At 66.8% G+C, this 55389-nt stretch carries 57 protein-coding genes and 2 pseudogenes (1 of these 59 only partly in view); 21 read left to right on the forward strand and 38 right to left on the reverse strand.

The features are described 5' to 3' along the window. The 17 genes and pseudogenes from ACFPZL_RS00005 to ACFPZL_RS00085 all read right to left on the reverse strand — a co-directional run. A pseudogene (locus ACFPZL_RS00005) lies at positions 1 to 981 on the reverse strand (conjugal transfer protein TrbL); the annotation flags it as partial. A 31-nt stretch (positions 982 to 1012) separates the two neighbouring features. Next, positions 1013 to 1309, reverse strand: a complete 297-nt coding sequence (locus ACFPZL_RS00010) for a DUF6112 family protein (protein WP_297105607.1) — start codon at positions 1307 to 1309, stop codon at positions 1013 to 1015. A gap of 216 nt (positions 1310 to 1525) precedes the next feature. After that, complete coding sequence (locus ACFPZL_RS00015; RefSeq protein WP_218114164.1) at positions 1526 to 2005, reverse strand: DUF3817 domain-containing protein; 480 nt, start codon at positions 2003 to 2005, stop codon at positions 1526 to 1528. Then, positions 2002 to 3669 (reverse strand): DHA2 family efflux MFS transporter permease subunit, encoded by a 1668-nt coding sequence (locus ACFPZL_RS00020; protein ID WP_218114165.1) that lies wholly within the window; start codon positions 3667 to 3669, stop codon positions 2002 to 2004. Before ACFPZL_RS00020 ends, ACFPZL_RS00015 begins: the two co-directional genes overlap by 4 nt. Before the next feature lie 2 nt (positions 3670 to 3671). Further along, complete coding sequence (locus ACFPZL_RS00025; protein WP_218114166.1) at positions 3672 to 4115, reverse strand: DUF2871 domain-containing protein; 444 nt, start codon at positions 4113 to 4115, stop codon at positions 3672 to 3674. A gap of 41 nt (positions 4116 to 4156) precedes the next feature. Then, positions 4157 to 4777 (reverse strand): response regulator, encoded by a 621-nt coding sequence (locus ACFPZL_RS00030; protein ID WP_218114167.1) that lies wholly within the window; start codon positions 4775 to 4777, stop codon positions 4157 to 4159. Then, a complete protein-coding gene (locus ACFPZL_RS00035) occupies positions 4774 to 6057 on the reverse strand; it encodes a sensor histidine kinase (protein ID WP_218114168.1) in 1284 nt (427 codons plus the stop codon). The genes ACFPZL_RS00030 and ACFPZL_RS00035 overlap by 4 nt, the downstream gene beginning before the upstream one ends. Continuing rightward, the gene (locus tag ACFPZL_RS00040) at positions 6023 to 8122 is read right to left on the reverse strand and encodes an MMPL family transporter (protein ID WP_218114169.1); all 2100 of its coding nucleotides are present in this window, start codon (positions 8120 to 8122) and stop codon (positions 6023 to 6025) included. The genes ACFPZL_RS00035 and ACFPZL_RS00040 overlap by 35 nt, the downstream gene beginning before the upstream one ends. A 142-nt stretch (positions 8123 to 8264) precedes the next feature. Further along, the gene (locus tag ACFPZL_RS00045; protein ID WP_218114170.1) at positions 8265 to 8531 is read right to left on the reverse strand and encodes a DUF6112 family protein; all 267 of its coding nucleotides are present in this window, start codon (positions 8529 to 8531) and stop codon (positions 8265 to 8267) included. Further along, on the reverse strand, positions 8531 to 10147 hold the full coding sequence (locus ACFPZL_RS00050; protein ID WP_218114171.1) for a M23 family metallopeptidase: 1617 nt from the start codon (positions 10145 to 10147) through the stop codon (positions 8531 to 8533). The genes ACFPZL_RS00045 and ACFPZL_RS00050 overlap by 1 nt, the downstream gene beginning before the upstream one ends. 14 nt (positions 10148 to 10161) lie before the next feature. After that, positions 10162 to 10854, reverse strand: coding sequence for a hypothetical protein (locus tag ACFPZL_RS00055; RefSeq protein ID WP_028707569.1), 693 nt, complete (start codon positions 10852 to 10854; stop codon positions 10162 to 10164). Between the two features lie 36 nt (positions 10855 to 10890). Next, positions 10891 to 11892 (reverse strand): ParB N-terminal domain-containing protein, encoded by a 1002-nt coding sequence (locus tag ACFPZL_RS00060; RefSeq protein ID WP_218114172.1) that lies wholly within the window; start codon positions 11890 to 11892, stop codon positions 10891 to 10893. Further along, a complete protein-coding gene (locus ACFPZL_RS00065) occupies positions 11889 to 12776 on the reverse strand; it encodes a hypothetical protein (protein WP_218114173.1) in 888 nt (295 codons plus the stop codon). Before ACFPZL_RS00065 ends, ACFPZL_RS00060 begins: the two co-directional genes overlap by 4 nt. Before the next feature lie 93 nt (positions 12777 to 12869). Then, the gene (locus tag ACFPZL_RS00070) at positions 12870 to 13274 is read right to left on the reverse strand and encodes a hypothetical protein (RefSeq protein WP_218114174.1); all 405 of its coding nucleotides are present in this window, start codon (positions 13272 to 13274) and stop codon (positions 12870 to 12872) included. Further along, positions 13271 to 13897: a DUF2637 domain-containing protein gene (locus ACFPZL_RS00075; RefSeq protein ID WP_218114255.1), complete on the reverse strand. Its 627-nt coding sequence runs from the start codon at positions 13895 to 13897 to the stop codon at positions 13271 to 13273. Before ACFPZL_RS00075 ends, ACFPZL_RS00070 begins: the two co-directional genes overlap by 4 nt. Positions 13898 to 13929: 32 nt before the next feature. After that, on the reverse strand, positions 13930 to 14862 hold the full coding sequence (locus ACFPZL_RS00080; protein WP_218114175.1) for a bifunctional DNA primase/polymerase: 933 nt from the start codon (positions 14860 to 14862) through the stop codon (positions 13930 to 13932). After that, entirely contained in the window at positions 14862 to 15941 is a 1080-nt protein-coding gene (locus ACFPZL_RS00085) for an ImmA/IrrE family metallo-endopeptidase (RefSeq protein ID WP_218114176.1), read from the reverse strand. The genes ACFPZL_RS00080 and ACFPZL_RS00085 overlap by 1 nt, the downstream gene beginning before the upstream one ends. A gap of 310 nt (positions 15942 to 16251) precedes the next feature. Here ACFPZL_RS00085 and ACFPZL_RS00090 point away from each other — a divergent pair, with 310 nt between their 5' ends. The 8 genes from ACFPZL_RS00090 to ACFPZL_RS00125 all read left to right on the forward strand — a co-directional run bounded on the left by ACFPZL_RS00090 (position 16252) and on the right by ACFPZL_RS00125 (position 24620). Continuing rightward, positions 16252 to 16683: a hypothetical protein gene (locus ACFPZL_RS00090; RefSeq protein ID WP_129392781.1), complete on the forward strand. Its 432-nt coding sequence runs from the start codon at positions 16252 to 16254 to the stop codon at positions 16681 to 16683. A gap of 59 nt (positions 16684 to 16742) precedes the next feature. Then, the gene (locus ACFPZL_RS00095) at positions 16743 to 17207 is read left to right on the forward strand and encodes a hypothetical protein (RefSeq protein WP_013601295.1); all 465 of its coding nucleotides are present in this window, start codon (positions 16743 to 16745) and stop codon (positions 17205 to 17207) included. Further along, on the forward strand, positions 17204 to 18214 hold the full coding sequence (locus tag ACFPZL_RS00100) for an MAB_1171c family putative transporter (protein WP_026926277.1): 1011 nt from the start codon (positions 17204 to 17206) through the stop codon (positions 18212 to 18214). The genes ACFPZL_RS00095 and ACFPZL_RS00100 overlap by 4 nt, the downstream gene beginning before the upstream one ends. A 98-nt stretch (positions 18215 to 18312) precedes the next feature. Then, positions 18313 to 19347 carry an alpha/beta hydrolase gene (locus tag ACFPZL_RS00105; RefSeq protein WP_100811335.1) on the forward strand — a complete coding sequence of 345 codons (1035 nt, stop codon included), beginning with the start codon at positions 18313 to 18315 and terminating at the stop codon, positions 19345 to 19347. A 135-nt stretch (positions 19348 to 19482) separates the two neighbouring features. Further along, positions 19483 to 19743, forward strand: a complete 261-nt coding sequence (locus tag ACFPZL_RS00110) for a helix-turn-helix domain-containing protein (protein ID WP_013601292.1) — start codon at positions 19483 to 19485, stop codon at positions 19741 to 19743. Next, positions 19740 to 20384 (forward strand): N-6 DNA methylase, encoded by a 645-nt coding sequence (locus tag ACFPZL_RS00115; RefSeq protein WP_218114177.1) that lies wholly within the window; start codon positions 19740 to 19742, stop codon positions 20382 to 20384. Before ACFPZL_RS00110 ends, ACFPZL_RS00115 begins: the two co-directional genes overlap by 4 nt. Then, on the forward strand, positions 20381 to 22057 hold the full coding sequence (locus tag ACFPZL_RS00120; RefSeq protein WP_236021810.1) for an Eco57I restriction-modification methylase domain-containing protein: 1677 nt from the start codon (positions 20381 to 20383) through the stop codon (positions 22055 to 22057). Before ACFPZL_RS00115 ends, ACFPZL_RS00120 begins: the two co-directional genes overlap by 4 nt. Further along, a complete protein-coding gene (locus ACFPZL_RS00125; RefSeq protein ID WP_218114178.1) occupies positions 22050 to 24620 on the forward strand; it encodes a DEAD/DEAH box helicase family protein in 2571 nt (856 codons plus the stop codon). The genes ACFPZL_RS00120 and ACFPZL_RS00125 overlap by 8 nt, the downstream gene beginning before the upstream one ends. Before the next feature lie 289 nt (positions 24621 to 24909). Here the strand turns inward: ACFPZL_RS00125 and ACFPZL_RS00130 are convergent, their stop codons facing one another. Further along, positions 24910 to 25299, reverse strand: a complete 390-nt coding sequence (locus ACFPZL_RS00130) for a heavy metal-responsive transcriptional regulator (protein WP_188551966.1) — start codon at positions 25297 to 25299, stop codon at positions 24910 to 24912. 152 nt (positions 25300 to 25451) lie between these two features. Between ACFPZL_RS00130 and merA the strand changes: the two genes are divergently transcribed. Next, on the forward strand, positions 25452 to 26774 hold the full coding sequence (gene merA / locus ACFPZL_RS00135; RefSeq protein WP_236021854.1) for a mercury(II) reductase: 1323 nt from the start codon (positions 25452 to 25454) through the stop codon (positions 26772 to 26774). Between the two features lie 222 nt (positions 26775 to 26996). Here merA and ACFPZL_RS00140 read toward each other — a convergent pair whose 3' ends face one another. The 4 genes from ACFPZL_RS00140 to cmtR form a co-directional block, all read right to left on the reverse strand. Next, positions 26997 to 27599, reverse strand: coding sequence for a cadmium resistance transporter (locus ACFPZL_RS00140; protein WP_100810821.1), 603 nt, complete (start codon positions 27597 to 27599; stop codon positions 26997 to 26999). Positions 27600 to 27675: 76 nt separating this feature from the next. Continuing rightward, positions 27676 to 28200: a signal peptidase II gene (locus ACFPZL_RS00145; protein WP_236021811.1), complete on the reverse strand. Its 525-nt coding sequence runs from the start codon at positions 28198 to 28200 to the stop codon at positions 27676 to 27678. Positions 28201 to 28247: 47 nt separating this feature from the next. Further along, entirely contained in the window at positions 28248 to 30152 is a 1905-nt protein-coding gene (locus tag ACFPZL_RS00150; RefSeq protein ID WP_236021812.1) for a heavy metal translocating P-type ATPase, read from the reverse strand. After that, the gene (gene cmtR / locus ACFPZL_RS00155) at positions 30149 to 30508 is read right to left on the reverse strand and encodes a Cd(II)/Pb(II)-sensing metalloregulatory transcriptional regulator CmtR (RefSeq protein WP_218114179.1); all 360 of its coding nucleotides are present in this window, start codon (positions 30506 to 30508) and stop codon (positions 30149 to 30151) included. Before cmtR ends, ACFPZL_RS00150 begins: the two co-directional genes overlap by 4 nt. Positions 30509 to 30619: 111 nt before the next feature. On the opposite strand from cmtR, the gene ACFPZL_RS00160 reads away from it, so the two are divergent. Next, positions 30620 to 30955 (forward strand): hypothetical protein, encoded by a 336-nt coding sequence (locus ACFPZL_RS00160; protein WP_146048015.1) that lies wholly within the window; start codon positions 30620 to 30622, stop codon positions 30953 to 30955. A 7-nt stretch (positions 30956 to 30962) separates the two neighbouring features. Here the strand turns inward: ACFPZL_RS00160 and ACFPZL_RS00165 are convergent, their stop codons facing one another. After that, positions 30963 to 32087 carry a DNA cytosine methyltransferase gene (locus tag ACFPZL_RS00165; RefSeq protein ID WP_229745258.1) on the reverse strand — a complete coding sequence of 375 codons (1125 nt, stop codon included), beginning with the start codon at positions 32085 to 32087 and terminating at the stop codon, positions 30963 to 30965. Between the two features lie 234 nt (positions 32088 to 32321). Between ACFPZL_RS00165 and mobF the strand changes: the two genes are divergently transcribed. Then, entirely contained in the window at positions 32322 to 35930 is a 3609-nt protein-coding gene (mobF, locus tag ACFPZL_RS00170; protein ID WP_218114258.1) for a MobF family relaxase, read from the forward strand. Positions 35931 to 35949: 19 nt separating this feature from the next. Here mobF and ACFPZL_RS00175 read toward each other — a convergent pair whose 3' ends face one another. From ACFPZL_RS00175 to ACFPZL_RS00195, 5 genes are read right to left on the reverse strand one after another with little or no spacing between them, the layout of a single operon-like run. After that, positions 35950 to 37254, reverse strand: a complete 1305-nt coding sequence (locus ACFPZL_RS00175) for an SAVED domain-containing protein (RefSeq protein ID WP_013601254.1) — start codon at positions 37252 to 37254, stop codon at positions 35950 to 35952. Next, positions 37251 to 37781, reverse strand: coding sequence for a Mov34/MPN/PAD-1 family protein (locus ACFPZL_RS00180; protein WP_013601253.1), 531 nt, complete (start codon positions 37779 to 37781; stop codon positions 37251 to 37253). Before ACFPZL_RS00180 ends, ACFPZL_RS00175 begins: the two co-directional genes overlap by 4 nt. A 23-nt stretch (positions 37782 to 37804) precedes the next feature. Continuing rightward, positions 37805 to 39118 carry a HesA/MoeB/ThiF family protein gene (locus ACFPZL_RS00185; RefSeq protein WP_328798003.1) on the reverse strand — a complete coding sequence of 438 codons (1314 nt, stop codon included), beginning with the start codon at positions 39116 to 39118 and terminating at the stop codon, positions 37805 to 37807. Further along, positions 39090 to 39704, reverse strand: a complete 615-nt coding sequence (locus tag ACFPZL_RS00190) for a hypothetical protein (protein WP_013601251.1) — start codon at positions 39702 to 39704, stop codon at positions 39090 to 39092. Before ACFPZL_RS00190 ends, ACFPZL_RS00185 begins: the two co-directional genes overlap by 29 nt. Further along, positions 39701 to 40666 (reverse strand): nucleotidyltransferase domain-containing protein, encoded by a 966-nt coding sequence (locus ACFPZL_RS00195; protein WP_013601250.1) that lies wholly within the window; start codon positions 40664 to 40666, stop codon positions 39701 to 39703. Before ACFPZL_RS00195 ends, ACFPZL_RS00190 begins: the two co-directional genes overlap by 4 nt. A gap of 465 nt (positions 40667 to 41131) precedes the next feature. On the opposite strand from ACFPZL_RS00195, the gene ACFPZL_RS00200 reads away from it, so the two are divergent. Continuing rightward, complete coding sequence (locus ACFPZL_RS00200; protein ID WP_288451501.1) at positions 41132 to 41569, forward strand: helix-turn-helix domain-containing protein; 438 nt, start codon at positions 41132 to 41134, stop codon at positions 41567 to 41569. After that, positions 41566 to 42117: an ImmA/IrrE family metallo-endopeptidase gene (locus ACFPZL_RS00205; RefSeq protein ID WP_081459839.1), complete on the forward strand. Its 552-nt coding sequence runs from the start codon at positions 41566 to 41568 to the stop codon at positions 42115 to 42117. Before ACFPZL_RS00200 ends, ACFPZL_RS00205 begins: the two co-directional genes overlap by 4 nt. Here ACFPZL_RS00205 and ACFPZL_RS00210 read toward each other — a convergent pair. Further along, positions 42075 to 43106: a DNA-processing protein DprA gene (locus tag ACFPZL_RS00210; protein ID WP_218114181.1), complete on the reverse strand. Its 1032-nt coding sequence runs from the start codon at positions 43104 to 43106 to the stop codon at positions 42075 to 42077. The genes ACFPZL_RS00205 and ACFPZL_RS00210 overlap by 43 nt on opposite strands. A 202-nt stretch (positions 43107 to 43308) precedes the next feature. Between ACFPZL_RS00210 and ACFPZL_RS00215 the strand changes: the two genes are divergently transcribed. After that, a complete protein-coding gene (locus ACFPZL_RS00215; RefSeq protein WP_013601246.1) occupies positions 43309 to 43680 on the forward strand; it encodes a hypothetical protein in 372 nt (123 codons plus the stop codon). 2 nt (positions 43681 to 43682) lie between these two features. Here ACFPZL_RS00215 and ACFPZL_RS00220 read toward each other — a convergent pair whose 3' ends face one another. Continuing rightward, the gene (locus ACFPZL_RS00220) at positions 43683 to 44030 is read right to left on the reverse strand and encodes a hypothetical protein (protein WP_236021813.1); all 348 of its coding nucleotides are present in this window, start codon (positions 44028 to 44030) and stop codon (positions 43683 to 43685) included. A 315-nt stretch (positions 44031 to 44345) separates the two neighbouring features. Further along, a complete protein-coding gene (locus ACFPZL_RS00225; protein ID WP_236021815.1) occupies positions 44346 to 44825 on the reverse strand; it encodes an MFS transporter in 480 nt (159 codons plus the stop codon). On the opposite strand from ACFPZL_RS00225, the gene ACFPZL_RS00230 reads away from it, so the two are divergent. After that, the gene (locus tag ACFPZL_RS00230; protein ID WP_236021816.1) at positions 44815 to 45090 is read left to right on the forward strand and encodes a TetR/AcrR family transcriptional regulator; all 276 of its coding nucleotides are present in this window, start codon (positions 44815 to 44817) and stop codon (positions 45088 to 45090) included. The two genes, ACFPZL_RS00225 and ACFPZL_RS00230, sit on opposite strands and share 11 nt — an antisense overlap. Positions 45091 to 45161: 71 nt before the next feature. Here the strand turns inward: ACFPZL_RS00230 and ACFPZL_RS00235 are convergent, their stop codons facing one another. Next, the gene (locus ACFPZL_RS00235) at positions 45162 to 46661 is read right to left on the reverse strand and encodes an MFS transporter (RefSeq protein ID WP_236021817.1); all 1500 of its coding nucleotides are present in this window, start codon (positions 46659 to 46661) and stop codon (positions 45162 to 45164) included. Positions 46662 to 46751: 90 nt separating this feature from the next. On the opposite strand from ACFPZL_RS00235, the pseudogene ACFPZL_RS00240 reads away from it, so the two are divergent. Then, positions 46752 to 46940, forward strand: a pseudogene (locus tag ACFPZL_RS00240) (helix-turn-helix domain-containing protein); the annotation flags it as partial. Between the two features lie 6 nt (positions 46941 to 46946). Next, complete coding sequence (locus tag ACFPZL_RS00245) at positions 46947 to 47351, forward strand: TetR-like C-terminal domain-containing protein (protein WP_382334528.1); 405 nt, start codon at positions 46947 to 46949, stop codon at positions 47349 to 47351. 116 nt (positions 47352 to 47467) lie between these two features. Here ACFPZL_RS00245 and ACFPZL_RS00250 read toward each other — a convergent pair whose 3' ends face one another. From ACFPZL_RS00250 to ACFPZL_RS00265, 4 genes are all read right to left on the reverse strand, one after another. After that, entirely contained in the window at positions 47468 to 48370 is a 903-nt protein-coding gene (locus ACFPZL_RS00250) for a dihydrodipicolinate synthase family protein (RefSeq protein ID WP_218114185.1), read from the reverse strand. Continuing rightward, complete coding sequence (locus tag ACFPZL_RS00255; protein WP_218114186.1) at positions 48367 to 48516, reverse strand: hypothetical protein; 150 nt, start codon at positions 48514 to 48516, stop codon at positions 48367 to 48369. The genes ACFPZL_RS00250 and ACFPZL_RS00255 overlap by 4 nt, the downstream gene beginning before the upstream one ends. Continuing rightward, positions 48513 to 48935, reverse strand: a complete 423-nt coding sequence (locus ACFPZL_RS00260; protein WP_218114187.1) for a hypothetical protein — start codon at positions 48933 to 48935, stop codon at positions 48513 to 48515. The genes ACFPZL_RS00255 and ACFPZL_RS00260 overlap by 4 nt, the downstream gene beginning before the upstream one ends. Before the next feature lie 298 nt (positions 48936 to 49233). Beyond that, positions 49234 to 50385 (reverse strand): sensor histidine kinase, encoded by a 1152-nt coding sequence (locus ACFPZL_RS00265; RefSeq protein ID WP_236021827.1) that lies wholly within the window; start codon positions 50383 to 50385, stop codon positions 49234 to 49236. Positions 50386 to 50617: 232 nt separating this feature from the next. Here ACFPZL_RS00265 and ACFPZL_RS00270 point away from each other — a divergent pair, with 232 nt between their 5' ends. Further along, complete coding sequence (locus ACFPZL_RS00270) at positions 50618 to 51271, forward strand: response regulator (protein ID WP_236021830.1); 654 nt, start codon at positions 50618 to 50620, stop codon at positions 51269 to 51271. An 82-nt stretch (positions 51272 to 51353) separates the two neighbouring features. Next, positions 51354 to 51890 carry a GNAT family N-acetyltransferase gene (locus tag ACFPZL_RS00275; RefSeq protein ID WP_218114188.1) on the forward strand — a complete coding sequence of 179 codons (537 nt, stop codon included), beginning with the start codon at positions 51354 to 51356 and terminating at the stop codon, positions 51888 to 51890. Between the two features lie 15 nt (positions 51891 to 51905). Here ACFPZL_RS00275 and pdxY read toward each other — a convergent pair whose 3' ends face one another. Then, positions 51906 to 52760 (reverse strand): pyridoxal kinase PdxY, encoded by an 855-nt coding sequence (gene pdxY, locus ACFPZL_RS00280; protein ID WP_218114189.1) that lies wholly within the window; start codon positions 52758 to 52760, stop codon positions 51906 to 51908. Positions 52761 to 52861: 101 nt separating this feature from the next. Between pdxY and ACFPZL_RS00285 the strand changes: the two genes are divergently transcribed. Further along, complete coding sequence (locus ACFPZL_RS00285) at positions 52862 to 53692, forward strand: SDR family oxidoreductase (RefSeq protein WP_218114190.1); 831 nt, start codon at positions 52862 to 52864, stop codon at positions 53690 to 53692. 40 nt (positions 53693 to 53732) lie between these two features. Here the strand turns inward: ACFPZL_RS00285 and ACFPZL_RS00290 are convergent, their stop codons facing one another. Then, entirely contained in the window at positions 53733 to 55133 is a 1401-nt protein-coding gene (locus ACFPZL_RS00290; RefSeq protein ID WP_218114191.1) for a DUF2252 domain-containing protein, read from the reverse strand. Positions 55134 to 55323: 190 nt separating this feature from the next. On the opposite strand from ACFPZL_RS00290, the gene ACFPZL_RS00295 reads away from it, so the two are divergent. Continuing rightward, positions 55324 to 55389, forward strand: part of the annotated coding region (locus ACFPZL_RS00295) for a glutamate--tRNA ligase family protein (protein WP_382334530.1) (this coding region is incomplete at its 3' end). Its footprint extends 159 nt past the window's final position; 66 of its 225 annotated nt are in view.

Here is a 55389-nt window from a genome sequence, read left to right on the forward strand (position 1 = left end):
GAAGTTCAGGGTCGTATTTGCTTGGCATCGTAGTTCCATCCTTATATAAAGATCGGAACTGAAACCAGGCCAATTCAGTGCGCTCTTGGCGTCCTGCTCGGAACCGATCGCGTGGTACATGTCGAACCCGACGAACGCGATGAACTTGTAGGTGAGATACGGGGCGAACGCGGCCATCGCCATCAGCACGATCCCCGCGATGGGATCACTTACCGAGGCGAGGTCCGCGTCGATCGGTGCGGAGACCTGGGTGATCGCGACGAGGAACATCACGACGAGCACGAGCTTGGAGCAGATCAGCGCGACGACGAACATCGCCCACTTCCCGATCCACCCGCGCGAGGCATCCCACGAGGCACCAGAGAAGGCGAGCGGCGCGAACACGACCGCGACCAGCAGGAGCGCTTTCCTGACGAGGAGGGAGAGCCACACGATCGCGGCGGCGGTGATCGCGAGGCCGGCCATGAAGATGGTGATGATCGCTCCGACGCCGGGTGCGGCGATGTTGATCCCGACAAGCCCTGCGGCGAGGAGGGTGATCTTGTCGCCCATCGACTCGGTGGTTTCCCCGGCGGCCTGCACAATCCCGATGCACAGCTGATCGACGACTTCCAGCAACAGTGCCGTGAGTGTGATGACCACGAACGACCCGAGGACGGACTTCGCCAGCCCGAGCGCGGCTCGGGTGAGGGCGGTGGGGTCGCGGCGGATCAGGCCGGTGATGAGTTGGAGGCAGAAGAAGATCAGCATCACGAAGACCGCGATGCCGAACAGCAGGTTGTAGACGGCGATGTAGCCGGGCTTGGTGACATCCACCAGGGTCGTGGTGTCGAAGACCGACCAGACCGCCTCGAACAGCCACCCGGCGGCGGCACCCATCGCCTGGGCGAGCCAGTCGAACGGGGCCGCGACCAACGACGCGGCTCCTTCGCCGACGGCATCGCAGACCGAGGAGATCACGGGAACGTCGCACACGCCCATCACGGACACCAGCTCTCGACGACAGGCGGGGTCAGACCTGCTGGCCGACGTTCCAGAAGAAGTTGATGAGCGTCACCGACGCGCCGCAGATCACCGCCGCGCCGCAGGAAACGAGGACGCCGATCTTCCCGCGCGAGGCGAGGTGCGGGTTGGAGGAGTTCGCGCCGAAGCCCCACACGATCGCGGACACGATCAGCGCGAGCACGCTGAGGATCAGGCCGATGGTCATCACCGCGCCGACGATGGTGCGCAGCTGGTTGATCCCCGGCAGCCCGTTGGTGTTGGGGTCGATGTTGATGTCCATCGGCACCAGCAACGGCGCGGACATGACATTGGCGAGCAGATCGAACACGGTAGGTCTCCTTGGCGACGGGCGGCCCGCCCACGAACTCGCAGACGGGGTACACGCCACAGGTGCACCCGCCAAACCTCGTTCCGCAGGCCAGCGGAGACCACAGCCAGCGAAGCTGTCCTACGGGTTGCTGATAACTCCCGCCAGTAGCACGCTTTACGGGGCTACCAAGTCGGCGCTTTGTCGGCTGCTTTAGTCACGGGGCACGGGTGGCCCCAGCCAGAGCAGGGTGATGAAGAGCGTCGTCACGAGCAGGATCAGCAGGATGATCGACAGGAGTACATGTCGTAGTACCCAGGCCTGGACATGCTCGATGAACCCGTGCGGTGCCTCACCGCCGGGTGCGAGCCGCCAGTCGCCGGCCAGCAGTCCTTTGCGATCGACGATGATCTCGAACGGCACTGTGGCGAATGGCACGATCGCGAGCAGCAGCCCGGTGAGGCCGAGTCGGAGAGGCCATCTCTGGTTCACCCATACGAAGATCGTGCTCGCGGAGTAGCACAGGAAGACGAATCCGTGGATGCCTCCGGCGATCGGGACGAGGTTGGCGACATCGAACGCGCGGAGGATGAGCGCGGTGATGAGGCCGGCCCAGGTGAACATCTCGGCGATGGCGAAGCTCCGGAAGAGTATGCGCGGGCTGATGGTCTGGGGTTTGTTTGTCGTGGTCATGAAGGATGAGCCTCTTGCTGTGCTGACGGGTTGATGGGAGTCGCAACCGATGCACGGCGCAGGCGCAGGGCACCGATGAATCCGAGCGCGAGGAACACGGTCGCGATCAGGAGCGCCCAGCGGGTCGCATCGGCGAATCCGCTCGTGAGCGCGTCGACAGCCGTCGCGGTTTGATCGCCGAGACTGCTACTGCTTCCCTGTTCGCGGAGTTGCATGATCGTGGTGCCCGCGGACTGGCGGGTGGCGTCGGCAAGCGAGTCCGCCTCCGCGCCGGTGAGTCCCGCGTCGCCGAGGGCGGTGGGGAGAGTGAGCGCGAGGGAGATCGAGAGCGTCGCTCCGGCGAATGCGGTACCGAGGGCGGAGCCGATCTGCCGGACGGTGCTCTGCGTGGCCGATCCCTGGCCGGAGACTTCGACGGGGATGTCCCGAAGGACGGTACCGGTGAGCTGTGCGGAGGCGAGACCGAGGCCGAGACCGTAGACGACCAGAGGGATCGCGATGAGCCAGCCCGAGGTCGCGGGCCCCAGGAGCAGTGCGAGGGCGAGGACGCCTGCGACTTCGAGGCCCAGCCCGATGAGCACGGTTCCGGGCGCGCCGAACCTCGCGGCGAGATGCCGGGCCGCGGCACCGGAGAGGAACGCGCCGACGGCCATCGCGGCGAGCACGAGGCCGGCGCCCATGACGTCGAGACCAAGGGCGTTGATGAGGTAGAGCGGGAGGACGAAGATCATCGCGAACTCACCGACAGCGACCATCGCGGCGGTGAGGTTCCCCCACGAGAACGTGGAGAACGAGAACAGGTCGAGGTCGAGGAGCGCGGCGCGCTGCACCTTCTCGCGGTGTCGTTCCCAGATCACGAACAGGACCAGCGCGATCGCGGCAACGGCGAACGCGACGGGCACGGCGGAGATCGCTGCATCTTTCGGCCATACCCATCCGAAGACGGTGAGGTCGCTCTTCGGGGTCCACCAGCCAAGGTCGGGGCCTTCGATGACGGCGAACACGAGCGCCCCGAATCCGATGGCGCTGAGCAGCGCGCCGTCGACATCGATACCGGGACGCTTTTTCTCACCGCGCGTCTCGGGCACGGTGAAGAGCGCGGCGATGAACACGAGGACGCCAAGTGGGAGGTTCACCAGGAAGATCCAGTGCCACGAGGCCCACTGGGTGAGCGCACCGCCGGCGAGCGGGCCGACGGCGGCAGCGCCGGAGATCACGGCGCCCCATACCCCGAACGCCGCGGCACGGTATTTGCCTCGAAACACGGCGTTCACGGTGGAGAGGGTGGAGGGCATGATGAACGCCGCCCCGACTGCCTGCACCGCACGCGCCCCGATCAGCACCCCCGCGGTGGACGCGGCGGCGGCGAGCAGACTGCCGGCGACGAACACGATGAGGCCGGCGAGGAAGAGCCGCTTGCGCCCCCACCGGTCCGCGAGGTTTCCAGTGGAGAGAAGCAAGGCGGCGAGCAGCACGGCGTAGAGGCTGTTCACCCATTGCGCGTCGGTGAGGTCGAGATGCAGGTCGCCGATGATGGCGGGCAGCGCGACACCGACGATCGTGCCGTCGAGCACGATGAGGCCGAGCCCGATGGAGAGGACGGCAAGGCCGAGCCATTCCCGCCGGGTCGGCGCGCTCTCCTGGGTGGTCGGTGCTGCAGTCATGGTCAGGCCGCTACGGCTTCGGCGGGCACCGGCGTGCGGCCGGTAACGGCGCGGCGGAGCGCGACGAAGAAGACGATCATGCCTGCCGTGATCGCGATGTGCCCCAGTCCTGCGATCCCCGCGATCATCGCGTTCGATTCCTGACCGAGGACGGTTAGGGTGCCGTGCCAGATGAGCATCGCGGAGGTGAGGATCACTCCGGCGTTGTAGAGCCAGAAGAACCAGGCGAACAGCTTCGGGCTGCGGGAGATCGTGAAGACCTTTTCGAGGGCGAGCACGATCAGCAACACGATGAACCCGAGGGTCAGCAGGTGCGTATGGGCGAGGCCGAGCTGGGTGAACTGGCCCTCGGGGAAGTCGTTGAGCTTGGTGAACTCGCGGTAGAACAGGCCGGAGGCGACACCGGCGAGCATGTAGATGAACGAGGCGTTGAGCAGTCTCTTCACGGGTCAGGGATTCCTTTCGATGGGCGGATGTCTGGTCGCGGTCAGATCAGGCCGGTCTCCTGCGCGACATGGATCGCGCGGGAGCGGCTGTCAACACCGAGCTTGGTAAAGACGTGGACGAGGTGGCTCTTGACGGTGGCCTCGGTGACGAAGAGGGCACGGGCGATCTCCTTGTTCGCCGATCCGGTTGCGAGGAGACGGAGCACGTCGATCTCGCGGTCGGTGAGACGTGGGAGTGGGCTGCGCATGCCCTTGAGCACCCGGGAGGCGAGATCGGGGGCGAGTACCGTGTCGCCGGCTGCGGCACGCTGGATGCCGTCGATGATGACGTCGGGGTCGACTTCTTTGAGGAGGTAACCCGCTGCGCCTGCTTCGATTGCCCCGAGGATTTCGGCGTCGCGATCGAAGGTGGTCAGGATGAGCACCGCAGGGGCGGGGTCGAGGGCGCGGAGCGCGGCCGTGGTCTGGATGCCGTCGATGCCGTTGCCGAGGCGCAAGTCGCAGAGCACCACATCGGGGCGCAGATGTGCGGCCAGGGCGAGCGCCTCCTCGCCGGTAGCGGCCTCCCCGACGACCTGCAGAGTCTCCGCCGCATCGAGTACGGCACGGAGCCCGCTGCGCACGACCGGGTGGTCATCGACCAGGAGCACGGTGGTGGTCATGGCATCTCCTCTGTGGTGGGGTCGGCAACGGTGACCGAGACTGGGCCCGGACGGATCGGGAGGTGGATGGAGAGGGCGGTGCCCTCACCGGGGGTGCTCTCGATGTCAAGGCCGCCGCCGAGTTCGCGGAGGCGGGCTCGCATGAAACGCAGGCCGTAGCTCGATCCGGCGTCGGCGTCCTGTTCCCAGGCGGGCTGGTCGAAGCCTGTGCCGTCGTCGATGATGTCGAGCCGCACGGTGTCGTCGGCGTCGATAAGGCTCATGACGACACGGGATGCTCTGGCGTGGAGGCGCACGTTCGCGAGGGCCGACTGTGCGGTGCGCAGGAGTGCGACTTCGACCTCGGTCGGCAGGATCGGCATCGAGTCGTCCACATGCAGCTCACCTTGGAGCCCGGTCTCGTCGCGGATACGGTCGAGCATGCGTTGCAGCGCGGCGGCGAGGGCGTCGTCGTCGAGTTCCGCGGGGGCGAGCGCGGCGACGATGCGGCGCACATCGGCGAGGCTGTCACCGGCAAGGGTCTCAACCTGTGCGAGGGTGCGCGCTGCGTCTGGGTCCTCGGTGCGGCCGGCTCCGGCGTGGGCGAGGAGTCGGATCGAGGAGAGCGCCTGAGCGATGGTGTCGTGGATGTCGCGGGAGATGCGGGCGCGTTCGGCGATGGCACCCGAGTGGCGTTGGGCGAGCGCGAGTTCGTCCTGCAACTCGGCGGTCTCGGCCTGGGCTCGGGTAAGCGAGGCGACGAGACGTTCCCTCTCGGCGGCGTCACGGAGCAGTTGCAGGTAGCCGCGTGAGATGCCGAAGGCGAAGATGCCGCCGATGAGCGGCCCGAAGATGTTGGCATAGCTTGTAGTGCCGTGGTGCAGGATCGGGGCGACGATCACGACGGCGAGCACGAAGCCCGAGAACAGCAGCCCCCAGCGGAGCGGCAGCAGGTGCCCGGCGAGCAGCCAGAGCAGGAACGCGAGCCAGACGAACTCGGCGGAGACCGCGACCGCGGCGATCCAGATTGCGGCGAACCCGAGCAGCCACCACACCGCCAGGCTGCGTGACCGGGTCTTCGACGGCAGGATCGTGCCGGCGGTGTGCCAGGCGAGGATCGCGATGCCCGAGATGATCGCCGCAGGCATCCCCACCCCGTCGCCGATAGCGCGGATGACCCCGATGGCGGTCAGCACGACCGCCATGAGGTGCTGACCGATCGTCATCGCCCGCACCGTCGCCCCCGCGACGGCCGGGCCGGGCGGGTCAGTGGACGTCAATGGAAGGTGTACGAGACTCATGAGTCGATTCTCCCTGGCGGGCGTGCAGCTTTCCTGGCCACCAGATGCGGTCCCCTGCGAGGCCGAAGATTGCGGGCACGATTACGGTGCGCACCACGAGGGTGTCCACCAGCACACCGGTGCCGACGATCAGGCCGAGCTGTCCGAGGGTGACCAGCGGCAGCACGCCGAGCGCGGCGAATACGGCGGCGAGCACGATGCCGGCGCTCGTGATGACGCTGCCGGTGTGCGCGACGGCTTCGACCATGCCCGCACGCGTCCCCAGCCGCGTGGCCTCGGTGCGTGCCCGATGGACGAGGAAGATCGTGTAGTCGATGCCGAGGGCGACGAGGAACAGGAATGCGAGGATGGGCACCTGGAGGTCGAGTGCCTGTTGGCCGAACAGCACCCGGCTCAGCCATGCACCCGCCCCGATCGCGACGACCGCGCTGGCGAGGTTCACCAGGAGCAGCAGCACCGGCGCGACCAGCGAGCGCAGCAGGAATAGCAGCACGAGGAAGCTCACCGCGAGCACCAGTGGCGCGATCAGCAGCAGGTCGTGTTCGTTGCCGACCCGCGCATCCAGCTCGGTGGCGACCGCGCCGCCCACCAGTGCGTCCGCTCCCTCGACCGGGTGCACAGCCGCCCGCAGAGAGGTGATCTGGGCGAGGCTCTGCTCCGTGCCGGGCGAGTACTCGCTGGTCACCATCACCTTCGTCAACGAGCCGTCATCTGTGGTGCCGACGGGGTGGGCGCGTACGACGCCCTCGACCTCGCTTGCGGCTGCTGCGACCTCGCCCGCAGCCTCGCTGTCGGTGATGATCCAGATCGGCTGCGCCTCTCCGGGCGGGAAGTGCGCCGACAGCGTCTCCAAACCCGTAGCGGACTCCGATTGCACCCGGAACTTCTCCAGCTGGTCCAGGCCTATCGAGGTGCCGAACAGTCCGGTCGCCATGACCGTGAGCAGCGCGAGCCCGGCCAGCAGGCTCACCACGGGACGCTCCGACACGTGGGTGGCGACCGCGCGCCAGGCCCGCCCCTGACTGGCTTCTTGTCCCGGTCGCGGGATGAAAGGCCAGAAAACTCGGCGTCCGCACACCGCTAGGAACGGCGGCAGCACGAACAGCACCGCGGCCAGCGCGATCAGCAGCCCGAGCGCGGCCGGAACGCCGAGGCCGCGTGTCATCGGGATTGTTGCGAACAGTAGGGTGAGCAGTGCGAGCACCACCGTGAAGTTCGAGGCGAGGATCGCGGGCGCCGTCTTGCGCCACGCCGTGCTGAGCGCTGCGCGATCGTCCTCGGTGCGCTGCAGTTCCTCCCGATACCGGGAGATCAGCAGCAGGGCGTAGTTCGTGCCCGCACCGAACACGAGCACGCTCACGATGCCCGCATCAAACTCCAGATTCCAGAACGACCCCGCCGCCGCGGTGACCCGTCCGGCGAGCCCGTCGGCCAGGGCGACCACGATCAGCGGGAGCAGCCACAGCACCGGCGAACGGTAGGTGACGATCAACAGGATCGCCACGATCAGGATCGTCACCAGCAGCAGCGTGAAGTCCGCGCCCTCGAACGCCGCCGCAACGTCCGCGCCGAACGCCGGGCCACCCGTGACGTGCAGCACCAGCCCGGCCGGGGCGTTCGCGCTGACCTCGCCCCGGAGTTCCTTGATGACCTCCGCAGTCTCGGTATTGTCCGCACCGACGGTGATCGGAGTAACGAGAACCGCAGCCCGCCCATCCTCGCTCACCATCGGCCCCGACGACTCGCCTGCCGCCTGCGCGTCGAGCACCGGGAGCAGACCCGTGAGGGCTTCAACATCCGCGTCGGAAAGCTCCGCTCCATCCTCGCGGGAGGCCACCACGAGCACCGACTGGCGATCCGCGTTCGGGAACTGCTCCATCAGCTCGCTCACCTGCATCGACTCCGAACCCACCGGAGCCTGCCCGGTGCGCGCCGGTGCCTGCGCGCCGCCGAAAATACCGAACAACACCACCATCACGAGCACAGCGACACCGAGAGCGATCCACGCGCCACCACGCGAGGTCAACTGATCAGAGAAGCGCGAACGAACTAGAGAACCTGACATGCCATCAACTCCACCAGGGGCGGCGATCCTGAACATCGCGGAAGAGGCTGAAACAAAGATCAACCAAAAGATTGATACGGCCTTCACGTGACTCACTCGGTGTCGATGCCACAGCGGCAGCGGCTCGGCGGGGGGTCTGGACCTAGAGTTGCTGGCCGAGGTTGAGGAGCCAGTTCATCCAGGCGACGCCGCCTCCGGCGAGGACGGCGGCGCCGAGCGCCACGAGGACTCCGGTTCGGCCCTTACTTGCGGTGGCGTAGTTTCCCTGGGCGGTCGCAATGGCCCACACGATCGCCCAGACGATCAGCATGAGCACGGCGACGATGAGGACGAAGGTCAAGAGCGCACCGACGACGGCGCGGAGGTCTCCGATTCCACCGAGGCCGTCGAAGTCGGGAAAGACGCCCATCACGCACCTGCTTTGACTGTGACGTGGAGGTGGTCGTAGTGGCCACCGGTGATGGAGGCGGGGTCGTGCATGCCGCCGCCGTTGTAGGGGCGCCAACCGTCGGCGTCGCGGGCGAGGGACCAGATTTGGCCTTGCCAGATGAGGTACTGGACGCCGAGGACCTCGGCGTTGTCTTTCATCCAGTTCGTGACTCGCCAACCGGCTTCGAGCTGGGCGGGGTTGGGGCGTTGGCCGATCTGGTTGCCGAAGGTGATGTCGCAGGCGCGTCCGAGGGGATGCTCGGACTTCGTGCCGGGGCGGGGTGAGTAGCAGCCCCAGCCGGTGTCGGGGAACGCGGCGAGGGTCTGCTGGTAGAGGTGGAGCGTGCGGGCGGTGATCTTGCCCGAGCTGGTGGGATCATCGACGAGCCGGTCGGGGTCTCCATCGACACCGGTCGGCGCACCGGCGGTGGCGTTGTTGCAGGAGGCGGGTGATCCGCTGGTCGCCGTCGGCAGGTGCGCGGCCCCGTGCTCGTTGAGCCAGGCGGCGGCGTCGATGGCCTCACCGTTCGTGCCGCCGGGCCGGACCTCGAAGTGCAGATGTGCGCCGGTGCTCATGCCCGAGGAGCCGACATCGCCGATGTGCTGCCCGGCGCTCACCCGATCGCCAGGACGGACGTGGATGCCGCTCTGCCACATGTGCGCGTACGCGGTCGCGACAGTCTTGCCGTCGATAGTGTGCTCGATGACGATGAGACCGCCGTACCCGCCGGAGAACTCCGCGACGGTCACGGTGCCGTCAGCGGCGGCGAGGATCGGGGTGCCGTCGGGCGCGGCGAAGTCGGTGCCGGTATGCAGCTTCCGCTCTCCCGTGATCGGGTGCACCCGCATCCCGAACGGCGAAGTCAGCACCCAGGTGCCCTCCGGCAGCGGGAACACCACCCGCGACGACGAGACCGCCGGGCCACCCACGCCACCAGCAGCATGGCTGCCGCCTTTGGTGAGGGCGGCGAGGATGCTGTCGGCGACGGGCGCGTAATTGCGGTAGCGGTCGGGGTAGGCGGACACCTCGACGGCTTGGGCGGCTTCGCCGGGGTCCATCTGTTGCCAGCCGGGGATGTCGAGCAGGCCGCGCGGCGAGGGGTAGTTCGGTCCTGTCGGCCCGCCGAAGAACGCCCGCGCCTGATAGTTCGGGTCCATCAACTCTGCGACAGTGCCCCACCCGGATTGTGGGCGCATCTGGAACAGGCCGAGGGAGTCGTGGTCGCCGCCGTTGCCGTCGTTCGGGTAGTTCGCCGACTCGGGGTAGGCGCCGGTGTTGGTGAGCATCCGCAGCGTGGACTCGGTGAGCGCCGCCATCAGCGCGATCTTGATTCCGGGCCGGCCCACGTCGGTGATGCCGTTGCCGACCGTGATGATCGTGGCCGCGTGCGTGAGCTGCCGGCGATTCAGCGTGAAGGTCTCGCCGTTCGCGGTGGTCACGGTGAGCGAGTCCGGGATCGGGCCAGGGTTCACGGTCCCGGCAGGGGCGGCGCAGTAGGCGGCAGCGGGGTTCATCAGCACCCCGATCCCGAGGAGTGCTGCGGCGGGGGCGAAGAAGAACAGCGCCAGAGCTGCGATGGCGGCTTTGCGGAACACGGATGCCAACCCCTTCAACGCAGCGGGTTGTCGAGCTGCGAGAGCCGCAGCAGGTGGCAGGTCGGGTAGGTCGGGGCACAGACGACGAACACGGTGAACGCGACCGGATGCTCGCTGGTCACCGGCTGCCCGTTCCAGACCCCGGCACGCTGCCGGGTGCCCTCGATCGTGATCGCTGTCGTTCCTGCCGCGAGCTGTCCCGGCTGGGCCTGCGCTACCGCGTCGGCCCAGGCGTCCGGGACGTACGCGGTGTCGATGGTGAGGTGCTGACGGGTGGCGTACTGCCGCAGCTCGATCCAGGCGTCCCGGGTCGGCAGGTACGCGGCCACGTCGGAGGCCAGCCCGGCCTGTTCGTCTCCGCTGGGGTCACCGACCGTGAGGATCGCCGACGTGTAGTCCAGCGGCCACAGCCCCGAGGCCGTGTTCCACGCGAACAGAGTGGACACGACACCCTGAGCGAAGGTCTCGGGATCGGCCGAACGCGGAACCGCTGGAACCCGCGGTGGCTGCGGTGTGCTCGGGGCCACGGTCGGCGGTGTCGCCGTGACCGGGCCGGACTCCGGGCCGGGATCGGGGCTGGTGCTGCTGCGGGGGCCGGTGAGGAGTCCGTAGACGCCGACGCCGGCCAGGAGCAGCAGGACGATGCCGGCGGCGATGAGGGCGACGAGTCGGCGGCGGTTCCGGGGATAAGTGGGTGCAGGGCTCATGCCGAGCAGGTGCACACCCGACACCCACGCCAACGGTCATAGCGCGCGGAGTCGTGGCCGCTCCGCCGTGCCTTCGCGGGCGGCTCGGAGCGCATCGGCGAACCGGACTGTGCCGTCGGTGGTGGCGAGGAAGTTCTCGAACTGCTCATCGGTCAGCTCGGCGGCGAGCGCGCCGGCGTCGTAGTGGGTCCACCAGTTGGTCAGTTCGCCCCAGGTCTGGATGAATGCCCGGAGCGGGTAGCGGACGGGTTGCCCGTCGCCCGTGACGAGCGGCAACGGCTTGGGCGGCATGCGCTTGCCCTTCTTGATCGACTTCGCCTGGGCCACGGCCGCTTCGGCGCGGGCGTGCAGCTCTGCCTCGCGCCGCTCGCGCTCTGTGGTGTCGGTATCGCGGATCGCTTGGTAGATCGGATGCACCGGGTCGCCAGCCTCGATCCGTTCCAGCCCGGCGGCGGCCTCGGCGCGCAGAGTCTCGGGCTGGGTGGGGTTGTTGGCGATGTCTTCGAGGTAGCCGATCTTCTCCAACGTCGTGTGCGACGCGCCGCCGGGAATCATCGCCGCCGCCTGCTCGCGGCTCTTCCCGAGCGGCCCGTTCGACGGTGGTGCAAGGTTTGCACCACCGTCGTTTCCGGGCTGGTTCTCGCTGCTGAACTGGGTCGCGCTCTTGCGGCGGGCGGCGTCCTCGGCCATGACCTGCTTGATTTCTCGGTAGAGGCCGGCGGCTTCGAGCTGGGTGTAGGGCTTGTGGAGCATGTTGTCGTCCTGCTCGGCGAGGAGCTGCCCGAGCCGGTCGGACAGGCCACTGCGCACCCACACGTTGACGGTGCGCCAGCCGAGCTTCTTGATCGCGGCCAGGCGTCGTGCCCCGCACACCAGCACGCCGTCGATGGTGATCGTGAGCGGTTGCAGCAGGCCGTCGCGCTCGATGGACGCCGCGAGGGCGTCGATGTCGCCGAGGTCGGCGCGGTGCCGGGTGCCGACGAGGATCGAATCGACGGTGCGGTCGAGCTGGATGCTGCCGATCTGTGGTTCGGTCACGATGACTCACCGCCTCCACCGCTCGGAGCGGCCAGTGCGAGCGCGAGGATCAGATCGTCGTCGCGGAGCAGCAGGTCGAGGGTCTCGCCGAGCAGGAGCCGGAGCAGGATGCCGCGACCGCTGCTGGTGGCCACGTAGGCCGGGTGCGGGTTCCCGAGCAGCGCCTTCAGCAGCGCGGCCCAGGAGCGGCGCGGCAGGTCGAGCAGTGCCCGCGCGTGCCGATCGCGGCGCAGCGTCTCGTAGGCGGACTGGCGGGTGCCGGCCTTCATCAACGCTCCGCAGACGTGCTCGACCGCGGCCCGGGCCGTGTCTGCGGGCCAGTCGAGAAGGCACAGCATCGCGATGGCGTCCTCGGCCGCCAATCCAGCGGACATGCACGCCTGCGCCGACCCGAGTCCTTCACGCGGCTCCGGTTCGAGGTCGCTGGGACGCAGGTCGGTGGTGTGGAACGCGGGATGGTAGTCGGCCAGCGCGGTGTCGCGTTCGGAGAACCGTTCGGGGTCGTGGAACGCCGAGACGTGCGCGCGGCGGGCCTGGTGCACCGAGCAGAGCAGCCCTTGGGCGCGTTCCTCGTAGACGCAGGTGATCCGCACGGCGTGGGTGATGATCGCCCACGGATCGTTGGCCTCGCGGGTCGAGCGGTACTGCATCGCGTCGAACGCCGCCGTGACCGCTTCCCAGGTGTCGAGCTTGTGCTTCCTCGCCAGAGCGCGGTACTTGTCGGCGGCGAACTCCATCAGGTCGCGGGCCACCGGGTCGTGAACCCAGGCATCCTCGCCCCCCTCGGCGAGACGGTTGAGCAGGGCGCGCAGGCCCTCGCCGGTGGTGAAGTCCTCAGCTCCGTCGGCCGTCGGAGCGGTGCTGGTGCGGGTTGGTGTGGTCATGGTGTCGGCACCTCCTGGCAGGCAGGTGCGCACTCGCTCCCACGAATGCGTCCTTCCTGCCGATGCCGTCGCCACCATGACCTGTCACCACCGTCAACTCATCGAGACCCCGGAGCGGGACACCTGCGAGGCAGGTGCGGTGCTGCGCCCGAACGCCGAGATCGGCGGCAACCGCCGGGCGCGATCTCCGAGACGACGAACGCCGGCACCGATGGGGGTGCGGGTGCGGCGTGCGAGCTCGGCCTGAAAGTCGAGGCCACGACCGGCCGCGTGCGCCGAGTGCCGAGCGATCAAATCGGTCGGGCGCACCCACTCCACGCCGCGCCCGCGAACGAGCGCATGCTGCTTGTCGTCACGGGCGACCTGCGCGGCCCGCACCGCCTCCGGCGTGCTCGTCACCTCGACGGGCTCGGGGCGCTCCCGGGGCGCCTCGGGCACCAGCCGTGCGGGATCGGGCCTCGCGGGATCGTTGCGCTGCGGGTTCCCAGTGGTGTTCATGGGGTCGTCTCCTCCCGCTCATCGGCGGTGTTAGTGGTGTCAGTGAGGTGCGCGACGGCGAACCAGCGCCCCACGGTCGAGGGATGCACACCGAGTTCGCGGGCGATCCGCTTGTTCGACCAGCCCGCCTCGCGCAGCTCCCACCCCAGCGCCCGCCGATCCGCCACACCGTCATCGCGCCGGGTGACCTCCGTCTCGCCAGACGGCAGCGCAGGCATCGACTTCGCAGGGGCGGCAAGTGCGGTGGCCGGGTCGGTGGTGCGGGTGAGGATCACGGTCAGGTGCGTGATGGCCAGCAGCACGACGGGCGGCACCGCTGCGACCGAGGCCGCGAGCATCCTTGGCACGTCGGCGTCTGCGGCGACGACGGCGTGAATGGCGTTCGCCGTCACCGACACGAGCGCGCCGCCGACCAGCAGCGCCCACGGGTACCAGGCCGAGCGTTGCCCGGCGAGCGCGACGACGGCGACCGTGGCGACGACGATGATGCCGTCCACGATCAGCGGCCACGCCCACGCTTGCCCCGATCCGATCCCGGAGCGAGCGGCCAGATCGGCGAGCGAGGTGAACGACAGCCAGAACGCCCCGGCGGCGATGAACACCGTCCCCGCGACCGCTGTCATGGCGGCCCAGCGCCGCCCGTCCGATTCACGCCTCACAGCCCGGCCCTCCCCAGCGCTGCGGATGGTGGGCTTTCCGCGCGACCGAACCAGCGACCCGCGCTCTGGCTCCGGCCGCCGGGCGTCACTTCGGATGCGGGCTGGGTGGCTCGGTAGGCGGAGCGAACGGTCGTGGTGATCTCGCGATCGCCCAGACCCGCCGACTGTGCCGCAGCCCCCAGAGCATCGAGCGCGTCCGTGGCCGAGACGCCGTTCTCGGCGAGGCGGCAGGCGGCCCAGAACAGACCCCGGTTCCGTTCGCCCTCGCCCCGCCCGGCGACCCACGCCGCCAGCCGCTTCCCATCCACGGCCACTGAGGTGCCCTCGGCGCGTGGTGGGGCGACGGGGCGCGGGTCGAGGAAGTCCCGCAGACGGCCCGCATCGACCGTGCCGACCGAGTGTGCGGCGATGTCGGCGACCTCGTAGAGCCTCACGTTCCCGTCGATGATTCGCCGGGACGGAGGGGCGATGATGTAGCCGCCGTCGCCCCGGAAATCGACACCCACGTCCGCCGCCTGCCACGACCGCTGCTCCTTGCCCGGTGTCGCAGGGAAGTACACGTGCGTGCCTCCGGTGGGTGTGCGCGCCAGCAGACCCGCGCCGTCGACGAGTCCCGCGTCGGTGGCGCGCTGGTACGCCGCGCGGCCGTCGTGGGGGCCGTGGACATCGACATCGACGACGACAACGCCGGATGGAGCGCCGGTCGGGATGCCGATGTTCGCGTTCGGTGTGCGCGACCACCACGCGGCAACCTGTTCCGGGTCGCTGCTCGCATCGAGGAACCCACGGCGGGTCAGCGGACGCTTCCCCTCGACGACGCACGGAAACACGGGCACGCCAGCCGCCGCGAGGCTCCGCGCCGCGAGCCCCAGGCTCGGTGAACGATCCACGCGAATGAGCGCCGCCAGGACATCGAATGCTTCGGGCATCACAGCCTCCGCCCTGCCAGCGCTGGCGCCGACGCAGCACGCGGACGATCGGTCTCCACCGAGTTCGCAGCCGTACGGGAGGTGCGCGGACTGGGAGCGTCGCGTTCGAGTCCGGGCGGGGTGCCGTCGCCGACCTGGAGCGTGTCGAGCTGGTCGAGGATCGCCAGCGCGGTCTTCCGCACCCGCTCGCCGGTGGACTGCACCACCTGGACGGGCTCTTGGCCGTCCACGCGGGCGGCCCAGGTCGAGACGTACGGGATCGTGTAACCGGCAGTGTCCATGCCGTGCGCGGCACCGATCATCAGCGCCACGGACTCGGCTTCGACCTCGCGGATGCCGCGATGCTGCCGCGCCTCCTCGTCGTCGGGATCGTGCATCACAACGTGCGCCAACTCGTGCGCGAGCGTCTTGACCTGAGCGGCAGGGTCCATGTTCTCCCGCACCGCGACCGTGCGCGCCTCGTAGTCGGTCATGCCGTTCGCTCCGGAGATCATCCCCTCGTGCGGCACCCGCAGCACCTCGAACCCCGCGCCGCGAATCTGCCCGGCCAGCCCCTCCCACAACCCCGCCGGTGCTTCGCCTTCCAGCAGCGTCGGAGCGGGCGGCACCGGCAGCGGCTCGCCGTCGGTCTGCGAGGCATCCCACACGTAGGCCGGCCGTGCTCCGACCATCCGCGAGCGCACCACCTCGCCTGCCTTCGGCTTCTCCCGCGGCCCGAGCCGTCGCCACGAGCCCGCGTCGGCAGGGGTCGCAGTGGCGAACCTGCCCGTCACGGGCGCGAAGATCATGTAGCCCGGCTGGCCCTTCATCACCTGGCGCCCGAGTCCCTGCCACTGCCGGTATCCGGCAACCAGAGTCGGGAAGGGTTCGGGCACGCGGCCGGCCTCGAACGCGGCTTCGTGCTGCACCCAGATCAGCATCGTGTTGTTGAACGACCGCGACCTGAACCGTGCTGCGAAGGCGAGCGCCTGCCGCCAGTCGTCACCGGAGACCAATGACTCGACCGCGCCGGTCAGCTTCTCGTGCAGCTCGTCGAGCTTCGCCTCTCGCGCCGCGCGGGCGTCCTCGTTCGATGCCATGCTCCGGCCTCCTTTTCGGTGGGCCGCGGCGCGGTGGCGCGCGGCGGTACACCTGGCAGGTAGGCGCGAACACCCGCGCCCGGACCGTGAGCTGGACATCGTTCACCTCCTTGAGGCAGCCCGAGCCGAGACCGGGACACCACGTTGAGCATGCTCAACGTGTCCCGGAGTCCTGTTCTAACATCGACCGTTGAGCATGCGCAACCCTTGATTTGTGCATGCTCAACGAGTACGGTTGAGCATGTACAACCACCTTCTGGGTGGACTACATCGATGCCTTGCCCGTCGCGAAGGGAAGGGGGTCACCGCCATGACCGAAGACGAGAGCCAGGCTGCGGCCGAAGACCTCGCCAAACGTCTGCGGCTCCTGATGGATGTCGCCGTCGCCGAGTCCGGCACTGAGCCGACCTACTCGCAGATCGCCGACTACCTCCAAGAACGAGGCACCAACCTGTCGCGGTCGCGCTGGACGTACATGGTCAACGGCCACCGCTACGTCCAAGACCCCGCCGTCTTCGAAGGGCTCGCCGCGTTCTTCGACGTGGACGCCGCGTTCCTGCTCGGCGAGGACGGTGCCGCCACGCCCGAGAAGGTCTCAGCACAGCTCGACCTGGTTCGGTCCATGCGTGCCGCGAAGGTGAAGTCCTACGCTGCCCGCACCCTCGGCGACATCTCGCCGAAAGCACTCCACGCCATCACCAAGTTCCTGGACGAGGAAATGACACACATGCCCGAGCACTGACCGGTACCGCACGATGGAGCCGCCACCGGTCCCTGCTCCCTACAGAGAAGGGGCGAACCGTGAAGATCGAACAGACCGTATCGGCGGCCGTCGCGGGCCTTGAGCTCGGCAATACCTTCGCCCTTGACGATCTCCTCCACACCGTCCAAGACCGGCGGCACCGTAGGCTCCGCGTCGTCGAACTCGCAGACCTCGACACCCACGACGGCCTCTGCGCGCTCTGGCTCTCCACCGATGCCGAAGACGTCGTGCTTCACGCCCGCAGCGACTCCGCGCTGCATCGCCAGCAGTTCGTGCTCCACGAGCTCGCCCACATGATCCTTGGCCACGGCGAAGGCGACGGCTGTGCAGTCGGGGAGGTACTGCTGCCCAACATCCCGCCGTACACCAGAGGTCGCCTGCTCAGGCGGCAAGACCTCGACAGCGAAACCGAGATCGCCGCCGAGTCCCTCGCCGACCGGCTCGCCGCCGGCATCCGAGGGTCGGTGTTCGCAGAGTCCAGATACTCGGAGATATTCGGATGATCCAGACGCTCGTCGCAACGCTCATGTGGGCGCTCGTGGCGAGCCTGCTCATCTTCCGACGCAAACGCACCGACCGAAGCATCACCTACGCCGCCCTCACCATCGCCATCGCGATGACGCTCAACGTGGATGCCGCCTACAGCGCCGTCGATCGACTGCTCGGTGGCACCAACCTCGCCACCCTGATCGCGGACGCGCTCCTGATGACCGGGCTGTTCTTCCTCGGCCGCGGCGTCATGAAGACCGGCGAGTACCGGCCCAGGCTCGTCCGAGCCGCCGTCAGCATCCCCGTCCTGCTCGTCGCGCTGCTCGCGATCACCGCATCGTTCCTGCTCATCGACCGCGGCACCACTACCACACGATTTATGATCGACCTCGGCGCACAGCCAGCGGCGGCGGTCTACTCGATCATCAACTTCACCTACTGCCTCGTCATTGTCGTGGCGATGCTCGTCCTCGCCATAAGGCAGTACCGGCACAACACCGGCATCCAGCACCTCCCCGCGGCACTGTTGAGCCTGGGGTCGGCGTTCGGCGTCGCGCTCTGCCTCGCCGTGATCGTCATGGACGTTGCCCACGCCACGGGCCACCTCGACCTCATGCACACTATCCAGTCCGCCTACGATCCGCTCTCCGTCCTGACCTTCGTGTTCCTCTGTGCCGGGTTCGCGATCCAGCCTGCCGTCCGTCGCGCTCAGCACCGCGCCCGGCAGAGGCAGACCGTCGCCCTCACAGCGCAGCTGGAGTCGCTTTGGCACCAGGCGACGCGCGCACGGCCCGGGCTGAGCCAGGCCGACCCCCTCGCCGCCAGTAGCGAAGACCCCGAAGGGCACCTCCACCGAGTGATCGTCGAAATCCGCGACGCGATGATCGACCCTCGCATCACCTTCGACATCAGCACCGACGACCGCGACCTGCTCGAACGCGCCGAGAGCCACCTCGTCGGAAGCGACAGTGCCCTCGCGACGACCTCGCCCGTTCCCTACGTCGAGGAGCGGGAGTCGTGATAGGCCGCATCGCTCTCGGCGCTGGGGCCGCGGCGGCAGCGGTTGCCGGGGTCGGGTGGGCCATCGCGCGGCGGCTCACCGCACCCGTCGGCCCACGAATGTTCGACCTCACCGTTCGAGGCGTCGAGTACACCGACGACGGCGACCTGATCGTGCTCGACCGCACCGACCAGGCCGCCGCGCCAGGCATCTACAATCTCTGGTTCGAGCACGGCGGCTGGGCGCAGCTCGCCACAGATACCGTCGATCGAGGACCCACCCGCGTCGCTCGCAGGATCACGGGCACCACATCGGGTTTCACTCCGAAGACCGGCGATTGCGCCTCCTGGAGCGGCATCTACTACGCCACCCCAGCCGACGCCGGACTCCACACACGCGACATCACCATCACGACCCCCGCAGGACCATGCCCGGCCTGGCGCATCGACGGCGACCTCGCGACCTGGGCCATCCACATCCACGGCCTCGGCAGCACCCGCGCCGGCACCCTCCGCGGCGTCCTCGCCGCAACCGAACTCGGCTACACCTCCCTCGTCGTCAGCTACCGCAACACAGCAGAAGGGCCGCGAGTTGGCACCGGCCGGACGACCTTCGGCTACGCAGAGACGAGCGACGTTGACGAGGCCATCGGGTACGCCGTCCGACGAGGAGCCGAACAGGTCGTGATCTTCGGCTGGTCGATGGGTGCCGCTGTCGCTCTCCAGCTCGCCGACCACCCGCGACATCCGGGACTGATCGCCGCGCTCGTACTCGACTCCCCAGTCCTCAACTGGACCGAAGTCATCAAGTCCAACTGCGCCCGCAGCGGATGGCCTGCAGCAGCCGGGCACCTCGCGATCCCGTGGCTCACCCTCGACCCACTGGCACGCACAGTCGGCCTGCCAGGACGCATCCCACTTCCCACCTTCGACTGGACATCCCGAGCCGTAGAGCTCAACACGCCGACCCTGATCCTCCACGGCACCCGAGACGACTCCGTGCCGATCCGGCTCTCACAAGCACTCCGAGACGCTCGCCCGGACCTCGTTGAGCTTGAGACCTTCGATGCCGGCCACACCCTCTGCTGGAACAGCGATCTGGACCGCTGGCGGAACACGGTGACCGCCTGGCTCAAGGTGCGCATCCCACGCTGATCGGCAGAACGCAGCGGCCACTCTCGAAACCCGTCTCGTTCGGCCACGCCCGGAGAAACCCAACTCAAGCCGTACCTCAGCCGGTATCATCGTGGGTGTTGGCCTGCCTGGGCCATTGAGCGAGGGAGGACCAACGTGGCTGAGCCGTGGCTGTCCGCAGACGACATCGCCGCCCACCTCGGGGTCACCAAAGACACCGTCTACACCTGGATCGCCGAGAAGGCCATGCCCGCCCACAAGGTCGGACGCCTCTGGAAGTTCCAAGCCAGCGAGATAGACGACTGGGTGCGCGCGGGTGCGGCGGCCAGTGACCAAGAGCTCCACGTAGCCCATCCCGGTGTCGGTGGACGCTCCTACGCTCATGACAACGACGAGCACGGGGAGGGGGGAAGATGAACCTGAAAGACGCCCAGCGCTTGGTGAAGTCCAAGCAACGCGTTGCGGACCACGGCGAGGTGTTCACGCCGGCGTGGATGGTCGAGGACATGCTCGACCTCGTTAAGCACGAGTCTGAGCGGATCGACTCCCGCGTACTCGAACCCGCCTGCGGCTCGGGCAACTTCCTCATCCCCGTCCTGGCTCGCAAGCTCGCCACGGTCGAGCTTCGGCACGGCAAGAGCGAGTTCGAGAAGCGCCACTACGCATTGTTCGCGCTCATGTGCACCTACGGTATCGAACTTCTCGCAGACAACGCCGAAGAGTGCCGCCACAATCTCGCCGAGGTGTTCAACACATTCTTGTGTATCGGCAACGATGACCAGTGGGCGCGAGCGGCCCGCGCGGTTCTCGCCGTGAACATCGTCCAGGGCGATGCCTTGACCATGACCGTGCCAAGCGGCCAGCCGATCACCTTTCCTGAGTGGGGCTACCTCGGCAAAGGCAAGTTCCAGAGGCGCGACTTTCGCTACGACGACCTCACTCAGCGCGCCTCGTACGAGGGAACCCTATTCGGCGAGCTCGATGACGAGGACCTGTTCGTCCCCGCGCAGACTTACCCGACGATGACCGTCAGTCAGATCGCCGAGGCCGCCGCGTGACCCTTGCACCTTTCACCCTCCGAGGGCACAACCCGGATGTGTTGACGTGCATCGCGAACCTCTCCAACGATGAGGTCTTCACCCCGCCGGAGTTCGCGAACCAGATGCTCGACACGCTTGCCGCCGCGTGGGCAGACGCCAACGACGGCGCCGACATCTGGACCAAGCCCGATGTCACGTTCCTCGATCCTTTCACCAAGTCGGGGGTCTTCCTTCGCGAGATCACTCGCCGCCTCACCGACGGACTGATCCTGACGTTCCCTGACCTCGCCCAGCGCGTCGATCACATCCTCACCCGTCAGGTTTTCGGCATCGGGATCACACAGCTCACTGCACTGCTGGCTCGCCGGAGTGTCTATTGCTCGAAGTTCGCCAACGGCCCGCACTCGATCGCCAGGTCGTTCACGACCGAGGACGGCAACATCTGGTTCGATCGCACGGACCACGCCTGGGGCGGTGGCAAACGCGAGTTTCGGGTTGATCCGCTTACGCGCGAAGAGATCGCCGTCTATACCAACCGCAAGTGCACCTACTGCGGTGCTAGCGAAGGCAGCTACGCACGCGGTGACGACTTGGAAACTCACGCCTACGCATTCATCCATACCGACGACATCAGAGCTCGGATCGCCGAGCTGTTCGGAGACAACATGCAGTTCGACGTCATCATCGGCAACCCGCCCTATCAGTTGGGGGATGGAGGCGGTGGTGGCGGCGCGTCGGCCACGCCCATCTACAATCTCTTCGTCGAGAAGGCACTCGCGCTCGACCCTCGCTATGCCGTGATGATCACCCCGTCGCGATGGTTCTCGGGCGGGAAGGGTCTGGACGATTTCCGGGATCGGATGCTCGCCGACCACCGCTTTGCGAAACTCATCGACTATCCGCAGCTGTACGACGTCTTTCCTGGCGTGAAGATTCGAGGCGGCGTGTCGTACTGGTTGTGGAGTCGAGACCATGAGGGACCGTGCGAGGTCACCACCAAGATCGGAGACGAGGCTATCGGCGAACCCGCACTTCGGATGCTTGACGCCTATGACGTGCTCGTGCGTCGCAACGAGGGCGTGCGGATTCTGGACAAGGTGAGGGCGCACAGAGTTGACGGAGAGTCGGAGCCTCTCCTCGGCGATGTGGTGTCTGCCAGGAAGCCATTTGGGCTGACGAACCAAAGGGGCAAGGCGACTCCGGTCGGGTTGAATGATCCAGTCCTGGTGTATGGAAACCAGACTGAGTCGTACATGGAGCGATCTGCGATTACGAGCAACGTCGAATGGGTCGACAAGTGGAAGGTCTTATTGGTCAAGGCCCACGGAACGAGTGGCCGCGATGACGTTACGATTCTGGGCGAACCGGTCGTGGCCGGCCCAGGTACCGCGTGTACCGAGACCTACCTCGTGATCGGGGTTGTGGACTCCGAAACAGAGGCTCGGAATCTGGCCATCTACATGCGGACGCGCTTCGTTCGATTCCTCGTCTCGCTTCGCAAGATCACCCAGAACATCACTCGCGACTCCTACCTGTTTGTCCCAAGGCTCTCGATGGATCGAGTCTGGACTGATCGTGACCTCTATGAGCGCTACGACATCGATAGTGAGCAGGTTTCATTCATAGAGTCGTTGATCGCCGAGCGTCCGAGCAACGACGTGCCTGGTTCCGATGAGGACGGCGATGAGTAGAGACATCGATCAGCTTCTCCCGGAGAAGCCCGAGGCACGACTGCGTATCTATGCGTGGTCGCCGAACGATCCACCAGTCGGCTACGCGGGCCTTCTCAAGGTGGGACAGACGACGAAGGCGGATGTGAACGCGCGCATCCGCGAGTCTCAGGGGCAGATGCAACAGGCATACACGCTGCACGTTGATGAGCTCGCCGAACGAGGCGACGGGACGGTGTTTCGCGACTCAGATGTGCGCCAACGGCTGATCGACAAGGGCTTCGAGAACCCGATCTTCGGCTCAGCGCGAGAGTGGATGCGGTGCACCCCAGACGATGTGCGCACGGCGATCACTGAGCTTCGCACAGGCGTGAAGCTCAGTGGAACCCATCATGAGAAGTTTCCGATGCGCCCGGAGCAAGCCAGCGCCGTGGACAAGGCCGAGGGCTACTACGAGTCCATCTGGGCCGAGGACTCTCACGCGGTGCCACGGTTCCTGTGGAACGCCAAGATGCGCTTCGGGAAGACCTTCGCCTCCTACCAACTCGCGAAGCGGCTCGGCGCCAAACGCATCCTCGTGGTCACCTTCAAGCCCGCAGTGGAGGACGCCTGGCAGACCGACCTGGAGTCTCACGCCGACTTCGACGGCTGGCAGTACCTCTCCTCGGCCACCGGGGGCAACCCAGATGAGGCGGACAAGACTCGGCCACTGGTCTACTTCGGTTCGTTCCAGGACCTACTCGGGCGAGATCGGAAGACCGGCCTCATCAAGGCGAAGAACGAGTGGGTCCACACCACCAACTGGGACCTCGTCATCTTCGATGAATACCACTTCGGTGCGTGGCGAGAGTCCGCCAAGGAGCTGTTCGAGGGCGAGGACGAGAAAGTCAAGCAGAAGGAACTGGCCGCGGAGTACAACGACGGCCTCGTGGCTTTCGACGAGGAGCTTGACGAACTCGGCAACGACGAGGACGACTTCCTGCCGATCACCACCCGCGCCTACCTGTACCTGTCGGGCACGCCATTCAAGGCGCTGGCAACCGGTGAGTTTATCGAGGAGCAAATCTTCAACTGGACCTACACCGATGAGCAGCGCGCCAAGGCCGAGTACGCCGTCGCGCAACCGGACGCCTGGAACCCGTACGGGGCACTCCCGGAGATGCGTCTGTTCACGTACCAGATGCCTGACGAGTTGATTGCCGTTGCGAATCAGGGAGAGTTCGACGAGTTCGACCTCGACGAGTTCTTCGAGGCAAAGGGCGCCGGCAAGGACGCCGAGTTCACCCGCAAGACCGACGTGCAGAAGTGGCTCGATCTCGTCCGCGGCGCTCACCTGCCCACCCAGGTCGACGCGATGCGAATGGGCACCCGCCCGCCATTCCCGTACTCCGATGTCCGACTCCTGCCGTACCTTCAGCACTCGTTCTGGTTCCTGCCCAACGTTGCTGCCTGCGAGGCAATGTCGAACCTGCTCGCGGAGAAGCAGAACGTGTTCTGGCACGACTACAAGGTCCTCGTCGTCGCGGGTCCCGGCGCGGGCATCGGGCTGGATGCTCTCCCGCCAGTGCGGGCGGCGATCGGCGACGGCCACGACACGAAGACGATCACCCTGTCGTGCGGCAAGCTCACCACGGGCGTCACCGTCAAGCAGTGGTCCTCGATCCTGATGTTGCGCAACCTCAACTCACCCGAGACCTACTTCCAGGCAGCCTTCCGTGTGCAGTCACCGTGGTCGATCAAGAACCCCGACGGCGACAACCCAAGCGCCGAAGCCGTCCTCAAGCCGGTGTGCTTCGTGTTCGACTTCGCGCCGACCCGCGCGCTGCGTCAGATCGCCGACTACGGCGCGGGCCTCTCACCGGAGACGCCGAACCCCGAGCAAGCCGTAGAGGAACTCGTGAAGTTCCTGCCCGTGTTGGCCTACGACGGGTCGAACATGACCCAGGTCGATGCCGGCGGCATCCTCGATATCGCCATGTCGGGCACCTCCGCGACCCTCCTGGCCCGCAAGTGGGAGTCCGCGATCCTCGTCAACGTCGACAACGAAACCCTGCGCAAGATCATGAACAGCCCCGACGCCCTCAACGCCGTCATGAACATCGAGGGTTTCCGTGCACTCGGCAACGACATCTTCGAGACCGTCGTGAACAAGAGTGACGTCGTGAAGAAGGTGAAGAAGGAGAAGGGCGAGGACATCACTCCGGCGGAGAAGAAGGAGCTGACGGCGGAGGAGAAGGAGTACAAGTCCAAGCGGAAGCAGATTCAGGAGAAGCTGGTCAAGTTCGCCACCCGCATCCCTGCATTCATGTACCTGACCGACTTCCGTGAGAACACTCTTACCGACGTCATCACCAAGCTCGAACCCGGCCTGTTCCGCACCGTCACCGGACTGACCGTCGAGGACTTCCACCTCCTCGTGAATCTCGGCGTCTTTAACGCCACCCATATGAACCAGGCCGTCTTCGCCTTCCGCCGCTACGAGGACTCCTCCTTGTCCTACACCGGCATCGAGTCCCACAAGGGCCTGCGTCGCTACGGCCTCTACGACACCGTCGTCGCCGTCAACGACGAGACCGTAGTCTGACCACCCGTCAGCCCGTATCGAGAGAGCCGCATGTCCTTCCAGACCCGGCGCAGCATCGAGGAGATGCTCACCGCCATCCACAAGCGCGAGTATCTGATGCCAGCTATCCATCGTGAATTTGTCTGAAGCACGGATACCCTGTCGGCTCCTTCCTGCTCTGGAACTTCAAGCCCGAGACCGCGCAGTCGTACACGTTCTACGAGTTCCTGACGAACTACCACGAGCGCGACAACCTTACGCGGACAAGACAACGGTTCCCTCCGGGCAGCAAGACCCTTCAGCCGATTGGTCAGAGGTACCGGCAGATCGACTCGGGTGTGCAGGCCTCCGGCGACGTCTGTGCTGCGTTCGCGCGGAGCTCGGCGACGCTGGTACGGAGCAGGCGGAGATGCTCAAGCTGCTCGTCGATCTCGACCAGTCGCCGGTCGAGGAGGTCTCGAACATGACCGCACGGCGACCCGCCCGCGTCACGTACTTCGAGGATCTCGGCGGTTTGCGCGAGGGTGAGCCCTGCTGCGCGGGCCCGGTCGATGAACTCGAGCCGCTGCACCGCCTCGTCGCCGTAGTTGCGGTACCCGGCCGGGGTACGCTCCGGAGGTTGGAGCAGCCCGCGCTCCTCGTAATACCGCAGCGTGGACGCCCTCGTCTTCGCCTTCCCCGCGAGTTCTCCGATCCGCATCGTCACCTCCGCCACCGACTTGACCTTCAAGCATACTTTAAGGTCCATTCTTTCAGGAGTGGCCGCATGAGTGGCCGGTTCGAACTTGAGGAGGCATCGTGACACAGCACACAGAGGTTGATCTCGTGGTGATCGGGACGGGCGGGGCGGCGATGTCCGCAGCGATCCACGCGCGCCTCGAGGGGGCCAGCGTGGTCGCCATCGAATCGGGAACCCTCGGCGGTACCTGCGTGAACGTGGGTTGTGTGCCGTCCAAGACGCTTCTCGCGGCCGCGCACACCCGGCACTCCGCCCTCACGAACCCGTTCTCAGGCGCCCCCAGCTCTGCTGGGATGGTCGATCTCAGCGCGCTCATCGAGCAGAAGGATGATCTGGTTGGGATGCTCCGCCAGACCAAGTACGCCGACATCGCCGCTGCCTACGGGTTTGACATCCTCCCGGGCACTGCAACGTTCACAGACGCGGGAACCCTGCTCGTGGATGGACGACCGGTGCGCGCGAAGTCGTATCTCGTCGCCACCGGCGCCGAGCCGCACGTGCCGGCAATCCCTGGGCTTGAGCAGGTTGATTACCTCACGTCGACCACAGCGATGGAACTGACGGAACTGCCCGCGTCGCTCGTGGTGATCGGCGGTGGCTTCGTCGGCCTGGAACAGGCGCAGCTGTTCGCCCGGCTCGGAGTAGAGGTCACCGTCATCGGTCGGCTCGCCCCGCACGCCGAACCGGAACTGTCATCCGAGCTCCGCAAGGCCTTCCTGGCCGAGGGGATCAGCGTCATCGGCGACCGCGCAGCCACGATCACCCAGCACGAGGGCCTGGTCCAGGTGACGACCCGCAACGGGAAGGACGCGACCGGTGAACGTGTCCTCGTTGCCACCGGTCGCACCCCGCGCACCGAAGGGCTCAACCTTCCTGCTGCGGGTATCGCGACCGACGAGCGCGGCTTCGTCATCGTAGACGAGCAGCAGCGGACCACGAACCCGGCTGTGTTCGCCGCCGGTGACGTCACTGACGTGCCCCAGTACGTGTACGTCGCCGCGAGGACTGGGAAGATCGCCGCGCACAACGCCCTGGGTCACGACGAGCGAGTCGACTACACCGGGTTGCCGTCTGTGCTGTTCACCTCACCCCAACTGGCCTCCGCCGGGATCACCGAAGCCAGCGCCATCGCCGCCGGATACCGGTGCGCCTGCCGATTCCTACGACTTTCCGACGTGCCCAGGGCCATCGCCAACCACGACACACGCGGCGGCATCAAGGTCGTCGCCGACGCCGACACCGGCAAAGTCCTCGGTATCCACGCCCTCGCCGACACCGCTGGGGAGATGATGCTCGCCGCAACCTACGCCATCACCGCCGGATTCACCGTCACCCAACTCGCCGACACCTGGGCCCCCTACCTCACCATGGCCGAAGGCATCCGCCTCACCGCGAACCTCTTCCGCAACGAACTCCCCACCTCCTGCTGCGCCTGACACAAGAGCCGGGCCCAGCGATGTGGTGATCCAAGTGATATCCGCGACGCCTTCAACACCGGCACCGACCGCGTGATCGACGCCTACGCGGTCAGCGTGGGCTCAGTTGAGGCAGCGGCGCCGAGCACGTCGTCTGGGCCGCTCACACGCGGAGCGCACCGGGACACTCAGCCGCCAGGTAGCAACCACAGCACGCTGCCATCTACGCAGTCGGCTACGAGTTCAGAGGCCGAAGGCACCACCACTGACGAGGATGAAGATGCCCAGGCCGATGAGCACGATCGGGAACAGGATGTGTTCCCAGCGTTCCAGGAGTTCGGCGATCGGTCGGCGGGTGGCGACGAACTTGCCCAGGCCGACGAGGGCGGCGACCAGGGCGAGGAACACGATGCAGTACGCCACCACGGCCGCTGGGCCCACGCTGAGGAAGACCGGGACGTAGACGCCGATGTTGTCCCCGCCGTTGGCGAAGGTCACCCCGGCCACCGTCCACACCCCAACCTTCTTGCCCTCGACCTTTGCCTCATCGTCATCGTCGGCACCGCGGTTGCGCCAGGCTTGCCACGCAGCCCAAAGTCCCAACCCCAGCGGAATGAGTCCGAAGTAGGGGATGACCTCCGGCGGCAGGAACGCTCCCGCCCCGAGCGTCACCAGCACGGAAGCGCCCAGGATGCCAGCGAACCCGAGGTACTGTCCGACCAGGATTCGGGCGGTGGTCCCGCGCCGGCCCGCGCCTCGGGCGAAGAACAAGGAGAGCACGATGATGTCATCGATGTTCGTGGCGATGAATAGGCCGATCGCCTGCAGGACGGAGGACAGGATCATGCGCCCACCGCCGCGTTACAGCCGCCTGGCGACCCAGCGGTTCCGGCAGCCGCGTGCCGTTGATACTCTGCGACCATCATTGTCCGTTCCTGGTGTGGTTTGGGCCTCGGAGGTAAAGCAGTACGCCCAGGGCGACGCCGAAACCGAGGATGACGTCGGCAAGGTTGCCGATGAACAGGTTGCCGTAGGCGAGGAAGTCGGTGACATGACCGCGGCCGAATCCGGGAGGGGCGAACAGCCGGTCCAGGAGGTTGCCGACTGCGCCGCCCCACACCAGGCCGATCGCGACCGCCCACCCGGCCGATGGAGCGCGCGCGGCGGCGATGAGCAGGGCGATGGACGCCGCGGTCGCGATGACGGTGAGCAGCCACGTTGAATCGGACCCTAAGGACATGACGGTGCCGGGGTTGAACGCGAGCTGTAAGCCGAGCCAGTCTCCCAAGAGCGGGATTGCGGTCATCCTCGCTGAGCTGAGCTGAGCGAGGGCGAGTGCCTTGCTGCCTTGGTCGATCAGCACCGCGCCGGCGGCGACGGCGCACGCGAGCAGGAACCAGCGGAGCCGGACGCGCGCCGCCGCCGGGCCGGCAGAACTCGCTTCCACGGCATCCGCTTTTCCCGGGGAGGGAGCGGAGCCGTCAAGGGGATCGGTCATGCCTTCGTGCGCCGCGCCGCGCGGAGCCCGTTGAGGATGACGACGACTTCAGCGACCTCGTGTACAAGCACGACCGCGGCGAGCCCGAGGACTCCGGTGATCGCGAGCGGCAGCAGCGCCACGATGATCGCGATCGACAACACGACGTTCTGGTTGATGATGTTGCGGCCGCGGCGGGCGTGGGCGAGGGCCTGTGGGATGAGGCGCAGGTCGTGGCCGGTGAACGCGACGTCGGCCGACTCGATCGCAGCATCGGCGCCCTTGGCTCCCATAGCGATCCCCACATGCGCGGCCGCCAGCGCGGGAGCGTCGTTGATGCCGTCCCCGATCATGGCAGTGGGCTGAGACTTCGACAACTTCGCGACGGCGGTGGCCTTGTCCTCGGGGCGCAGCTCGGCGCGCACGTCCCTGATGCCGGCCTGGTCGGCCAGCGCTGCGGCGGTGCGGGCGTTGTCGCCGGTGAGCATCGTCACCCCGATCCCGCGGCGGTTCAGCGTGGCGATGACCTCGGGAACCTCTGGGCGCAGTTCGTCACGCACCCCGATCGCCCCGGCCGGCTGGTCGCCTCGGTGCACGATGACGACGGTCATCCCCTCGGACTCCATCGCCCGCACCTGGTCGGCCAGTGATCCGGCATCCAGCCAGCGGGGGCTACCGACGGCGAGACGGGCACTACCGAGCGTGCCGGTGATGCCGCGCCCGGCGGTCTCGGTGACGTCGTGCGCGGTCGGGGCGTCGGGGACGGCCTTCGTGATCGCGGCGGCCAGCGGGTGCGTGCTGTGACCTTCCAGGCTCGCCGCCCACGCCAGCACCTCATTCTCGGTCGCGCCGGTGGTGACGACGCGGGTCACCGTGGGCTCGTTGCGGGTCAGCGTGCCGGTCTTGTCGACGGCGAGGTGGCGGATGCCGCCGAACCGCTCGAACGCGGCCCCGGACTTCACGACCACACCGAACTTCGACGCCGCGCCGATCGCGGAAACAACGGTGACCGGGACGGCGATCGCCAGCGCGCACGGCGAGGCTGCGACCAGCACCACCAGAGCGCGGGTGATCCACAGCTCAGGGTCGCCGCTCAACAGCGACCCAAGCACGCCGACCAGCACGGCGAGGATCATCACGCCGGGCACCAGCGGGCGGGCGATCCGGTCGGCCAGGCGGGCACGGTCGCCCTTCTCGGCCTGCGCCTGCTCGACCAGCTCCACGATGGTGGTGAGCGAGTTGTCGGTGCCGGCGGCGGTGGCCTCGACCTCGAGCACGCCGGTGGTGTTGATTGACCCGGCCGAGACGTCGGTGCCCGGTTCGACCTCGACCGGGATCGATTCACCCGTGATCGCGGACGTGTCCAGGCTGCTTCGCCCGGCCCGCACGGTGCCGTCGGTGGCGATCCGTTCGCCCGGCCGGACCACCAGGACATCCCCGACGCGCAGCTCCTTCGCCTCGACCTCGGCGGTGGCGTCGCCGCGCTTGACGAGTGCGGTGTCGGGCACGAGCTTCAACAGCGCCCGCAACCCTGCGCGGGCGCGGTCCATCGCCTTGTCCTCCAGCGCCTCCGCAATGGAGTACAGGAATGCCAGCGCGGCGGCCTCCTCGACGTAGCCGAGGATCACCGCGCCGGTCGCGCTGATCGTCATCAGCAGCCCGATGCCGAACTTGCCCTTGGTGAACAGCTTGCGCAGCGCGCCCGGCACGAACGTGTAAGCGCCCAGCAGCAGGCCGATCCAGAACAGCACCAGGCCCGCGGTCTCCGCGCCGGTCCACTCGCACACCAGGCCGGCGGCGAACGCGACGCCGGAGGCGATCGGGATCAGAACGCTCGGGCTCCGATACCACGGCCGGTCATCGTCATCATCGTGGTCGTCGAGGTCGACGTGCTCGACCTGCGAACCTGTGACCGCGCTCACGCCCGCACCTCCCCCGCCTGGCAACCCTCGACCCCGCAGTCCGGGTTCATGCACGGCACGCTCTCGTCGACCGCAAGCGTGACATCCACCAGCGCCGTCAGCGCGCGGGCCAGGTGCGGGTCTGCCACCTCGTAGCGGGTCTGTCGGCCCTCGGGCTCGGCCACCACGATCCCGCACCCGCGCAGGCATGTCAGATGGTTCGACACGTTCGAGCGCGACAACCCCAGCTCGCGGGACAGCACCGCCGGGTAGCTCGGCCCGGCCAGCAGGGTCAGCAGAATGCGGGAGCGGGTCGGGTCGGCCATAGCTCGGCCGAGCCGGTTCATCACGTCGAGTCGACCGGAAATAGTCAGCATACGATGACTATACACTGTACGATGTATATTCGGCGCCAGGTGTCCTCACGAGCGGCGAGTCAGTTGACAGCTCCCTACCAGCGAGCGTGGCGAAGTGCTCGAAGATCCGTCGTGGAGAATATGTCCCGTTCCTCGGTGCCGGCGTCCCGCTCGATTAAGGTCGACGACTACTTGGCCGCCGCATGCCTGCTGCCGAACCTTCAGTTGCTGGGTGGGGCCGCCAACATCGAGAAGCAGGATGGACTGCCTGCGGAGTGGATGGACACCGCCTTCCCGAGCGAGAACAAGCGAGCTACGTACCTTGCCGAGGACGACCTCGACGGCCTTCCGCTCGACTTGGCCGACTTCACCTCGTTCTTCGAGCAGCGCAAGCAGCGAGTCCGGGTCCGCCTGCTCGCCGCTCTGGGAACGACACCGGGAGCACCGGAGGACGCCGCTCTCGCGTAGCCCACGTTCACGCGGCGAGCAGTGACAGCGCGGACACAGCCTGGAGGGGTAGCACTCCGTTGCCGAGGGCGGTGATCTGTTGATTCTGCGTCAGGTCGCCGCTATCGGTGACCCATCCAGTCGGCAGGCCCATGAGCCATTCGACGAATGCCGGTGCTGGGCGGGGGCCGTCGGCGTCGTTCAGGAGGGCTGGCGCTTGCGCGGGTCGCCCGGTGATGTGTTCCCAACGAGTGATGGCGTCGGCGTAGCGTCCCCATCGCTGAACAGTCCGTCGATCAGCGACCACAGCGTCTCCGATTCGGCTCTCCTGTTCGATGAGCCACCCGGTCCGTGGAGGGCGAAGTCGATGATCTGGTGCGACAGCGCAATCGTCCCTCGTCTCGCTCGCACCTGGTCGAGAGTCTCTCCACCGCGCGATGAGTCCGTCGCCAGCGGGGTGCGGAACAGTGCGCCGGGCGAGGGCGAAGATGCGGAAGCGTTGGTGAGGAGCGCCGACAAGGGAAGCCGGTAAGCCGATCCATCCTGCATCCAGCCGCAAGTCGGCCAGATCGCCGAGAACGGCGCCGAGAGCCCGAAGAGGTCGAGTTGCGTAGTCTCCCAGATGCCACGGGTCGGGTTCCACGTTGCGAAGGGTTGCGCCGTCGGGGGATGCATCGCCTGGGTTGCGTCGGTCATGGTTATCTCCTTCTGCGGATGGCCGCGTCGCGGGTGAGGACAGCAGCCCGCGGACGTTCTCGATGACGACCCATTCGGGCTGGAGCGCGTCGATGGCTACGGCCATGTGCGCCCAGAGACCCGAGCGCGTACCCGGAGCAAGGCCGGCGCGCTTGCCTACCGTGGAAACGTCTTGGCACGGGAATCCGCCGATGAGGATGTCCACGGGCTCGACCTGACTCCAGTCGATGGCCGTGATGTCGCCAAGATTCGGAGCTTCGGGCCAGTGGTGCGAGAAGACGCGGGCGACGGGCGCGTTGAGTTCGGAGAACCACACGGTCGTGGCGTTGAATACGTGCTCGACGGCGAGGTCGAGGCCGCCGTAGCCGCTGAACAGCGACCCGATCCTGAGTCGTGGTTCGCCGCTGATGTCGAGGTCGTGCATAAAGTCTGCTCCGGTGAAGGTCGTCCCCGGCATCCGTGCCTCGTTGAGCACTGATGCCGAGCTGGCCAACTGTCAGGTGCACAACTCCGGCACGCCCGCAGCTCGTCGAGCCACGCGAGCGACACCGCCCGACGCCCCCATCTCCGGCCTTCGCTCTGACCGCCATCCGAGGTCACACGCGTCTTGCAGATCGAGGTAGCCGGGCATTACCGCGGCAGAGGTCACCGGGTGAGGGTGCTCACCTGCCCGGCAGGAGCGGAGGTGAGCATGACGGTTTCGATGCGCGTGATGTCGGCAGGTGACGGCTATAAGTACCTGCTCAAGACCGTCGCGGCAGCCGACGGCAACAGGCCGCTCTCGACGCCACTCACTCGCTACTACATGGAAGTAGGCACCCCGCCCGGCCGCTGGGTCGGCGCGGGCGTAGCGGCCCTCGGCAAGGGCGAGATTCAGTTGGGCGACCGAGTATCAGAACACCAACTCCAGCTACTGATGGGGACTGGCCATGATCCGATCACCGACCAGCCGCTCGGTCGTTCCTTCCCGACCTACAGGAGCCAGGCGGAGCGGATCGAGGCGCGCATCGCCGACCTCGAACCGACGATGACGCCTGGCGCCAAGGGCGAGGCCGTCGCGCAGATCGTTGCCGAGGAGACTGCCCGGAGCACACGACGCGCGGTAGCTGGCTTCGACTTCACCTTCTCGATCCCGAAGTCCGCGTCAGTGTTGTGGGCGGTCGCAGACGCCGGGGTCCAAGCGCTGATCGCGGAGGCGCATCATCGAGCGGTTGCGGAGGTGGCTGCGTTCATGGAACGCGAGGTTGCAGCCACCCGCACGGGCGCAACCGCCGGAGATGGCGCGGTTGCGCAGGTCGATGTCACCGGACTCATCGCGACCGCATTCGATCACTTCGACTCCCGCGCCGGCGACCCCCACCTCCACACGCACGTCGTCATCAGCAACAAGGCCAAGACCGTCCTCGACGGGAAGTGGCGCTCGCTTGACGGCAGACCGATGCACGCCGCCGTCGTGGCGCTCTCCGAACTACACGAAGCCGTGTTCGCCGACCACATGACGCGCACCTTCGGCCTCTCCTGGGAAGCGCGCGAGATGGGCCGTGACCGGAACCCAGCATGGGCGATCACGGGAGTCCCAGAAGAACTGGTCACAGAGTTCTCTACCCGCGCCCGCCACATCGACGCCGAGAAGAACCGGCTCATCGACGAGTACGTCGCTCAACACGGACGCCAACCATCGAACGCAACAATCCTCAAACTGCGAGCCCAAGCCACACTCGCGACCCGCCCAGAGAAGCAGGTCCGATCCTTGGCTGACCTGACCGCCGAGTGGCGGGACCGCGCCACGAAGACGCTCGGCCGGGACGCGACGACGTGGGCACGCGAGGTCACCGACAACGACAAGCCGCTCCTGCTGCGCGCCGATGACGTGCCGCTCGACGTGATTGGCGAGTTGGGGCGTTCGGTCGTCGAGGTGGTCGGTGAGAAGCGCTCGACCTGGCGGCGATGGAATCTCATGGCCGAGGCATCCCGGCAGACGATGGGCTGGCGCTTCGCCACCATGCAAGACCGGGAAGCCATCGTCGCGATGACCGCCGACGCCGCCGAACTCGTCTCGCTCCGGCTGACTCCGCCTGAACTCGCAGCCTCTCCGGTCGTGTTCCGCCGGCCCGACGGCAGCTCGGTGTTCCGACCGAAGAGCTCGACCGTGTTCACCTCCGAGACCCAGCTCGCGGCCGAGGACAGACTCCTCGAACGAGCGGCGAACTTGGCCGGTCCGACAGTGCCTCTCGCAACCGTTGAGACGATCACGCGCAGTCCTGACGCAGACGGCCGGATGCTCGGCGACGACCAAGCCGACGCCCTGACCCGCATCGCGGTATCAGGACGCCTCCTCGATGTTCTCGTCGGCCCCGCCGGGGCGGGCAAGACCACCGCCATGAACGCACTCCGCCGCGCCTGGGAGGCCGAGCATGGCTCCGGGTCCGTCGTCGGGCTGGCGCCGTCAGCGGTCGCAGCCCAGGTCCTCGCCGACGATCTCGGGATCGCGACGGAGAACACGGCGAAGTGGTGGCAGAACCACCTCCTCCACGGCACCACCTTCGAGGCGGGCCAACTCGTCATCATCGACGAAGCCTCCCTCGCCGGCACCCTGTCCCTGGACCGCATCACCCACCTCGCCCAGAACGCGGGCGCGAAGGTACTCCTGGTCGGCGACTACGCCCAACTGCAATCCGTAGACGCCGGCGGCGCGTTCGCGATGATCGCCAGAGACAGAGCCGACACCCCCGAACTTGTCGACGTTCACCGCTTCACCCACGCCTGGGAGAAGACCGCCTCACTCGAACTACGCCAGGGACGAACCCAAGCCATCGACACCTACCTCGTCCATGAGCGCATCACAGATGGCGACGGCGAGGCCATGACAGAGGCCGCCTACAACGCCTGGCGCGCCGACCGCGACGCGGGACTGGTGTCTGTGATGATCGCCGAGACCCATGAAGACGTGACCGCACTGAACCGGCGCGCCCGCGCCGACCTGATCCTCAACAAGACGCTGAACCCCGACCGCGAAGTCGAACTGCGCGACGGCACCGCCGCAGGCGTCGGCGACACCATCATCACGCGACTCAACAACCGGAGCCTGCGCACCCTGGCCGGGCGGGACTGGGTGCGCAACGGCGACATCTGGACCGTAACCGCCGTCGGTGACGACGGGACCATCACCATCGCACGCGACTACGGGACCGGCACCTCGATCCGCGACGACGGAACCATCAGGGCTGGCAGGCGCGCGCGCAGGTTCGGCGGCGGCATCGTCCTCCCCGCTGCGTATGTGGCTGAGCATGTCGATCTCGGCTACGCAGTCACCGCCTACCGCGCCCAAGGCGTCACGACCGACACCGCGCACGTGCTGGTCGAACCGACCTCGACGAGGGAGACCTTCTACGTCGCGATGACCCGAGGCCGGCACTCGAACCACGCCTACGTGACTCTCGACCGCGCCGACGACCACGCGCAGCCACACCCCGGCGACGACCCGCATGCCACTGCGCGAAGCGTGCTCTACGGCATTCTGCAGCACAGCGCGGCCGAACTCTCGGCGCACGAGACCATCGTGGCCGAGCAGGAGCAGTGGGGCTCCATCGCGCAGCTCGCCGCCGAGTACGAGACCATCGTCGCCGCTGCCCAGCACGACCGTTGGGCCGCTCTCGTCCGCGGCTCCGGGCTTACCGCGGAACAGGCCGAGAGCGCCGTCGAGTCCGATGCGTTCGGCCCGCTCGCGGCTGAACTCCGCCGTGCCGAAGCCAACCATCACAATGTCGATGCGCTCCTCCCGCGCCTCGTGGCCGCGCGCGGATTCGGCGACGCCGACGACATCGCCGCCGTTCTCCGCTACCGGGTCGAGCGGGCGACCGCGCGTCCCGCAGGCTCCGGCAGGACACGCAAGCCAGCGCGACTCATCGCCGGCCTCATCCCGCAGGCGCATGGCATCATCGACGCCGAGATGCGAGCAGCCCTTGACGAGCGAGAAGCGCTGATCGAGGCCCGTGCCGACGCCGTACTCGAAGCTGCGCTGACCGAGAGTGCACCGTGGACGAACGCCCTTGGAGCGCCTCCCGCCGACCGACGACGAGCCACAGCGTGGCGCAAGGCCGCACGCGTGATCGCCGCATACCGCGACCGCTACCGCGTCACCGACGACGCACCCCTCGGCACCCTGCCCGAGTCCGCCGCGCAGAAGATCGACGCCGCCCGAGCACGAACTGCCCTCGATCGAGTTCGTGGCTTCATCGCTGAGGTGAGCGAAGTACCGCAGCATTCACAGGGACGCTATGGCGCCGAGCGCTCACTCTGAAGCGCGCCGACTGCCGTAGTCAACACGCATCCGGGAGAAGCACCTCTTCGATCACCCCTGCGCTTGCAGACGTACGTACACGAAGGGTAGGCACGTACCTTGCGCGGTGATCTTCACCAGTGATGGGATCGGAGTCATCCCACTCGTGGACGACCACGCGCAGGGTATTGGTGAGCCTCCCGATGAGCAGCGCAAGTGGGAACGGGCACCGTAGCAGGAGGTGCACCTCGGCGTTGGAGTTGTCGTTCGACAGGGCACGAATGTGCGCGGCAACGTCGGCGGCGATCAGGCCTGCATCAGAGGGGTCGAGTAGCGTGCCGCTCGCACTTGTGAGATGACGCCAAGCCGCGAGAAACGGTTCGTGGGCTTCGATGTACCGAACGAAGGCGGTGTCGCTGCGTTGCGGCAGGAGATCGACATAGACGGCTACGGAGGGCCGGCCGGCTGTGATCGCCGAAGGACTTCGCCCCTCTCCTGCGACTTGTACTTGTGGTTGGGCGATGAACCGCGCTTCACCATCGCTCGCCCAAGTGGCGCCCTGTTGGTCAATCACGTCCATGTGTCCGATACGAGACGATGGCAGGGCAGCCCCGACTGCGAAGGCCACGGAGAGATGAGCCCCTCCAGCGACACGTAGGCGATGTGCCCCAGAACGGGTCACTGCATCGGGGAGGAGACCGATGGTGTCCTTGAGGTCTTGGAGTCCGCCGACGCTCGGAAGCCGCTCATGAACAGAGGGTCGGAGCCGGATGTCCAGTTCGTCGCCGGTCCGGTCATAGACCTGTGGCGTGTTTCGAGTCTGGAGGCTCAGATGGAACGTTTGGTCGGTTACCTCGATTCGCTCGCGAAGAGACGCGATTCGGTGCCAGACGAAACCACGGATCAATGCGAGCAGACCGTTGCGTTCAGCGGGCTGCTGATCTACACCGCTCAAGGTGCCGGGACGAAGTTCCAGAAGACGGTCGGGAGCGTTGTAATCTGTTCCGCCGTCTTCTGTCTTCACCGAGTTGGTGATGCCGAGTGCAAACACTTCGTGGTCGGCATGTAGGTCGAGGAGTTGGGGTGCTTCCAGCGTCTTCACGACTCTGCTGTTCACCACGTCTGGTGTCGTCACGAGAACGCCGCCGGAGATGCCGACCGCTATCGCTTGCTTGAGTCGCGCCTCGGTGTCGCCTGGGGGCAGATCGTCTCGGTCCCGCCAGACAGGGATGCCGGCGGCGCGGAAGAGCCAGGCGAGCTCCGCAGCAACATCCGTGCCATCGTTCTGGCGGTACGAGATGAAGACAGGGTCTACGGGGTCAGGAGTGGCGGAACCGGATGTCATGGCATCTCCTTGTGTTCTTCAGCGATGAAGGCGGCGTGCCTCACCGCGTCATTGGCGTCTGCGCTGTTTCCAGCAGGCGCGATAGGCAGCCTCGTGGGTATCACTGGCCAGATTCGGTCCCGTTCTATCAGCCAGGTTGCAACGACCACTCGTGCCGATGAATCGAACCCGGCGATGATTGCGATGAAGTGGTCGAATCCCAATTCGGGATCGTTCAGATGGCGCATGTACGAGTGGAGATCGATCTCGCTCGGGGAGAGTCCTCCGGTTGGGTGGGTATGCCATTCGCCTATCCACTGGCTACTGTCCTCCAGCCAGGCGGAGTCCGCAAGATGCCGAGCATGGTCGAGGTCTCGCATAAAGCTGCGTTCGCCGTGGGTGGCGTTGGGCCCAGGTCCGCCAGCGTGCCTGATATCAATCCCATCGCGGCCGTCGACTCCGAGCAGGATTCCGCCCGTTTCGAGTCCATCGGTGGATCGCGAAGCTTCGCGCGCAATCGAGCTGAGCGCGACGTCGGTGATCGTCACCGGGGGCACCTTTCCTCGACCTGTCATCCTGGCGAACAGGTGGGGCACGATGTGCGGGGTCTGGGGATGGACGACCACCGAACATCGCCGGCTTGGCTGAGGTTGAAGGGAGCTGCCAGGTCACCTGCTGGTTGGAGACCGATGATGGCGTGTTCGCCGGGAACCTGCTGGGTGTGGTCGCCGTGAAGCGATTCCAGCAGCGTCGCGACGGCTACTTTTGCGGCGAACGTGCCGATGTATCGGAGATCAGGCGGCACAGCCGTCATCGGCTGATGGACGCGTCCGGTGCCGTACTCCAACTCCTGATCGGCCTCAGCGTCCATCGCCCCTTGATCTGCAAGCTGCTGCCGTAGACAGAGGAGACATCCGAAGCGGGACGTAGGACGTAGCCTGATGACTTCTCCGATCGAGCCACTGTCGAGCACACACGCCAAAACCGCCGCCTTCTGTGCGCGCCTGGACAGGTGGCTGACGACGCGCCTGGGAGCAATGCCGTCGGCGGCACAGAGCACCAGATCGACGCTATTGACGATGGGCCGGATATGGTGGGCCTCGGCAACCACGTCACGTCTGTGAGCTACCACGGTCTGCTGCGGCCAGTGTCGGGCGAGGTGATCCTTCATGGCCGCTACCTTGAATCGCCCGACGCTTTCGGCTCCGAGAGCGTGGCGGAGCATGTTGTGCCAGAGGAATCGGTCCGGGTCGACGAGTTCCACACGTCCGACTCCGTACCCCGCGAGGGCCTCTGCTGCGGCGCTCCCGATGCTGCCGCAGCCCACAACCATGACGCTATTGGTGGCGAGTTGCTCGATCGGCCACTTGCCGGCCAATTGCGCCAGGCCAACAACTTCTGGCTCGATCTCGATAGGGAGCGGTTCCACACCGTCGCGTCGGACAGCCCATCCCGCAAACTCCGAAGCCCCGGCCTCTACCAGCTCCGGTGGAAGGTCGGGGTCGTGGGTGACAACCACGCCAAGGTTGTTGCCGGGGTCGGCGACGCCTGGCACCAGCTCCCTGAAATCCTTGAACCCGATAGAGACATCGGGGCGTCTGGACAAGAAAAGATGGTGAAGATGAGCGTCGTTAGGTGCCACTCTGATCCACTGAGCTGCATGGTGGGGGTCGCCCGAGCGAAGCGCGGCGTACTCGCGGGGGACTTCGGCTGGGAGACGGATGTCTTTGCCGGTTTCCACGGCCTGGACGACGTACATATCGTCTGCGGGAGCACGGCGGAGCACCAGTGATCCGCGCGAAAGGTCGGAGCCTGCGATCTTAGTGACCGCGTCTCTGGGCATCACGATGTAGGGATTACGGGGAGGCATCCGCGTCTCCCACATCGTTCGGGTCTGGTGTTGCAGCTGCTTGCTGAATCGCTTGGTCAATCAGGTGGTCGTGCGATGGGTCAGAGACGATGCCATTGACCGACATCTCATCAATGAGCCCGGCCTTCATGAGGGCGTACTCGATCCGCCACCCCGATGCTTTCGCCAGAAGCTCGGTGAGACTGGCCTCAGGCTGCCAGCCGCCATCGCTCTGGAGCAGGCAGAGTGATCCTCCTGGAGCTACATGCCATGCGGACTGTGTCTGTTCCCAGACCGACGGCTTCGGATCGAGGGAGTAGATGGTCGGCGGAACCATCGGGTGCGCTGCGGAGTAGGCGACGAGCACCCGCAGTTCCTGGTCCCCGAGCAGCGCATCGAGAGCTTCGGGCTTCGGCCTCTCGAAAGGCCAGCGGGGGAGGACGCCGATCCATCCGCCGTGCGGCAAGCCGTCGTCTGCGGGGCTCTGGAATTCGAGTAACGGCGCGAATGCCTGGACCTCAATTTGGTCGCGCGCCAGTCGCGCAGGTTCACACTCAGTCCAGAGCACGGGGCTGAGCGCCGTGGTGCCCGCGTCGTGATCCGGTCCTGTTGCGCGAGTCATCCCTGCGGAGTGTCCTTCACCGGCCGGGGCGCCGCGGGCACGACCGCAGGCGCCGGGTTGCCAGTGGAGGCGGGAGGCTTCGGGAAGTCGTCGCCAAAGACCTCGCCCCAGTGCTTGATCGCGGCGGCAGTGTCGTTGTTCACCTGCGCCCGGAAGGCCCTGATGGCGTTGTCTCGTGCGGATCGAAGGGAATCGACGAACTCGTCATAGTCGATGTCAGGCTGAATCGGTCCGCAGAGCCCAGCAGGATCGGCGACTTCGTTCCCACCCTCGATGTGGTAGCAGGCACTGACGAAGAACTGCTTGATCGCAGCGGGCTGGTTGACGTCCGTCGGCAGGAAGTCGAGCGCGAGGACCTCCATGACGAGAGACTTGATCTTGGTGTCTTGCTCGGCAGCCCACCACTTGAGCATCCGAACAGTGCCGGCGAACTTGTTCCACTGCGCGTGCCGATCCGCCACTTCGGCGATCAGGAACTCTGGGTCGCAAGCGACCCAGTCTTCCGAGAGTGCTTCCGGAATAAGGAGCCGCCCATCGCGGCGAAGCGCAGGCATGGCATCAACCGTGAACGCGTCAGGATCGTCGGGGTCATCCAGGAAGCACTTGACGGCATGGTTGCGCCACCGGGCCACCCGGACGGCGTGGTCGTAGGTGCCGTTCGTCGCCCCGAGCAGCGCGTTGACACGCCCGCGCGTGTAATCGAGAGCATCCGCGGCGGAACCTCCCGGAGTTCCCCACTCAGGATGCTCCTCCTGATCGAAGACGACGATCACATCGACGTCATGGATCGGGTCCTTGTGTGTCCCTCGCGCGAGCGATCCGGACGCGATGACTTCCTTCACGTCGACCTCGGCCCCGAAGGCATCCTTGAAGAGATCACGTCGAGTGCGGGCTTCGCGGACGTGCGCGATGTCGGCGTTCACGACGTCCTGGAAGGTCTTGAAGGCGTCAGTCACGCTCATAGTCGTTCTCCTGATTGGTTCGTCTGGTCGATCACCGTAGCCACTGCCACCGACATTGCTATTGCTGTGCGGTGCGGAGCGCGGCACGGTGCCTACTTCTTCTTGCTGCCCCTGCCGGTGCTCTCGTTAGTCGTGGTCTTCGGGTGACGCTTCACCGTGGACTGCTTCACGAACCGGCCCGTGACCGCGCTGCGTCCTCGCTTGCCTGCCATGTTCCTCACCTCCTCTGTAGTTCGCGCTCGATGGCGTGCCTCCAGGTTGGAGCACGTCACGACTGTATCAGCAAAGCGGCATCAGTCTCGTTGAGACACGCAGTGTCGTATCAGCAACGAGTCAACGACGCGCTAGGCTTGCGCTCATGGAACGGAGACGGACAGAGGCGACTAACACGGCGAGTCCAGCATGACAGGGACCTCCGACACCGCCCCGGGCATGGAGCGACTCGACCTAACACAACTAGGTGCGATGCTCCGCGAACGTCGGGGGAAGCTGTCGCTTCGTCAAGCGGCTGCCGAGGCTGGCGTCAGCTTTAGCACCTTCACTCGCATCGAGGCAGGTGCTCAGCCCGACCTGACCTCGTTCACCCTTCTGTGCGCGTGGCTCGGCTTGTCGCCCGGGCAGTTCTTCATGCCGACGGCGTTGCGCGAGGTGGCGCCAATCGATGAGGCGATCGCGCATCTTGCTTCCGATCCGCGCCTTGAACCGGATGCTGCATCCAAGATCGCAGAGATGCTGCGCAGCATGTACGACGTCCTGGCCAAGGCGCCGGCTCAGCGCCAGGTGGTTGCTTGCCACCTCCGCGCCGCTTCGATGCTCCGGCCCGGGGTGCCCGAACGGCTCAACTCGCTCTTGGGTGAGATGCACAGCAAGTTGGCCGCGCGCGTTTCGGCTGGGGAGCTGTGACGCTACGTCGCGGGTTCAAGGCAGAGGCCGAACGTGAGGCCGCGCGGGTTCGGAAGGAACTTGGACTCGCCTCGCACGATCGCCTTGATCCGCGCGATCTCGCCAAACACCTGAATGTGTCGATCGTTGATGCCGCAGACTTGGTGGACGTCCGCGAGCTCGAAGAGTTGGAACGACTGCAAGCGTTCGCCTTCTCCGCCGCGACCTTCGAGATCGAGGATCGCCGGATCGTTGTCGTTAGCCCGCTCCGGACTCCGGGTCGGCAGAACAGCGATATTGCGCACGAACTGGCGCACATCATGCTGAAACACGACCTTGCTGAGATTCGTGAACTCAACGGGATGCCCTTCCGGACCTGCAAACCAGAGGAAGAGGAGGAGGCCACGGCCTTCGGGGGCACACTTCTTCTCCCGCGCCCACTGCTTCTCAGTGCAGCGCGTCGACGAACGCCCGTTGACCAAATTGCCGGCCAGTACGACGTGACGGTCGAGATGGCGCGCTTCCGTTACAACACCACCGGTGTCGCCAAGCAGGCTGTGTCCCGATAGGCGGGTCGAGAACGGTCCGCGGTTGGTTGCCGCTGTGAATCTCGGCGACCGATCGCTTGACCTGGGTCGGGACCGTTCTTGTGCGCGACCAACGACTCGATATCGCCGGTGCCGGTGACCAGCCTCGCGAGGCCATCCTGAAGGAGGAGGTGTGGGCCTGCGCTCGTCGCGCTGGTCACTGGACCGGGAACAGCTCCGACGGTGCGGCCGAGTTCGTGCGCGCGCCGGGCGACGGTCATTGATCCAGAGCGAACGCCGGCCTCAACCACGACGGTCACTGCGGAGAATGTGGCCATCAGCCGCGCCCGCGCGAGGAAGCGGTGGCGCGTCGGCACTGCGCCCGGTGGAACCTCGCTGACCATGAGGCCGAGGTCGGCCACTCGCTCAAGCAGTTCACGGTGGCCCATCGGGTAGGGGCGATCAACGCCGTTCGCCATGACCGCGATCGTGTCGCCACCGGATGCAAGGGCTGCTCGGTGGGCCGCTCCTTCGATGCCGTACGTACCGCCGGTCACGACTATCCGTTCAGCGTTGGCGAGGTCGGAGGCCAGCTGCCCGGCCACATGCTCGCCGTAGGAGGTCGCGGCCCTCGCTCCGGTGATCGTGACGAGATCGCCGAGTGGGCGCATGAGGAAGGATGTCGTGCCACGAGTCCACAGGACGTATGGCCGTCGGTCGCCAAGATCGTCGAGTGCGGATGGCCACTCCTTGTCGTCGGGTATCAGCGTGCCGATACCAGCGCGCTCGGCTTCGACGATGTGCTGCGCAAGTGTCCGAGCATCTGAGCGCTCGAACTGGGCACGCCAGACCTGAGCGTCAACGGTGCTGAGGCCCGGCACCACGTCATCACCCTCGGCGAGTCGAAACAGCTCACGCACCCCCAAGTCGCCCAGGAGGCGGCCTGTCACGGCGTCGTCTGGTTCGACGATCATCGACAGCACCATCCGTGCTGTGCGCTCGTCCTGGACTGCCTGGCTCAGGTTCGTCATCCTCGGGTCCTCTCGCTCCTACAGGAGGTGTGCACCGCGAGCCCGAACCCGAAGGGCGAAGGGTTCCGTGAACGCCGACCCCGGCGTACAGTGGGTGGTGAGGCAGGTTCTCCTCATATTGCGGGTCCTTCGGGACGGCCCTCGGGCACTAACACACGTTCTGCCTCCTCGACGGAGTAACACGTGTGACGAGAGGCCCGTCATGTTCCGCCTTATCTGGACGCTCAGCGTTCGCACCCGCGACTATCTGCACCGCTACATGCCGAGCAACCGACTGCTCGCTGCCATCCGCACCCGACGCGGACTCAAGTGGGGGATACCCGCGATGCTGGTCGCGCTTCCGTACATCCTGATCGCCAGCATCTGCTCTGGCGCGGCAGCCGACGACGGCCCCGGCTGGCTCCACCTCATCGTCCTGTGGGCATGCTGGAACGCACTCAAGTTCATCATCATGGGACCCGTGAGCGTCGTTCTGCTCACTCGCGCACGCCTGCGCGAAGCGACGATCCGTCGTCACCAGCGCCACGAAGCGCTCGCGGAGGCGAACACTCGGGTGCCGGTCCTTCGTGCCTAGGCTCAACCGGCGGCGGACGAGGACGCGGTGATCCGCGAACGACGGCCCCCGTCAGGCCGAATCACGACACCGTGCGAAGCGAGCGCTTGCCGGACCGCCTGAGGCCCCGCCCCGACCTTCATGCCGACCTCTACCAGCGTCAACCCGCTGAGGTAGAGGTCGGCTGCTTCATGGATGCGGGAAGGATCGAACCGTCCACGGCGGATCGTCACCTCCCGACGGGCGAGGTGGGTGGCGACCGTGCGGCGGTTCACTCCGAACACGGATGCCAGCTCCACTAGCGTTGCGCCCTCGCGGTACTGCGCCACCAGATCGTCCACCTGCTCCGGTCGAAGGAGGGTTTGAGCCATCCCAAGTGATCGCACCACTCGCCCCCTGGAGTCGGAAACGGTAGGCTCGGAGGAGCGCTGGTTGTGGTTGTAGAAGCCCCGTGACCTGCGCAAGGACAGGGTTTTCAGGTGTGGGCAGGGGTTCTCAAACTCTCTACGGAGGTCCACCATTTGTTCGAAGTTCCAGCCCTGGCCGGCGATTGACGGTCAAGGCCTTTTCATTCTGCTCCGCTTGATCCCGATTGCCCGGTTGCCTCCTCCTGCGGGGAGGGCACGGGCCTCGGGGGCGGAGAGCGGGCGGTGACTGGGCCCGGCCGGCCCCTCGACCACCTGCGTTCAGGCGTTCTGGGCTTCGCGCACGGTCTCCGGTGCGCTGGCGGGTGCGGGGCGCAGCCGGAAGAACATGACGAGCGCTGCGGTAGCGAGCACGATGCCGATCAGGTACGGGGAGGCGTGGCCGAGCGCAGCGTACAGCACACCGGCGAGGAGCGGCGCGAGCATCTGGACACCGGAGTTCACGGCCTGGAGCGCTCCGGCGACCTTCCCCTGCTCGTCGTCTCCTGCCGAGGTCGACAGGAGTCCGTCGAGCGGCGCCTGGGTCAGCCCTTGGAAGCCCCCCATCATGAGCACGCCGGCCATGAGCAACCAGGGCTGGGCGAGGAACAGGGCGAGCACCGCCAGGGAGACCATTCCCAGCACCTGTCTGGCGATCACCACCAGCCGCAGGGAGCGCAAGAAGGCCGCGACGCGCCAGGCGATCGCCGATGCGGCGCGGGAGATGTTCTCTGCGCACGGCTTCGAAGCGGTGACGATCAAGCAGATCGCCGACCGCGCTGATGTATCGCTCGCTACCGTGTACGCGCACTTCCCTCAGAAGGAGGCTCTCGTCTTCGATGTCGACGATGCGGTTCGCGAGGGGATGGTCGCGGCCGTCCGCGATCGGGCATCGGGTGTTACGATCTTCCAGGCGCTCCAGGCGCTCCAGGCGCTCCAGGTGATTCGCGCGTGCGCCTGTTCGCGCACTTCCTCCTGGACTCTTGGACAATGGTCGACGCCGGCGAAGACCCCATGTCGGTGCTGAACGCCGCAACCGCCCTCCTCGAGCCCGGCTGGTCGGAGATCGAGAACGCACGATTGGGGTTGCCGCAACGCTCACGCTCGTCCGCTCGCAACGAGACCGTGCTCAGCCGCATATCGGGAGTCCTTGTTGTGAGGGTGGAAGACGACGGCCGTGGTGACGGCAACCGTGAGGAAGATGGCCGCCGACCACCAGAAGGCGGTCGTATAGCTCGACATCTGAGCCTCCAGGAGCGTTTGATGCGCAGGCGGGTTCGACGCAGCGTGATCGCGTACGTAGTGCGCCGCCGCCGATGCCGCGAGCGTATTGAGGGCCGCGATACCCACAGCCGAACCGATCTGCTGAGCGGGCGAGACGATGGCCGAAGCGACTCCCGCATGGTCGGCTTCTACGCCGAGCGTCGCCGTCTGGATGGAACCGGGCATCGCCATCCCCATACCCAGACCCAGTACGAGCAATCCGGGAAGCCCTCCCGCGACGTAGGTGCTGTCGACGTCGAGTTGTGCGAGCAAGACCATTCCGATGCCTGCGATGAGGAGTCCCGATGCAACGATGATCTTCGGCCCGAAGCGCGGAAGCAGGAAGTTGGTGGACACCTGGGCGGCGACGGCCAGCACTACGATCTGCGGCAAGAAGGCTAGCCCGGTCTGCAGCGGCGTATACGCCAGCATCGACTGCAAATAGTACGTGCCGAACAGGAACGCGCCGAACATCCCTGCACCGTTCGCGAGGATGGCGATGAAAGATGCACCGCGGTTGCGATCTGCGATGACGGACAACGGCAGGAGTGCGCGAGCCGCAGCTAGTCGCTGGCGAAGCACGAACGCGGTCAGCAAGATCGCAGACCCGACCAGCGGAAGCCAAGTTCGAGGCGAACCCCATCCCTCGGGCTCTGCGCGGCTGAACCCGAATACCAGCAAGAACAGGCCGACGCCGCCGAGGCCAGTGCTCAGGAGATCGAGCGATGGTCGTTTCTCTGCCCGCCCGCCGTGGAGCAGCATGAGTCCGCCGATAGCGGCGACAATCGCGAAGAACACGTTGATGAACAGCGTCCACCGCCAGTTCAGGCTTTCGGTGAGGAAACCTCCGAGCAGCAGACCGATTGCACCACCGGCTCCGGTCAGCGCTCCGTACACGCCAAATGCACGCGACCGCTCGCGGGGAATGGTGAAGGTCATGGTCAGCACTGAGAGCGCTGCAGGTGCGAGCATGGCTGCGAAGGCCCCTTGGAGGGCTCGCGCTCCGATGAGGAAGCCGAGCGTCTGCGCCGCGCCTCCCAATGCCGACGCTGCTGCGAAGCCGAAGAGGCCGACCAGGAACATCGCGCGACGGCCGACGACATCGGCCAGGCGGCCGCCGAGCAGCAGCAAGCCGCCGAAGGCGAGAGCGTATGCCGTGATGACCCACTGGCGGTCGTTGTCGGAGAAGCCGAGGTCGCTCTGAGCCGAGGGGAGTGCGATGTTCACCACGGTTGCATCGAGTACGACCATCAGCTGGGCGATCGCGACAGTGACGAGAATCCACCAGCGGCGCGGGTGAGGGGATGTTGCATCGATGGGGAGAGACGAGGTCATGCAGGTAATCATAACGGAACCATTGGTTCCGAAACCAAAAGTTCCGTAAATTTGGATCGAAAGCATGGGCCCGAGTAGCCTGGAGGCACGATGACGAAGCAGACCTCCCGACCTCGCGGCCCAGGGCGGCCGCGTGATGAGTCGCGTGATCCGGAGATATTGCAGGCGGCTCGCGACGAACTCTCCGCACGAGGCTACGAGCGCATGACGATGAGCGCCGTTGCCGCCCGCGCGGGTGCCGGGAAGGCGACGGTCTACCGGCGCTGGGATTCGAAGGCGGAGCTGGTGATCGATGCCGTCGCCGTCGCGGTTGACGCCGAGGAGATCCTGCGAAACCTCCCCGACGGAGGGTCGCTGGTAGACGATCTGCACGCTTTACGAAAGCTCGGACTGAACGACCAACGGATGTGGCAGGCTCTCGTGGGTCTCAGCGCCGAATTGCAGAAGAACCCTGAACTCGGCGCGGCGATTCACGAACGATTGGTCGACCCTCGAGTCCGAGTGATCCACGGGCTCCTCGAACGCGCAAGGATCCGAGGCGAGCTCCGGCGCAATGACATGGACATCGAGCTGTTGGCGCAGATTCCCGCTGCGATGGTGGCATACCGGATCCTGGTGCTCGGCAAGCCAATCGATACCGACTTTCTCGTGAGCACGTGCGAAGAGGTCCTCCTGCCGCTGGTGACATGACGCCCGGCAGAGCGAATCCTTCCCGCCGGGCTCCGTTCCGGTAGGCGATCGGTCGCGCCCGGCATCTTTCCGCAGCAGAGCAGCGGTCAGCGCTCCAGATCGTCGCGCCAGGCGGTTCAGCCGAGGTCGAGGTCGCGCACCGCCGCGGCGACTCGGGCGCGCTGCGCCTCGGTGAGGCCCTGGATCGGCAAGGGCAAGCACTGCGCCGGCGCGAGGCCGAGGTGCTCTGCGATCGCCGCGGTCACCCGCAGGCTGCCGCCGAACTCGGCGAAGAGATCCCAGAGGGGTGCAAGGCGTTCCGATTCCGCGACGGCCTCCGCCGTCCGGCCCCGTTGCGCGGCGCGGGTGATCGTCAGCGCAGGTTCCGGAAGGGTGCCTCCGATGACGGAGTACCAGGCGTCGCAGCCGGCGTTCAGGCCGGTGGCGGCGGAAGCATCGCCGGAGACCCCGATCGTGACGTGCTCGGGTACGACCGCGCGGATGCCGGCCACCCGGGCCCGGGCTCGTACGCTATCGTTCGGCACGCCGGGGATCTTGATCGACGCGATGCGGGGCAGCTCGGCGATGCGGGCGTAGAGGCCGGTGGTGAAGGCGAAATGCGTCGTACCCGGGTTGTCGTAGACGATCACCGGGAGATCCGTGTGCTCGGTGACGGTGCGGAAGAGTTCGAACACGTCGTCGGCCGTGAGCGGCTGATAGGTCATCGGGGTCAGGAGGATCCCGGCAGCCCCTGCCGCTTCGGCGCTGCGGACATGGGCGAGGACCTGCGAGGTGCGCAGATCCGCGACGCAGACGAAGACGGGGGTCCCTCCCGCGTGCTTCACGGCGAGACGGGCGACGCGGGCGCGCTCATCCGGAGAGAGATAGGCATAGGATCCGGTCGATCCGAGGGCGGTGATGGAATCCACCTCGGCCGCACCCAGGCGCTCGACCAGTCCCGCGAATGCGCGCTCGTCGACCTCGTCGTCCTGCAGCGGAGTGAGCGGGAACGCGGAGAGGCCGCTGAACCTGCTGATCATGAGTGCTCCGGCTCGGGTCGATGCTCGAGGCCGAGGACGGGGTTGCCGTATACGGACTGCACCTCGGAGATGTGGAACTCGTCCGTGAGGTTCGTCGTCTCGAGGATGAACGTCGAGCTGTACATCGGTGCGGTCTGCATCATCACCTCGCCACGGTCGCGATGATGCAGATCGCGAGCATGCCGAACCAGCCGACCGCGCCGACGAGCGCATGGAACGCGGGGAGGGGGCGCCGGAAGCTCAGCACCTCTCCGCCGATGCCGAGGTAGCTGGAATGGGCGCCGGGATGGCGTGCGCGATGCGAGGCGAACATCAGCAGGTCGCCGAAGACCTGCCCGACCGTGATGACGACGAACGCCGCCCATGCGACCGCTGCTCGGCCGGTGATGACGAAGGCCATCCAGATCCCGATGCTCATCAGCTGCAGCGCGACGTGCGCGACGATCTTCTTCACGGGGAAGGCATCGGTGCGGTGCCGGGCCCAGGCGAGCAGGGAGGCGGCTCCGAACGCGGCAGCGGCGATCAGGACCACCAGGTCGACGATCGCGAGAAGCGTGACGTCCATACCTGGAACGTACCCCCGACGATGCGCGGTGACAAGCGTAGGAACAGCCGCAGAGGTGGCAAGGCGCTTGAATGATGAGTACCTGGGGCGGATGCTGTGCCGCATCCGCCCCAGGCATCAATCCCATTACGGGTTTCGGCCGGTATCGGAGAACTTTAGGGAAATCAGTAGACGACCGGCCGGTGGGCCGCGGGGGGAGGGCCCGACAACAAAACTAGCCTGAGCGGTGCGCCGGGAGGAGTGTCGAAAGTCTAGATTCTGCGCGACTTTCGACCAGAGCGCTCGAGCGGGACACCGCTCAGCTGACGGGAAGCCGAGTCGAGACGAGCCAGCAGTCCTCGGCGGGACCGGCGCTGAATTCGCCGCTCACTCCGAGGACCCGCTCGGCCATGCGGTTCAGGCCCGTACCGGTCGAGGGCATATCCCTGCGAGGAACGGTGGGGAGCGGGCTGCGGATCTCGAGGCCGATCGAGTCCGCGCCGACCTCGAGGGTGAAGCGCACCTCGCCCGGGCCGGCGTACTTGAGAATGTTCGTCGCGGATTCCCGGACGATCCGGGCCAGGATGATCTCCACGCCGCGCGGGATGCTCTCGTCGGTGGGGTCGCCGATGCAGGCGACGGTGTGGCCCGCGGCCGCGAACTCGTCTCGCGCCTCGTCGATGGCCGCGCTGAGGTCGCCCGAGGGCACGCCGGTGCCGCGCGGGGCATCCTCGGCCAGCTGGATGACGAAGCGGAGATCGCTGAGCGCCTTGCGCGCCGCGATGCGGATCGCGTCCTGGGAGCCGGGCCGAGCGGTATCGTCGTCGAGAAGTTGCACGTGGAGCGCGACGATCGTGAGGTGGTGGGCGATGCTGTCGTGGAGCTCACCGGCGATCCACCGTCGTTCGGCGAGGATCGCCTCCCGCTCGTGCTTCGCGCGCTCGGCGAGTTCATGCTCGAGTCGATGCCCCCGTGCGTAGGACATCCGGAGCGCGAGTCCGACGCCGCCGGCCACTGTCGCGATGATGAGGTAGAGCGCGACGTTCGTGGAGGTGAGTCCGCCGGTGCCGTACCCGTAGGCGAGGAGCGCACTCGAGACGAGCAGGCCACCGGTGTAGCCGATGAGGAGCGGGGTGGTCCCCAGCCGCAGCACCGGCCCGGCTGCGATGGACCCTGCGAGCAGCGCGCCGGTGGCATCGCCCGCGAGGAACGAGAGCCCGACCGCGACGCCCAGAGCCGCGGTGGCGATCAGGGGCGACCAGATGTACAGGGCGAAAGTGAGCGTGGTGACGATGCTGAGCACCGGCTGCACGAGGCTTCCGCCGGGTGCGGAGAAGACTCCGACGAGATCCAGGACGACGCTGCCCGCGATGAGAGCCAGTAGGACGCCGCGTTCCGGGCGATTCAACGCCTCGGTGCGACTCAACTGGAAACGGAGGAGACGATCCGCTCTCTCCGCGTGCGTCGACATGTTCTTCAGTATCTCCTATTTGCCGAGTAGGCTAGCGGGTGATGCCGAGGAGTTTAGCCAGCTGCTGCCAGAAAGTCATTATAAGCACCTCCTTCGATTGGTCTTTTGTGCGTTGAGTTCTATCCTTCCGGCGAGGATGGAATTGCACATTTGACGAAACGGCAGAAAATACTTGGACAAAGGTCTATATCTGCCGCGGTTCGTCCGGTACGGCGGAGGTTAGGCTTTTCACATGGCTGAGATCCGTGTGCTGCTGACCGATGACGACCCTCTGGTGAGGATCGCGCTCAAGCACTTCCTCAGCCGGGATCCCGGTATCGAGGTGATCGCTGAGGCCGAGAGCGGCTTCGAGGCGATCGAGACCGTGGAGCGCTTGCAACCCGACGTCGTCCTGATGGACGTTCAGATGCCGGGCATGAACGGGATCGAAGCCACGACCGAGATATCCGCCCGCTGGCCCGAGGTGCGGGTGCTTGCGGTGACCACGCTCGACTCGAGCGACACGGTGCTCCCGATGCTCAGCGCCGGGGCCGCCGGATACATGCTCAAGGATTCCAGTGCCGAGGAGATCGTCTCGGCGCTGCATCAGGCGTACCAAGGATCGAGCTCCCTCTCGCCCAGGATCGCTTCCATGCTCGTGAAGCACGTGCGCGATACCAAGCCCGCCGAGCTGGGATCCGAGCTGGAGGCGCTGACGGAGCGGGAGTCCGAGGTTCTGCAGAGCCTGTCGCAGGGGATGTCGAACGCGGAGATGGCGCAGGCGCTGCATGTGTCGGAGGGTACGGTGAAGGCTCACCTGGGGCGGATCATGTCGAAGTGGCAGGTGCGCGACCGGGTGCAGATCCTCGTCACTGCCGCGCGTGCCGGACTGGTCGACTTCACCTGAGCGGGAGAGGGCGCGTGGCCGGCGGGACACCGTCGGTCGAAGCGGAGCAGCGATATAGGCTCGATGCTAGGAGGTACCCGAGATGACCGTTCGACAGCCCCTGCTGCAGGGCCCGCTCGTCACGCTGCGCGATCCGGAGGAGGACGATCTCCCGTCGATCCTCGCCGTGCTCGAGGAGCCGGAGGTCTCGTTCTGGTGGGTCGGCTTCGATGCCGATCGGGTGCGCCGCGAGTTCATCGACCACCCGGAGACGACCCGGCTCATCGAGGTGGAGGGGCAGGCCGTTGGCGTGCTGATCGTGCTCCGCGGCGAGGATCCCGAGTATCCGACCACGGTGATGCACATCTTCCTCTCGACGGCGTTCCGCGGTCGACGCATCGGCGAAGAGGCGATGGCGCTCGCGATCCGGCATGAGTTCTCAGCAGGTGTGACCCGCATCACCCTCGACCCGAACGTGAAGAATCACGGGGCCATCCGCAGCTACGAGCGGCTGGGCTTCAAACCCATCGGGATCCTGCGCGACTACCAGGTGCGGCCCGGCGGAGCGCTCGAGGATGCGCTCTTCCTGGACCTCACCCGCGGCGACTACCCGGAGGGGCCGCAGCTGCCGCCTCGCTGAGACGAGCGAACCGTCTCAGCGCACCCGTTCGACGTCGAAGACGTGCGTCGGCGAGGCATAGGCCTCCTGGGACTCGATCAGCTGCAGCTCCCGCTGACCGGAGGCGAGCGTGCCTACGAGGAGCTCGAAGACGCTCGCTGCGGTCCGTCCGAGCGCGTAGGCGGGATCGCCCGACTCGACCAGGTGCGCGGAGAAGAGCGCCGACGTCACGTCGCCCGAGCCGTTCGCCTTGAAAGGCAGCCGCGGGGTCTGCACGATCCACGCGCCTGCGGGGGTGATCGCGAGCATCTCGATCGTGTCGGCGGGGCGATCCGGGCGCAGCACGCTCGTGACGAGCACCTGCGATGGGCCGCCCGCATCCCGTAGCTGATCGGCCGAGGCCAGCGTCTCCTCGAGCGTCTGCGGTGCGGTGCCCGTCAGGAATCCGAGCTCGAACTGGTTCGGCGAGATCAGGTCGGCCTGCGGCACGACGCGATCGCGGATCAGCGTCTGCACCTCCGGCGCCACGAAGCAGCCGTTGTCGGCGCTGCCGAGGACCGGGTCGCAGGCGTAGACGGCGCGCGGATTGCGCTGCTTGACGAGGGCGACGGCGTCGAGGATCGCGTCGCCGATGTCATCGCCGCCCTGATACCCGGAGAGGACGAGTTCCACATCGTCGAGGCCGCCGCGCTCATCGATCCCTCGGACGAGATCCCGCACGTCCTCGCCGCGGAGCATCGGACCCGTCCAGGAGCCGTAGCCGGTGTGGTTCGAGAAGATCACGGTGTAGACCGGCATGACCTCGTGGCCGAGACGCTGCAGCGGGAACACCGCTGCGGAATTGCCGACGTGGCCGTAGGAGACCGAGGACTGGATCGAGAGGATGCGCATCCCTCGATCATGCCACCCGACTGTAGGGATGGACCAAACCCGACGGGCGGTATGCCGGCTTCGGTCTAGGCTGATGCCGTTCGAAGACGAGAGGGGCGCGCATGAGCCTGGCGGGAAAGACACTGCTGATGTCGGGCGGGAGCCGAGGGATCGGTCTCGCGATCGCGCTGCGGGCCGCCGCTGACGGCGCGAACGTGACGCTGCTCGCCAAGACCGATACGCCGGATCCGCGGCTCGAGGGCACGATCCACACCGCGGCCGAGGCGATCCGAGAAGCCGGCGGGCGCGCACTTGCCGTGGTCGGAGACGTCCGGGACGACGGGGACATCGCCCGCGCGATCGACGCGACGGTCGCCGAGTTCGGCGGCATCGACGCCGTCGTGAACAACGCGAGCGTCATCGACCTCTCTCGCACTCTCGACCTGGCGCCGAAGCGGTACGACCTCATGCAGGACGTCAACGTGCGCGGCACGTTCATGCTCTCCCGCGCCGCGATCCCGGCGCTGCGCGAGGCGGCGAATCCGCACATCCTCTCGCTTTCGCCCCCGCTCAATCTCAGCCCGAGGTGGCTCGGCGCCCACACCGGCTACACGCTCGCGAAGTACGGCATGACGATGGTGACGCTCGGCCTCGCCTCGGAGTTCGAAGCCGAGGGGATCGCGGCCAATGCGCTCTGGCCGCGGACGACGGTCGCCACCGCCGCCGTGCAGAATCTGCTCGGCGGGGATCGTGTCATGGCCGCCTCCCGCACGCCCGAGATCTACGCCGATGCGGCGTACGCGGTGCTGACGGCCCCCGCCCGTGCCCGCACCGGGCGGACGCTCATCGTCGAAGACGTGCTGGCCGAGCAGGGTGTCACCGACCTGTCGAGGTACGCGGCCGTCCCCGGGACGCCCGACGCAGAGCTGTTCCCCGACATCTTCCTGCACTGAGTGCGCGCAGAGCGCGCCGCGTCCGGCCGCTGCACGGCCTTCAGCGGGTCTGTGCGGTGACGAAGGCGTCGTAGTCGGCGCGACTGCGCGCGGCGTAGGCGTACGCCCACTCGAGCAGCACCTCGCCGAGTCGACGCCCGCGACCGACGTAGCCGCTGATCATCGAGGAGAGCGGCGATTGCCCGTGCGCACGGGCGAGCGTGACCGCGCAGGCCCGCGAGTAGGTCTCGAAGGGCTCGTCCTCGAGTTCATCCGCGTCGATCCCGCCCTTCATGTCGTGGAACTGGCGCACGTAGAGATCGACCTCGTCGAATCGCAGGTATCCGAGGAACGGATCGGAGACCGCCTGCAGGACCCGCTGCAATGCCACGACCCGTGCGCCCTCGCCGCGAGCGGCGACGACCTCGTTGACGGCCCGGGGCTGGGGGATGCCGCCGTACTGCTCGAGCACGCTGCGACCGGCCTCCTTCGACTGCAGGATCATCGCATTGCCATCGCCGTCCTGGAACAGCGAGAGCGCGCAGCGCGTGCCGACGCTCCCGACGCCGACCACGCGCCTTATCGCATCGCTCACGACGTAGTGCCGGAGCAGCAGACGGATGTCCGCGTTCGCGGTATCGAGGTAGCGTCGCACGAGATGCACCTGTCGGTCGCGCAGCTCCGGATCGATGCGGACCATAGTCGGCGGCTGCTCGATGAAGCGCAGTCTTCCGTCCGGATCCGGCGCTGTGAGCCGGCGCGCCGCGCGCTCGCCCGTGTGCTTCTTCGCCTGCTTCACCGCTCGACGCAAGACCTTCTGCGATTGGGGGTGCAGGCCGCTGGATCCGCCGTCCGCGTCGAGGTGCGTGTAGAAGCGATCTCTCGGGCTCATGCCGACCGCCTTCCGCAGCGCGAAGGCGTAGGAGCGCACCGCCCCGAGCACGGTCGAACGGATGGCGGCCTCATCGCGAGAGCCCGCCTGCCCGGCGATGACGGCGCTCGCTACCAGCCGTTTCAGATCCCACTCCCACGGTGCCCAGGCGGCCTCGTCGAAGTCGTTCAGATCGAAGACGAGTGTGCGCTGGGGCGACGCGTAGAAGCCGAAGTTCGAGAGATGCGCGTCCCCGCAGGCCGGAACGAGCAGTTCGCTGCGCTCCTCGGCGGAGAAATCCGCCGCCATGATCGCCGCGGTGCCGCGGTAGAAGGCGAACGGGCTCTGCGACATGCGAGAGGTGCGCAGCGGGACGAGATCCTGGCGGCGCCCCGCGTTCTGCTGCTCGATGATCCCGAGCGGATCGCGCGGCCCGTTCGAGAGCTCGCCCAGGAGCCGCCTGGGCAGTCGGCGACGCAGGCGACGCCCGGCGTCGAGCCGCTCGGAGAGCGGGGCGGGCAGGGACCAGGACTCGGCCGTGCCTTCGGCGCGGGGGAGTCCGGCGGAAGCGAGTCCTGCATCGTTGCTCATCCTCATATTCTGCACCCTCGGCCGGCGCGACTCGCCGTTCGGGGAGCAGGCCGCCTGCTGCGCGCCGCGATGCGAGAATGTGCGAGTGAGCATTCCCCGCGACCTCGTTGTCGATGCCGATGCCGGTGCCGGTGCCGGGCGCGGTTCCGGGAGCGGCGCCGGTCGCTACGCGCCGAGCCCGTCGGGCGATCTGCACCTCGGGAACCTGCGCACGGCGATGCTCGCCTGGCTCTTCGCGCGGAGTTCGGAGCGCCGG

Origin of the sequence: Leucobacter soli (genome assembly GCF_042659205.1) — a bacterium.
Classification (GTDB): domain Bacteria; phylum Actinomycetota; class Actinomycetes; order Actinomycetales; family Microbacteriaceae; genus Leucobacter; species Leucobacter soli.

What these genes read in the sequence shown, in the direction of transcription:
- ACFPZL_RS00010 (WP_297105607.1), bottom strand. Translation starts at nt 1,309, where the DNA reads ATGTCCGCGCCGTTGCTGGTGCCGATGGACATCAACATCGACCCCAAC.
- ACFPZL_RS00015 (WP_218114164.1), bottom strand. Translation starts at nt 2,005, where the DNA reads ATGACCACGACAAACAAACCCCAGACCATCAGCCCGCGCATACTCTTC.
- ACFPZL_RS00020 (WP_218114165.1), bottom strand. Translation starts at nt 3,669, where the DNA reads ATGACTGCAGCACCGACCACCCAGGAGAGCGCGCCGACCCGGCGGGAA.
- ACFPZL_RS00030 (WP_218114167.1), bottom strand. Translation starts at nt 4,777, where the DNA reads ATGACCACCACCGTGCTCCTGGTCGATGACCACCCGGTCGTGCGCAGC.
- ACFPZL_RS00035 (WP_218114168.1), bottom strand. Translation starts at nt 6,057, where the DNA reads ATGAGTCTCGTACACCTTCCATTGACGTCCACTGACCCGCCCGGCCCG.
- ACFPZL_RS00040 (WP_218114169.1), bottom strand. Translation starts at nt 8,122, where the DNA reads ATGTCAGGTTCTCTAGTTCGTTCGCGCTTCTCTGATCAGTTGACCTCG.
- ACFPZL_RS00045 (WP_218114170.1), bottom strand. Translation starts at nt 8,531, where the DNA reads ATGGGCGTCTTTCCCGACTTCGACGGCCTCGGTGGAATCGGAGACCTC.
- ACFPZL_RS00055 (WP_028707569.1), bottom strand. Translation starts at nt 10,854, where the DNA reads ATGAGCCCTGCACCCACTTATCCCCGGAACCGCCGCCGACTCGTCGCC.
- ACFPZL_RS00065 (WP_218114173.1), bottom strand. Translation starts at nt 12,776, where the DNA reads ATGACCACACCAACCCGCACCAGCACCGCTCCGACGGCCGACGGAGCT.
- ACFPZL_RS00070 (WP_218114174.1), bottom strand. Translation starts at nt 13,274, where the DNA reads ATGAACACCACTGGGAACCCGCAGCGCAACGATCCCGCGAGGCCCGAT.
- ACFPZL_RS00075 (WP_218114255.1), bottom strand. Translation starts at nt 13,897, where the DNA reads ATGACAGCGGTCGCGGGGACGGTGTTCATCGCCGCCGGGGCGTTCTGG.
- ACFPZL_RS00080 (WP_218114175.1), bottom strand. Translation starts at nt 14,862, where the DNA reads ATGCCCGAAGCATTCGATGTCCTGGCGGCGCTCATTCGCGTGGATCGT.
- ACFPZL_RS00085 (WP_218114176.1), bottom strand. Translation starts at nt 15,941, where the DNA reads ATGGCATCGAACGAGGACGCCCGCGCGGCGCGAGAGGCGAAGCTCGAC.
- ACFPZL_RS00090 (WP_129392781.1), top strand. Translation starts at nt 16,252, where the DNA reads ATGACCGAAGACGAGAGCCAGGCTGCGGCCGAAGACCTCGCCAAACGT.
- ACFPZL_RS00100 (WP_026926277.1), top strand. Translation starts at nt 17,204, where the DNA reads ATGATCCAGACGCTCGTCGCAACGCTCATGTGGGCGCTCGTGGCGAGC.
- ACFPZL_RS00105 (WP_100811335.1), top strand. Translation starts at nt 18,313, where the DNA reads ATGTTCGACCTCACCGTTCGAGGCGTCGAGTACACCGACGACGGCGAC.
- ACFPZL_RS00115 (WP_218114177.1), top strand. Translation starts at nt 19,740, where the DNA reads ATGAACCTGAAAGACGCCCAGCGCTTGGTGAAGTCCAAGCAACGCGTT.
- ACFPZL_RS00125 (WP_218114178.1), top strand. Translation starts at nt 22,050, where the DNA reads ATGAGTAGAGACATCGATCAGCTTCTCCCGGAGAAGCCCGAGGCACGA.
- ACFPZL_RS00130 (WP_188551966.1), bottom strand. Translation starts at nt 25,299, where the DNA reads ATGCGGATCGGAGAACTCGCGGGGAAGGCGAAGACGAGGGCGTCCACG.
- merA (WP_236021854.1), top strand. Translation starts at nt 25,452, where the DNA reads ATGTCCGCAGCGATCCACGCGCGCCTCGAGGGGGCCAGCGTGGTCGCC.
- ACFPZL_RS00140 (WP_100810821.1), bottom strand. Translation starts at nt 27,599, where the DNA reads ATGATCCTGTCCTCCGTCCTGCAGGCGATCGGCCTATTCATCGCCACG.
- cmtR (WP_218114179.1), bottom strand. Translation starts at nt 30,508, where the DNA reads ATGCTGACTATTTCCGGTCGACTCGACGTGATGAACCGGCTCGGCCGA.
- ACFPZL_RS00165 (WP_229745258.1), bottom strand. Translation starts at nt 32,087, where the DNA reads ATGCCGGGGACGACCTTCACCGGAGCAGACTTTATGCACGACCTCGAC.
- mobF (WP_218114258.1), top strand. Translation starts at nt 32,322, where the DNA reads ATGACGGTTTCGATGCGCGTGATGTCGGCAGGTGACGGCTATAAGTAC.
- ACFPZL_RS00175 (WP_013601254.1), bottom strand. Translation starts at nt 37,254, where the DNA reads ATGACATCCGGTTCCGCCACTCCTGACCCCGTAGACCCTGTCTTCATC.
- ACFPZL_RS00185 (WP_328798003.1), bottom strand. Translation starts at nt 39,118, where the DNA reads ATGTGGGAGACGCGGATGCCTCCCCGTAATCCCTACATCGTGATGCCC.
- ACFPZL_RS00190 (WP_013601251.1), bottom strand. Translation starts at nt 39,704, where the DNA reads ATGACTCGCGCAACAGGACCGGATCACGACGCGGGCACCACGGCGCTC.
- ACFPZL_RS00195 (WP_013601250.1), bottom strand. Translation starts at nt 40,666, where the DNA reads ATGAGCGTGACTGACGCCTTCAAGACCTTCCAGGACGTCGTGAACGCC.
- ACFPZL_RS00200 (WP_288451501.1), top strand. Translation starts at nt 41,132, where the DNA reads ATGCTCCGCGAACGTCGGGGGAAGCTGTCGCTTCGTCAAGCGGCTGCC.
- ACFPZL_RS00210 (WP_218114181.1), bottom strand. Translation starts at nt 43,106, where the DNA reads ATGACGAACCTGAGCCAGGCAGTCCAGGACGAGCGCACAGCACGGATG.
- ACFPZL_RS00215 (WP_013601246.1), top strand. Translation starts at nt 43,309, where the DNA reads ATGTTCCGCCTTATCTGGACGCTCAGCGTTCGCACCCGCGACTATCTG.
- ACFPZL_RS00220 (WP_236021813.1), bottom strand. Translation starts at nt 44,030, where the DNA reads ATGGCTCAAACCCTCCTTCGACCGGAGCAGGTGGACGATCTGGTGGCG.
- ACFPZL_RS00235 (WP_236021817.1), bottom strand. Translation starts at nt 46,661, where the DNA reads ATGACCTCGTCTCTCCCCATCGATGCAACATCCCCTCACCCGCGCCGC.
- ACFPZL_RS00250 (WP_218114185.1), bottom strand. Translation starts at nt 48,370, where the DNA reads ATGATCAGCAGGTTCAGCGGCCTCTCCGCGTTCCCGCTCACTCCGCTG.
- ACFPZL_RS00260 (WP_218114187.1), bottom strand. Translation starts at nt 48,935, where the DNA reads ATGGACGTCACGCTTCTCGCGATCGTCGACCTGGTGGTCCTGATCGCC.
- ACFPZL_RS00265 (WP_236021827.1), bottom strand. Translation starts at nt 50,385, where the DNA reads ATGTCGACGCACGCGGAGAGAGCGGATCGTCTCCTCCGTTTCCAGTTG.
- ACFPZL_RS00270 (WP_236021830.1), top strand. Translation starts at nt 50,618, where the DNA reads ATGGCTGAGATCCGTGTGCTGCTGACCGATGACGACCCTCTGGTGAGG.
- ACFPZL_RS00275 (WP_218114188.1), top strand. Translation starts at nt 51,354, where the DNA reads ATGACCGTTCGACAGCCCCTGCTGCAGGGCCCGCTCGTCACGCTGCGC.
- pdxY (WP_218114189.1), bottom strand. Translation starts at nt 52,760, where the DNA reads ATGCGCATCCTCTCGATCCAGTCCTCGGTCTCCTACGGCCACGTCGGC.
- ACFPZL_RS00285 (WP_218114190.1), top strand. Translation starts at nt 52,862, where the DNA reads ATGAGCCTGGCGGGAAAGACACTGCTGATGTCGGGCGGGAGCCGAGGG.
- ACFPZL_RS00290 (WP_218114191.1), bottom strand. Translation starts at nt 55,133, where the DNA reads ATGAGCAACGATGCAGGACTCGCTTCCGCCGGACTCCCCCGCGCCGAA.